We start from the raw sequence: 57,671 nt of genomic DNA, 5'->3' as shown, positions 1-57,671 counted from the left end.
AATCGCACAGGCAGTCCCTGAAACCAAAGGAACAATACTTTTTCCGTTTAATCCAAAAGGTCGGAGAAACCGATCCATTAAAAATATAACTCGCGCCATATATCCTGAATCTTCTAAGAGGTAAAGGAAATAGAGCAAAATACCAATCTGTGGCGCAAAGACCATAATCCCGCCCACTCCCGGAATAATACCGTTTGCGATGAGCGAATTTATCGGACCCGCTGGCAAATGTTCAGCGGTAAAAGTAGACAGCCACAAGAAAAAATCAGAGATCCAATTCATCGGATATTCTGCTAAAAAGAAAACACTTTGGAAGATGATTAATAAAATCATCCCAAAAATGACGTAGCCCCAAAATTTATGAACTAAAACTTTGTCTAACTTTTCGGTGAGAAGTTCCTTATATTGCGGTTTTTTTGAAAGCACTTTAGAAATAATCTTATCTATTTCCTGATAACGCCTGATGGTTTCTTGTGTCTGTAATCTTTTCGGAATCAAACATTTAACCTCATCATTATTCAATTGTTCGTGAACGGTTTCCAGCTTTCCTAAATAGGTATCTGAAGAAAGCAAAGTCCAGACTTTATATTGATTTTCTTCTTTTGTTTCGGCCAGTATTTTAAAAACCAAGCCTTTATGTTCGGTTGGTATATCAAAAGAAACCGATTCTGATTGGGCGAAGTTTCCATTATGAATTTCAGCACGCAATGCTTCAATTCCTTGATTTTCTTTGGCATTCGCTTGTAAGACCGTTACGTTCAATTCTTTGGAAAGCTGGTCAATATCGATATTGATTCCGCGTCTTTCGGCTTGATCGATTTGATTGACCACTAATAATATGGGAATTCCCAGATCTTGAATTTGCTGAAAGAGAAGCAACCCTCTTTTGATGCTTAACGCTTCTAAAATATAGACAACTCCTGAATAATTCTTCTGCTCATCGACCAAAAATTTTGATAAAATGGCTTCATCTTCAGAGCTGGGGTAAATACTGTAAGAGCCCGGTAAATCGATCACCTCAACAATTTCGCCTTGATAATCATAATCACCAGAGTGGCTTGCAACGGTGACTCCGGCATAATTTCCAGTTTTTTGTTTTTTATTGCAAAGTAAGTTGAAGACGGTAGATTTTCCTACATTGGGGTTTCCTACCAGAAGGATTTGTTTCTTGTTGGAAGTGTTCATTCTTCGCTCGATCTTATCGATTTGCCGAGTATATTTAAGTTAAAGATTCCACGATGATAAATTGCGCTTCTTCTTCGCGAAGGGCAATTCTGCTTTTTTCGTCACCAAATTCTATATACATGGGTCCACTGAAAGGCGCCTGATAAAGAATTTTGAAAACGGTTTCTGGGAGCAGACCCATTTCAATAATTTTATTGGGCATTCTGAGGTCGTCATTTTCATAGCCCAAAATTTTTCCCGATTTATTTCTGGGAAAACAGCATAATTTATTTGATTTATCTCCTTTCAACACTAAAATTTTGAAGCACAAATATAGGTTATTTAAATTAAATCTAAATAAGGATTGTGCTAGAAATGACCACAATCATAAAAAAAACCTCAAAACAAAAATAGTCTTAAGGTTTCAAAATATAAATTAGTGTTGAGGAATGTTATTTTTTCGCTTTTGCAGCGGGAATTTCGATCGGGTTGTCATTAGCATTAAAGAAATCATTCAACATTTTTTCTTGTTGTTTCATCATTTGACCAATGGTTAGATCACTTCCCGGGAGTTTCTGCGCCATCAGTTCAGCGGTTAAATATGGTCTTGCTGTGGCCATCGGATCTTTTTTGAAATCACTAAAGGTTCGCTCAAATTTTTCACGCGATACTTCGAGTACTTTACCTCCGTCGCCACCAGGAGAGACTGATTCTATGTAGGTCGTCTCTTTGAAATTTTCTATTTTTCTATTTCCTTTCAGTTCCCACGAATAGTTATTCCCATCATCGGTAACTTTAACAATTAAACCTGGCAAACCGTGAAATTTATAAGGCCCATCTTGCAAAGGAATAGCGGTAGTGAACCAAGCGGTCCATTTTCTGCCACCATATTCAGTGGTTGCTTTTTGGGTATCGTAGGCGCCTATCTTTTCTTTTCCAGCTTGAATTTTCCAGACCAATTTTAAATCTTCGTTATATCCAATATTCATCGGTGTAAATCCATTGGCTACGCGTTCTACGTATTGTAATTTCATACTGGGATAAAACTTATATATTTTTTCGGAAAATTTGGGCATCGTAATACTTTTCGAAATATCCTTAAATGTTCCCGCTTTCTGCATGGCTTCCACCTGAATTTTAAGAATAGAATCCTGGGCGATGAGGGTGTAATCTCTGTAAATTGATTTGTCTTTTACAACATCCAAAACAGTCATCACTTTTTCTAATTTTGCTGAATCTTTCTTTGGTTTATAAGTCAGTTCATAAAAGAACCGATTGGCGGTTACCTGCGCATTGAGCGCGAAAAATGCAGTAAATGCAATGAGTACGAATATTTTTTTCATATTAATTTCTTTATTTAGTTAGTAACAGAATCGTCAATCTTGTTACAGCTTTAGGGTTTTTTTCTATTTAAAATTAAATTTTACGGTAAACATTACCTGGCTTGGTCTAATTTCAATACTGTTTCTGGTTGTTGAGAAATAGGTCGTGTTATAGCTGATGGTTTCGTACAATTTCTTGTTGGCAATGTTTAACCATTTTACTTCAAAATCGATTTTCTTTTTTGCCCAGGTGTATTGGTACGAGAGATCGTAGAAGGAGTTTCGAAGATTTGTATCAGCTTGCGAAGTTGTAACATCATCCCAAACCAAACCAATGGTGTGATTTTCAATTGGATAAAGGAACAAGTTTAGATTATGGTTCCACCCAGAATATTTATTGACGTTATTTCTATAGTCATCGCTGTTTTTATTCCAGTTTAATGAGATATTGTAATCCAAACTCATCCAAGAAAAATAAGTATTGTTGAATTTTAGGGCTAAACTTTGAGAATTATTCTTACTTTCAATGTAATTATCCACCTTATTTTGATCCACCAGAATACTGAAAGAATTTGAGTCTCTGTTGCTGAAGTTTACCGAGGCGTTGGTTTTAAATTTCGGGAAATACTTTCCAATTTCGGCACTTTCACTTTCAGAGAAAGAATTGTTATCGATGTATTCTAAAGTCACTGCTGAAGCACCAGATGCAAACGGACGGGATTTCGTAATGATGTTTCGCTTCGCATCATTATAACTATAACGAGCGTTAAAAAATAAATTATTCAGCGGATTTCTATATTCTAACCTGGCGCTAGAATTGATGTTTCTGTTTTCCGGCAAAAGATTGCTGTCTTTTGCATTTAAGGATTTAGGATTTATCAAAATTGTACCATCGTACACGGAGCCAAAATTTCCGAAATCATAATTCAACCCTCCATAAGCAGAAATTTTCCAGAAAGACGCAAAATCATAACTTCCGTAAAAAGTAGGTTCAAAAACCGTCTTGTTGATTTCAGAATCTTTGGTGCGCAGCAAATCTTTATAATCGATCCCGTACATATTCAAAGGTAAATTGATGCTTATGTTTAGAGCATTTCCTTTGTAATTTAAGCCAACTTGCGTGTAAGGATTAATCTCATTCCACTTCATTCGGTTTTGAAAACGGCCATCTAATAGATTTCGATCACCATACAATTGAGAATTCATATCATTAAACGAAAGGTTCAAACCAACTTCTGGCGTAATGGTTAATTTTTTATAAGAAAAACCCACTGACGCAGAGTGATTTGCATTTAACGTTTTTAAAGCGATTCTTTGATCTAATCGCCCATAATGAATACTGGTAGAATCAGATCCAAATTGTTGGTCGAGATCAAAGAAATTTTCATTGGTTGCCGACAAGTTCTGACGGTCATTTTGATAAGAAACGTAACTCATAAAATTCACCAGCTTTTCTTTCCACGGAATAATGGTACTCAAAGAGTTTTTAATGATTCCAGTAGGCGCGCCTAATGCTTCGTCGATAAAAATATCCTTTAAGTTCGGATCAGGAACTGCCATATTATATCTTGTAGAAGTATTGCCACGATCCTCATTCCAGAAACCATTCCAAGTGGTGGTGTTTTTAAAGAATCCTTTTTTGGCATTTTTGGTAATAATTACTTCTCCTTTTGCCGCGTTGCTGTAAAAATCATTGGAATCAGAGGTTGTAATTTTTCCGGTTTTAAAGAAATCAGTATCTCGTTCATAAACCGTTTCACGTTGAGAATTTCTTTCGATCGCATTATTGGTATAACTCGCACTGGCTTTCAGTTCCCATTCTTTACTTTTAAATGGGTTTGTTAAAACATTAGCAGAGAAAAAATGCACATTGTTCATCAAATATCTTTTTTCTGGAAGATTTGGAACGCTTGCTTTATCAACACTGAGCCAATAATTTCCGGCAGACTGGCCTCTTCTTCCTTCCCATCGGTTTCCGAAGGCCAGCAAATTTCCTTCCCTTTCAACACTTTCACCATTATTATTGGTTTTGTAATTCACCACCCACTGATTTTTCTGTCCGAAAAACATAGGTGTTAATTTCAGGTTATATAAAAAGGGATTCATGCCCACACCTACTTCGCCGCGACCGGTCATGGTAACCGATTTTTTAAGAATTACGTTCAATCCAGCATTTTCAGAGGGAACTTTGTCTTGAAGAATTTTTACTGGTTGGTGATTTTCCATTACTTCCACTTTTTGGACAGCCCCAGTTGGCAAAGAATTATTAATGGTTCCGTAACCGCCTTCCATTAAATCTTTTCCGTTGACGTAGAATTTATTAATCGGCTCACCTTGATAAAGCACCGAGCCATCTTTATTCACATCAATCCCCGGAATTTTCTTCAGCACATCTGAAAGTGTACGGTCGGATTTACTTTCAAAAGCTTTAATATCATAAGAAATAGTGTCTCCTCTTTTGGTGATCATTTTTGCTTTTAGTTTCACTTCCTTAATTTCCGTAGCGTCTGGTTGCAAAGTGAAATTTTGCGTTTGATTTTCATTCTTGACCGCCTTTTGCGTAGGTTTTTGATTAAACGCTTTAATTTTCAAATCTACATTTTGCTCTGGAGTGGTAAATGTTACTTTGTATTCTCCATTCGCATTGGTAATTGAAAAAGCGATAATTGCATCTTTCCCAGGCTCTTCTACGGTAACACTAGCGCTTGGAATCGGCTTTCCGTCTTCATCTAAAATTTTTCCGGTAATAGAAGACTGTGCCCAAGATAAAACAGCAAAGAATAAAGCAAATAGCGTAGATATTTTTCTCATGAAAAAGTTTATTAATTAGTACGGTAAAGGTGATATTTGTTACAAACAGATTATGGGATCGCAAGTTTGAACGAAAGTTAAAAGCAGAAAATCATTTAGATCTTATCAAAAATAGAAGTCGGATTCATTTTTTTACTAATTTAGCTCCTCTAATATTTGCGCCATATGGGACTTCATTTACAGCCAATAGACATCGTAGACTCGATTACCAAAGAAGAATTTCGAGAAAAGTACCTGCTGCCGAGAAAACCGGTTGTCATAAAAAACATGGCGAAAAACTGGCCTGCTTACCAAAAATGGACGATGGATTATATGAAAGAAATCGTGGGCGAGGTAGAAGTCCCGCTCTACGATTCATCAAAAGCAGATCCAGCGGCACCAATTAATTCATCGGCGGCAAAAATGAAATTTACCGATTATATCGATTTAATTAAGGAAAAACCCACGGATTTACGAATTTTCCTTTTTGATCCTATAAAATCTGCGCCAAAACTTTTAGAGGATTATATTGCTCCAAAAGATTTAATGGGTGGTTTTCTCGACAAATATCCAGCGATGTTTTTTGGCGGCAAAGGTTCCGAAACTTTTCTTCATTTTGATATTGATATGCCCCATATCTTTCATACCCATTTCAATGGTGGCAAGCATATTCTACTATTTGATTATAAATGGAAAGAGCGGCTTTACAAAATTCCCTATGCAACTTACGCCCTGGAAGATTATGATATTTCAAATCCTGATTTTGAAAAATTTCCCGCCTTGAAAGGGGTTGAAGGGATCGAATGTTACTTGGAACACGGCGACACTTTATTTATGCCGACCGGTTGGTGGCATTATATGAAATATCTGGATGGCAGTTTTTCGATTTCTCAGCGGGCGTGGGACGAATCCTGGGCGGTAAAAGCCCATTCCTTGTGGAACCTTACCGTGCAGCGCAATTTTGATAACTTCATGAAAGGAAAATTCAAAGGGAAATATATGGACTGGAAAGAACGAAAAGCCGTAGAAAGAGCCAATAAAGCTTTAGCAAAAGGATTACCTAAATAGTGTTTTTAAACACAAATGGCTTGAGTTTTTCCCTAATTTCACTAATTTTTGTGTTTTTATCATTGCTCTTAGATCTACACAATCTGCTAGAGAAAAAATGTGCAAAGTAAAAGTTCTTCCGATAACTGGAAATCTGTGAGAAACCGTGAAATCTGTGCGACAATTTACAAAATTCGATAAATCGGATACAACCCAACACTGCCTTCATAATAATCCGAATGTTGGTAAATCCACTCCAATTGGGCGTTTTCGTTTTTTGCAAATTCGGGATTTGCAATCTTCTCAAATTCAAAAGCCGTCCTTAGCACTTGACTTTTTTTCAATAAATCTGCGGCTGTATCTTCGAAAACGTAATCAGAAAAATATTCTTTTTGTCCCAAAATCGCATCGAAGAAATTCCAGTTGAAGAAAGAATCAGTTGCTTCTGGTTCTAAGGTTTCGAGCAAATATTTTACCCCGAATTGTTTCGTGGAAACAAGGAAATCTCCTTTTCTAAATTTTAAATTTTTGGAATCTGATTTCAATTTTGTATCGTAATGAAGATAATGTCCTTCATAAGGGTTTTTCACCGTTTTGAAATCTGAAACGCGGTATTCTTGCACAAAAATTGTGGAATCTTGTTGAATTTCTTTCATCTTAATATTATTTCGTTTCAAATATTCCACAACTTTATTTTCAGATTTTGGAATGACATAATACGATGGAATTACAATTTCTTTTGTCGCAATATATTCGTTGAAGAATTTCACTTTTCGGGTAAAAGGTTTCGTTCTATCGTAGAACAATCTCGGTTTGCCCGAAACTTCACTGGTTTTTTTTCCGGCTTCAAATCCTTTGAAATCAATCATTTTAAACTTCATACTATCAACTTTCCATTGAATGGGATATTTCATCTTTGGTTGATAATCTGCAAAACTTTCCATCCTATTTTGCTGAATTTCTTTCGCATTTTTTTCGGTGTAATTAATGGAACTCAACATGTACTCATAAGTTGCACGAACTCGATCTTTGTACGGTTTCAACATGTGCGTTTCTGCAACTGTTCCCATCGTGTTAAAAAGCGCGGTATAACCCGTTGCGTAACGAGGAGAATCCATAAAAGTAGGGAAACCTTCATCGGGAGAATCGCCGTGAATATTCACATAAGGCGTGGCAAGAATTCCTTTTTTATCCATGTTTTGCAGAATTTCGGGCTGCATTTTTTCATTAAAATAATTTCCTAAAGTTTTTCCCAATCGTTCCTTGTTTGTAGAAATATAAGTGAATAAATATTGATAATCTGCACCGTTACTTACATGATTATCAATAAAATAAATCGGTTGAAAATGTTGAAATATCTGTTGAAATGCTTTGGCATTTTCGGTATCGTTTTTAATGAAATCTCGGTTCAAATCGTAATTTCTGGCATTCCCACGGAATCCATATTCTTCCGGGCCGTTTTGGTTGGCTCTGCTCAATTTTCCACGTCGCATCATGCCCGAAATATTGTAAGATTGTATCGCCACAATTTTCAAATTTTTCACCTGAATTTTTCCGATGGCTAAATCACGAATCAACATCATGGTTGCATCAATTCCGTCGGGTTCGCCGGGATGAATACCGTTGTTGATGAGGATTGTGGGATTTTCTTTATTTTTCGAATTATTAAAAATTACAACTTTTATCGGTTCTCCGTTATCATCAGTTCCGAACGATTCTATGGAAATTGTTTTGAAATTTTTCGCCAAACCATTATAAAAATCCCCCATTTCTGTATAAGTGGTGGTTTGGTTTCCGTTGCCTTTTTCGTAAGGAGTTTGGTTGGATTGGGAGAAAAGAAGATTCGCTGAAAGAATAAATAGGAAAGAAAGAGATTTCATCGGAGACGAATTTAAAATGTGATACGAATTTAAATAAAAAATTCCTGAAAGAATTCGGGAATTTTGTAGTTTTAAATAATTTTGGATGGAGCAGAAAATTTGCGCCCCGACTTGAACGGAGCTCTTTTTATCCGCCGCGGCGGATAAAAAAGCGGGAGTGGAAGGCGGACTAAGGCGCCCAAATAATCTTAATCGTTCAGTTTCAACACCGCCATAAATGCGGATTGTGGAACTTCTACTCTACCGATTTGTTTCATTTTCTTCTTACCTTCTTTCTGCTTCTCCAACAATTTACGCTTACGGGAAATATCTCCACCGTAACATTTTGCGGTAACGTCTTTTCTTAAAGCTTTCACGTTTTCACGAGCGATTACTTTTGCACCAAGTGCAGCCTGTATCGCAATATCAAACTGCTGTCTCGGGATAAGTTCGCGCAATTTCTCGCACATTCTTTTTCCGATATAGTAAGCGTTGGAATCGTGAATCAGAGAAGAAAGTGCATCGACCATATCGCCATTAATCAGAATATCCATCTTCACCAATTTGGAAGCACGGAAACCGATCGGGTGATAATCAAACGACGCATATCCTTTGGAAACGGATTTCAAACGGTCATAAAAATCGAACACCACTTCTGCCAAAGGCATATTGAAAACGAGCTCTACCCGATCTGAAGTCAAATAACTCTGCCCTACAATCTCGCCTCTTTTCTCGATACACAAAGTCATGACCGGACCTACATAATCGGATTTGGTAATAATTGAGGCTTTGATATAAGGTTCTTCCACGCGATCCATCAACATAGGATCGGTCATTTCCGACGGGTTATTGATCAAGATTACGGTATCCGGATCTTTTTTGGTGTACCCGTGGTAGGAAACGTTGGGGACGGTTGTAATCACATCCATGTTAAATTCCCGGTCTAATCTTTCCTGTACGATTTCCATGTGAAGCATTCCCAGGAAGCCGCAACGGAAACCGAAACCAAGTGCTGCAGAGCTTTCGGGTTCGAAAACCAACGAGGCATCATTCAAACGAAGTTTTTCTAAAGAGAAACGCAATTCTTCGAAATCCTCGGATTCAATGGGATAAATACCGGCAAATACCATGGGCTTCACTTCTTCAAAACCGTCGATAGGTTCTGTTGCTCCTTTTTCAAAAGTGGTGATGGTGTCTCCTACTTTCACTTCGCGGGCATCTTTGATCCCAGAAATAATATAACCTACATCGCCGGTTTTTATTTCAGCTTTTGGGGATTGTTTTAGTTTTAAAGTTCCAACCTCATCGGCTTCATACATTTTGTTGGTCGCCATGAATTTAATTCGTTGCCCTTTTTTGATGCTTCCGTTGACCACTTTGAAATAGGCTTCAATCCCACGAAAAGGGTTATAGACTGAGTCAAAAATCAAGGCTTGAAGCGGCCCATCTTCGTTACCAACCGGTGCTGGAATTCTGTTCACGATTTGTTCTAATAAATCCAGGACTCCTTCGCCTGTTTTTCCGGAAACGCGTAAAACGTCTTCATAGTCACAACCGATTAAGTTCATGATTTCATCGGTTACTTCTTCTGGATTTGCAGAAGGTAAATCGATTTTATTTAAAATAGGAATGATGGTTAAGTCGTTTTCTAAAGCAAGATATAAATTGCTTATCGTTTGAGCCTGAATGCTTTGCGCGGCATCAACAATGAGAAGCGCACCTTCACAAGCTGCGATGGAACGGGATACTTCGTAAGAGAAATCTACGTGTCCAGGTGTATCAATTAAATTAAGAATGTATTTTTCTCCATTTAATTCATAATCCATTTGAATGGCGTGTGATTTAATGGTAATTCCACGCTCTTTCTCGATATCCATATCATCGAGGGTTTGGGATTGGAGTTCTCTTTGGGTCACTGTATTGGTGTATTCCAAAAGTCGGTCTGCCAAAGTGGATTTACCGTGGTCAATATGTGCAATGATGCAAAAATTCCGTATGTTCTTCATCTATAATTATCGTAATCTGCAAAGATAATGAAAGTGAAGAGAAAATAATGGTTTTTTCTGTAAACTCAAAATTTACTTTTCAAAGCTATATTCGCCGTTTAAATAATCAATGTAGATGTTATATCTTTCTTCCTTCAATGCTTTGTTATATTTTGAAAGTTGAATTACTGCAACTGTAGCTCCACCAATCGCCCCGAAAAGATAGAATCCAGAAGAGACATTTATTTCCTCGGGAAATAAAATATATTTATTAGCCCTGATAAAATATCCGCGTTGATCTTTTTGCAATTCTAAAAATCCTGCTTGGGTGTTTTTATAGGCTTTGCCATTTTCTACATAGATGTAGATTTTTCTGGCGGGAATGCGATCATCATTTGTGTTGACTGCTCGCACAACTTCGTCACCGTTTTTAATCAGCTGATAATTTTCAATAGCTTTCTGTTCAAAGAAACTTTTATAATCCAGATATACGCCATCTTTCAAACTGTTTTCTATAAAAACAGGATAATTTGATTTTAAAATTTCATTGTACCCCAGCAAATCATTCCTTGGAATTGCAATCTCTAAAGGAGTTGCCCGATACGTCTCAAACATCAGCGTTTGAAGAACTTTTTGCGTATTTTCGACAAAAATATCTGGAATGCCGCCGACTTCTTTCGTGCTTAAACTAATGACATTGTCGTATCTTTTTAAGAAATAATAGGAGTCGCCCTTCTTAAGAAAAGTACTGAATTTCATCTCTAAAATACAGAAGATTTCTTTGTTACGAACTTCGTTAGAAATGTTTAAATCTTCTATCAATAATACGATTTCATTAATTCCTTTATCTCTATTTTTATTGGTCTTTTCAAACCAGTTTTCTAGATCGTCGCTCAAATCATCGGTTGGAAAATTGAAAGCATAATATTTCCCTCTGAAAACAATGTCTTTGAGTTTTTTATCTTTTCGTGCGTCTATAACCTCTAAACTCTTTGTTGTTCCAGTATAATCTTTAACTGGATAATTTAGTTTAATCGTTTCTTTTTTCTGAGCAAAAAATAAAAATGGTATTAAAATCAGCAGTAATAACTTCTTCATTGAAAATTGATTTATACGAATTTATGTATTTAGATTGAAAAAAGAACGACCTCTACAATATAATTATAGAGGTCGCTCCAACATTAAAAAAATAAACTACTATCGCTTTCGCTGCGGACTAGAGTTTCGATGCCCGTTCTGTTTTTTATCTAAAATTTTGTTGCGCATTTTTCCTTCGGTTTGGTACATTTGCAAAACCTGTTGTGGGGAAATGACTTTCATGAATTTTTGCGCATATTCTTTTCTGTTATCCAGCAGTTGTTGGCCCACTTCAAAACTTTGATTGAGTTGCATAACGGCTTCTTCATCACTCATGTTTTCATAATTTTCGTTCGGCATAAACTTCGACTTGATTTCATTTTGCTTATCCTGATATTCCGAATATAAATTTTTGAACTCTGCTTGATTATTTAGCGAAACTTCAAGTTCAGCGATAATCATTTTCTCGCGAAATTCTTTTAAAAGAGCCATTCTCTCTTCTGGATTCATTTTCTGAATCACCTCTTTGCGCTGCTCAGGCTTCATGCTTTTCCAATCGTATCCAAATTGTAATTGCTGTGCAAAAGCAAACTGCACTGCGAACATAAGGGTTAAGACTACTGCGTTTTTTTTCATGGCGTTTTTTTTAATTATACAAATCCAGATAAATGTCTTGTTCTGTATTTCTCCCTACCGCTGATAATTCTGCCGAGGTGAAACTCGCTAAAATCTGATCCACTTGCGCTTCTGGGTTAGGGCTCACTCTCGATTCTTTTTGCGTTTCAATATTACGGGCAGGTTCTACTGAAATTGAATTTTCTTTTGCGTTTTTATTCTGCGAAATCGCTGCAACAGCAGTTAGATCTTTTTCTAAAACCTCCAACGCAACCAACTCCTCTTTTTGGGGCTTAAATTCTGATAATGTATAGGTTGTAGGTGCTTCGTCCATCGACACAATTTTAGCAATTGCTGGTGTTTCTACGGCCGGATCCGACTTAATAAATACGCTTACCCCAACTGTTAGTGCTACGGCAGCAGCTGCACCATATACCCAGTTCAAGTTCATACTTCTTCTCTGCGGTATTGGTGTGATTTCTTGTAATACCTTGCTTTGCATCTCATCAAAAAAACCCTTGGGTGTTTTGAAAATGTTTTCGCGCTTTAATTTATCAATATCAAACTCTTTCATATCTTAAGTCTCTTATTCTGTATAATTCTGTTTAATATAATCCTCTACTTTTTGTTTGGCGTAATGGTAATTGGTTTTCAATGTTCCGACCGACATTTCTAAGATCTGCGACATTTCTTCATACGGTAAGTCTTCATAATACCTCATGTTGAACACTAATTTTTGCTTATCCGGTAACGCATTAATTGCCTTTTGCAGCAACAGCTGAATTTCTTCTGCTTCAGGTTGCACATTGTCTGCTACTAAATTTTGCAGGTGATTCGCAGACTCCTCATCAGACTTTTGCATTTTTTTTAATTTATTCAGCTGTTGCAATGATTCATTGGTGGCAATCCGATAGAGCCAAGTGTATAATTGACTTTCTCGCTTGAACTGGTGGAAATTTTGATAGGCCTTAATAAAAGTGTCCTGCAAAATATCCTGCGCTAAATCGTGATCGACCACAAACCTCCGAATATGCCAATACAACCTACTCTGATAAGCATCCATCATCAGGCGAACTCCATTTTCACGGGATTTTTCGCTAGACATCAACTCGATAATTTCGGTTTCCTGGATGTTCATTGAGATGCTTTCATTGTTTGGATGGTAAATATATCTAAAAGTTAAATAACGCTTCAATTTTTAGTCCAAAGCAAATTAAGTATCTTTGTTCTTATTCCTATTTATGAAGATTATCATCATCGGGTCAGGAAATGTAGCTTACCACCTAGCAAAGGCATTTCGCGAAAATAAAATTGCAGTTTCCCAGCTTTTTGGCCGAAACAAAATTGATTTACAATTTATTTCAAAGGACTTAGGAATTCCTTTTTCAACCGATACTTTAGCCGCTGCAGATTTGTACTTTATCTGCGTAAGCGATGGTTCTATTGCTGAAGTTTCTCATTTAATTACAAATGAAAATTGTCTAGTGGCACATACTTCTGGCTCTTTACCGAAAGAGATTTTAGATGGTAATTATCGAAAAGCCAGTTTTTATCCGTTGCAAACTTTCTCCAAATCGAAAAATTTAGACTATAAAAAGATTCCTTTTTTCGTAGAAGCAGAAAGTAAATCGGATTTAGAATTGCTGAAAAATCTGGCGTTGCAAATTTCCGAAAAGGTGATGGAATCAACCTATGAAAAAAGAAAATACATTCACCTCACCGCGGTTTTTGCGTGTAATTTTGTAAACCATCTTTTTGCAAGAGCCCAGGAAATTTCGGATTCACAGCAAATTCCTTTTGATTATTTTTTACCGCTCATTAAAGAAACGACGGATAAAATAGAAATACTTGCACCCAAACTGGCTCAAACAGGACCGGCTGTTAGAAATGATGAACGGATTTTAAAACTTCACGAAGCATTAATTTCCGATGAAGAACAGTTGAAAATATACAAAATGATGAATCAATCAATAAAGAAAATGTATGAGTTATAAATCGAATTTGAAAAATATAAAAGCTTTTGTATTTGATGTTGACGGTGTTTTTACTGATGGAAGCGTTTATCTAATGCCCGATGGAAGCATGTGTCGCGTAATGAATGTGCTTGATGGTTATGCCGTGGTGAAAGCCAGAAAACACAACTACCCTATTTGTGTAATAACTGGAGGCGATGATCCCATGGTCAGAAACCGCATTAACTACCTAGGAATTACAGATTATTATGCAAAAATTGGCGATAAACTGGAAAAGTTTGAAGCTTTCAAAAAAAAATATAATTTACAGAATGAAGAAATCCTGACCATGGGTGATGATTTACCAGATATTCCAATGATGAGAATCTCCGGTATTTCTGCGTGTCCCGAAAATTCTGTAGCCGAAATAAAATTAATTTCAGATTATATTTCGCCGATTCAAGGCGGAAAAGGAGCAGTCCGGGATGTTATCGAACAGGTGATGAAAGTTCAGGGAAAATGGCTGGAAGACGATACCAAAAGCGCCTAATAAGTTTAATTTAAATATTTTATGAAAATATTACTCGCTTCTAATTCGCCGCGGAGAAGGGAATTACTTAAAGAACTAGGTTTCGAGTTTGAAGTTGTGTCGGTCGATTGCGAAGAAGTATATCCCACTGATATGGAGGTTGCACGGATTGCGGGTTATCTTTCAGAATTAAAATCAAATTCGTTCCGAACCTTGCAAAACAATGAAGTACTAATCACCGCAGATACCATTGTTACTTTAAATCAGGAAATTTTGGGAAAACCCATGGATGAAGTTCACGCCAAAGAAATGTTACAGATACTGTCGGGAAAAACGCATCAGGTATATACCGGAATTACACTAAAATCTTTAACAAAAACAATAACTAAAACTGATCTTGCCCATGTTGAATTAGAAAATATTAATGCTGAAGAAATTGATTTTTATATAAAAAACTACCGACCTTTTGATAAAGCCGGAAGTTATGGCATTCAAGAATGGTTGGGGATGGCAAAAATTAAAAATATTCAGGGAAGTTTCTACACGATTATGGGATTACCAACGCATTTGGTCTATTCTCTTTTAAAAGATTTCAAACTAGAAGCATCTTAAAACAAAAAATCATTATTTTTACCAAAATAAACAGGTATTTTAATAATAAAATATTGATTTGAAAGTTATTATCTAATAATGAAAAAAACGATACTCTTCCTTTTAGCAATCAGCGTTTTTAATTCGTGTTCTACTCGAAAAAAGACGAATGATTCTGCCTTTTTGAAAGGATTTTTCTCTTACTATAATACGCTCTTTAACAGTAAAGATGCGCTAGAAACCGAATTAAAAAATAGAGATAAAGCCCATAAAGACAATTTCTATGCACCTTATATTCAACTCCTAACCTACGACGAGCAGCCACTCGGAACTGCTTTTCCATCGGGTTCAGGGAGTATGTTTGGAAATGATCCTACAGACGCCGGTTTCAGTTCTGAATCATCCGCTGGCACCAATCGAAATGCTTTTGGGCCACCATCACCTCCAGGTTCTACAAACTCGACTTATGGACCGAACAGAAATGCAAATTCTGGACAGACAAGAGGGGCTTCTATCTTAGAAATTTCTGAAGCTAAAGCGCTCAAAGCAATCTCCAAATATTCGGTAATGAAAGGCGGTGAGGAGAAAAATAAAAAAATGTTTGATGCTTATATTTTGTTGGCACAATCACGATTATATCGCAATAAACCACTCGAAGCATTAGACGGTTTAAACTTTGTATTTGCGAATATGCGAAATGATAAAAGAATTCCATTAGCTCGAATTTATCAAGCGCAAGCCTATTCTAAAATGCAAGATTATACTCGTGCAGAGGAAGTTTTTGCCGACCTGAAAAAAAGCAAAATCAAAAAAGAATACCGCAAGCTTTTAGAAATTTACTATTCCGAAATGCTATTGCAAGCCGGAAAAAAACAAGATGCGGTCAACGAGCTTGATGATGCGTATTCCATCAATAAAAATAGAAAGTTAAGAAGTAGAATTGCATTCCTGCGTGGACAGATTTTAACAGATCTAGACCGCAATGAAGAAGCTAGAGAAAGTTTTGTAACTGCTTATAAAAATGCAAACGATTTTGAATTCGAAGTAAAATCTCAAATTGAAATTGCCAAAACCTTCAATGGGAAAGATGATGATTACCAAGGTGCAAAAGAATATTTAGAAAAAATAAGTAAAAAAGGAACGTATGTTTCACGAAAAAATGAATTCTTTTATGCCCTCGGTTTAATGGCAAAGAAAGCGGGGAAAAAAGACGAAGCCAAAACTTATTTTGCCGCTGCCCTGAAAGAAAAAGCTTCTGATCCACAAATTCGTGGTTTAACCTATTACGAAATCGGAAAAGCCTTTTTTGAAGAAAGTGATTATCTTTCTGCTGGAGCATTTTACGATTCTTCACTGGCGGTAATGACCTATGAGCCAGCCAAAATTTTATTACAGGAACAATCATCAAATATTAAAAAAGTATCTACAAATTACTATTTAATCAAAAAGAACGACAGTATTCTAGCCTTAACAAAAATGCCTGAAGCAGAGCGAATTGCTTATTTTAACACCTTCATTGAAGCGATTAAAGCCAAGGAAGCCAAAGAAGAAATCGAGCGGTTGCGAGCAGAAAGAAGCAAAGGTTTTGATACCGGTGAATATTCTGCCAACTCTGCCATGACAGGTAACTCAGGAGGATTTCAAGAATTTAGCACGAACAAAGGTGGTTTTTATTTCGCTAATTTGGGAACGGTTGCAAAAGGAGAATCTAGTTTTAAACAAATTTGGGGGAACCGATCGCTGAATGATAATTGGCGAACCTCCGCGAGAAGTTCCTCCATCGAAGAATTGAAGAATGAAGCGATGGGAATTACCTCCGCGCCTGATCCTCGACGATTAGAACCGAGTTTCTACATCGAAAAAATCCCAACCAATACCGAGGATATTTTAGCCTTGAAAAAAGCCAGAGATACTGCGAGTTTGGGTCTGGGTAGCATGTATGAAAATTACTTTTATGATACGCCGTTGGCCACCAAAACGCTTTACAATTTAGTAGATAATCAGCCGGAAGAAGAAATTAAATTGCAAGCATTGTATCAGATTTTCGCCTTTAATTACGAGAAAAGTCCGACTGCTGGCGAAAAAGCAAAACAAATAATTTTGGCCGAATATCCTTATTCGTCCTATGCTGAATTTGTTAGAAATCCTAAAAATAACTCATTCTCCGCATCTTCCGAAGAAGTAGAAAAATTATACGCACAAGCGTTTGATCTGTATGATAAAGAAAAATATGAAGAAAGCAAAACGCTGATTGATAGTGTTTTAGAGAAACATCCGAAAGACGCTTTGGTTCCCAAATTTTCGTTACTCAATGCCTTCAATAGTGGCAAAACTGCAGGGAAAGAAATTATGATTTTACAGCTGGAACAGATTGCCTTAAACTATGCAAAAACACCCGAAGGTGAAAAGGCGAGAGACATGCTGAAGTATCTAAAAAGCGATTTAGAAATCGAAAGCTTAGATGCCGAGGGAAATAAAATGAATGCTAATTCACCCATAAATCCAATAGAAAACCAAAAAGAAACGCCTGAAATGGAAAATAGCGGTCCCGGAAGACCACCTGGTTCTACCGTCAAAAATAATGTGCCAACTGCACCTGCTCCCAATAATGACCAGTCTACGAAAGCTTCTACCACAGACGAAATAAAAATAAGGTAAACAAAAAGTGAAGATTATTCTTCGCTTTTTTTCTTTTTAACGCCTTGGAAATCTTTCAGATAAAAAGGTTCAAAATAGGCCACATCTTCAAATTCTTTTTGGTTGTATCTTTCGACCGCTTTTTTTATTAAATATTTCGCAGTGGGATACACTTTATCGTCAAAATCAGCAGTGGACAGCTGTAGTATTTCTTTGGCTTTGGTGACACCATCACCTACGAAAAGAATTTTTTTATCGTGATATTCCTGAAAGGAGTGCTCTTCTAAAACTTTCGCTTCGGTTTGGGTTAACATATCGCCGGAATTTCCGTCAAATACGGCTGTATAGACCTCCATTCTTCGTGCGTCTATCAATGGAATGATCAAGTCGTAATCATTCTTTAAAAAAGGCTCTATCATCGTCTCCAAAGAATTGATGGCGATTAACGGAATATTTAATCCAAAACAAAAACCTTTTGCAGAAGAAGCGCCAATTCGAAGTCCTGTGTAAGAACCTGGTCCTTTGCCGAGGGAAATTGCATCTAATTCATTTAAAGTGATTTCTGTGCCTTCTAATGCCCATTCTACAAAAGTGTGGAGCGATTCGGATTGCTTATAATTTTCGGAAACTTCTTCGCAAAGACAAAGCAATTCTTCGCCCTCAGAAATAGCGACTGAACAATTTTTGGAGGACGTTTCTAGGTGGAGGATTTTCATTTTTTGAATTTAATAAGACCGCAATTTAACAATAAATACAATTATCTTCGATGAATGGTTCTCGGTTCACTTTGCGCACTTGGATAAATGGTGAGATCGGAAATCGCGACATGTTTCGGCGTATTGATACAGTAAGAAATTGCATTTGCGATATCGATTGATTGTAAGGCTTCATAACCCTGGTAAACGGTTTTTGCCCGTTTCTCATCCCCTTTAAATCTCACTGTAGAGAAGTCGGTTTCTACGGCGCCAGGTTGAATATTGGTTACTTTTATTCCAAATTCGGTAAGTTCCAAACGCATTCCCTCCGAAATAACATCCACGGCTTTTTTCGAAGCGCAGTACACCACCCCATTGGCATAGGTTTGCTTGGCCGCAACCGAAGAAATATTTATAATATGACCCGCATTTCTTTCTTTCATACCAGGAATAATCATTTTCGAGACGTACAAAATTCCTTTCACGTTGCCATCCATCATTGCATCCCAGTCACCAATATTTCCATCTAACAATGAATCCAAGCCATGTGCATTACCAGCATTATTAATGAGAATATCAATATTCTTCCAATCTTTTGGAAGTGCATTAAAGGCTGTTTCAACTTCACTGAAATACCTTTGGTCAAAGCTTAAACTAAACACTTCGGTATGACTAGAAAGTTCGGTTTTTAGCTGCTGTAAGACTTCCGTGCGTCGACCACAGATTATTAATCTAAACCCTTGTTTTGCGAGAAGTTCTGCGGTTGCTTTTCCGATTCCGGAAGTGGCTCCTGTGATGAGTGCTGTTTTCATTAATGAAACTTTATTGATTGTTAATTGGCATCGAAGCTTTGAAAAGCATCCTCAAGATGTGTGATTTGCAATTTCCCTTTGTGATCTGGCAATACGGAAATGATATCAAACCGCACCTCTTGATCCAGATTTCTATCTTTCATAAAAAAATCAGCAACCATCACCACTGACTTTATTTTCTTTTTGGTCACGGCTTCCTGAGGTTCCATAAAAATATCACTTCCTCGGGCTTTAACTTCGACTATAATGATTAGATTCTTAAACTCCGCAATGATATCGATTTCTGCTTTTTGATATCTGAAATTTTTAACGATAATTTTATAGCCTTTTTCTTCTAAAAAAGCGACCGCCAGTTTTTCTGCAAGATTTCCAAATTCGTTGTGTTCTGCCATCTTTTGTAAGCGCTAGCAAAGCGTAATAATTAAAATTTAACCTGTACTTGATCTGCGATTTTCAGGGTTATATTTGCACCGATGATTAAGGGTTTATTATCGAAAATATGTCCGTTCGGGAATCCAAATAGAGTGGGGAAGTCATACTTTTTCAACCGGTCAGCAAGGAGTTGGTATGAAAATTCATCAAAACTTTCTTCATAATTTTTATTGTCTTTTTCATCACCCATATAGGTCATTCCACCAATAATTAAACCTTTGATCTTTCTGAAAACGCCAGCCAATTCCAAACTCATAAGCATGCGATCTAAGGCATAATAGTTCTCGCCAATATCTTCTATAAAAAGAATTTTATCTTTAAAATTAAAAGAATAAGTTGTTCCCAAAAGAGCATAAATTAATGCTAGATTTCCACCGATTAGTTGACCTTCAACCGCTCCTTTCTTATTTAATGGATTGGCTTCTAAAGTATAACTCGGTTTCTTTCCATTAAGAATATCAAAAATCAAATTATAACTTTCACCGGTAACTCCAAAACTTGAGGTCTTAATGGTTTGTCCGTGAATTGAGGCAAAATTATTTCTGAGCAAAAAACTCTGAATCACTGTATTGTCAGAATATCCAATATACCATTTGGGGTTTTTCTTAAACTTAGAAAGTTGGATATGCTTTAATAAATGCTGACAACCATAGCCACCACGCGAAGCCCAAACCGCTGAAATATCATCATTGTTAAAGGCCCAGTTAAGGTCTGAAATTCTTTCTTTTTCGGTTCCAGCGTATGGGTATCCGTTCGAGAATTTAGAGAACAAATGCTTACCTAAAATAGGTTCAAAACCTTTTCGCCTGATCATCTCTAGACCCTTTTCCAATTGCTGCTCTTCTACAGCTCCCGCCGGTGATATGATGGCTATTTGATCTCCTTTTTTCAAGGATTTTGGGAATATAAGGTCTTTCATTAATGAATTGTTTTTCGTTCTATTTTTTCTGCCGCTTCTAATTTTTTATCGAATTGGTTAAATTTTTTGAAACTTTGCAAGAATATAAATATACTAAAAGCCACTAAAATATAACCCACTCCTTTTCTGATTTGGTTGGCTACATTTTGAGTCAGTTTCGTATGGAAAACTTTAGCCAAATAGATTTTAAAGAAATCAATTACAAGATAAGTACCGACCACAAGCGCCATATACAGTAGAAAATCTTTAGTTAAAGGATAAGATTTTCTGACTGAAATTACGGTGACCAACCAAAATAAAACCACGCCAATATTTAAAATGTTAAAGAAAAAACCATTTAAAAAAGTTTTGAAATAATTTTGGCTAATGAGTTTATCCTCACCGGGGAGATGCATTTTTGTTTTTGATACAATCATATAAATAGCGTAGATAAAAACAATAAAGGCAGTAATCCTATAAAATCCCGGGTGTTTGTCTATGATTTCTACCAAGTCACCACTGGCAAAATAGGCGGCAGCAATACAGATGATATCTGCCACCACAACCCCTAAATCGAGCATAAATGCGTGTTTAGGACCACGCGAAAAGCTTGTTTCAATGAGTAGAAAAAAAATCGGCCCAATGAATACAATACTCAGCATAATTCCTAATCCAACGGCTGACAGTATAAGTTCTAGCATTAATAATTATTTGGAAGTGAAATAATTTTTAATAAAATTAATTTACAGTGACTTGCAAAAATACGTTTTATGATTCAATGATTTTAAAGTCCAATTGTTTCTGGATCAAATTGGCCTTCATCACTCTAATGGTCACTTCATCTCCCAATTGGTATTTATTACCAGTTTTACTGCCAAATACTGCATGGCTTTTGGCATCATAAGTATAGGAATCATCCATCAAATCACGTAATTTAATCAAACCTTCGGCACCATTTTCTGGAATTTGTACCCAGAATCCAAAATCTGCTACGCCAGAAATAACTCCTGTAAAATCTTCGCCCAAATGTTTCTCCATAAACTTCACCTGCATAAATTTGATTGAATCTCTTTCTGCATCTGAGGCCAATTTTTCCATGGCACTGCAATGCTTAGACTTTTCATCAAATTCCTGCTTTTGAGGAGATTTTCCGCCATCCAAATAATGCTGTAGCAATCGATGCGCAATTAAATCGGGATATCGGCGAATGGGAGAGGTAAAATGCGAATAATACTCAAAGCCCAAGCCATAATGCCCGATTGGATCGGTGGAATAAATCGCTTTGCTCATCGAACGCATGGCTAAGGTTTCAATCATATTTTCTTCTCCTTTACCTTGAATATCTGCTAATAACTTATTGAGAGATTCTGCGACTTTTTTGGTATTTGCCAAATTCATGGTGTACCCAAAAGTACCCACAAAATCCCGTAATGCTTCTAGTTTAGCAGGATCTGGATCATCATGAATTCTATAAATAAAGGTATTATTGGTAGGGACTCTTTTTTTATTTAAGGAAACAAATTCTGAAACTTTACGGTTTGCAAGCAACATAAATTCTTCAATCAAATGATTAGAATCTTTGCTGACTTTAAAATAAACCCCAATAGGCTCTCCTTTATCATCCAGATTAAATCGAACTTCACTTCGGTCGAATGTAATCGCACCATTTTCAATACGGGCTTTTCTTAAGATTTTTGCCAAACGATCAAGCGTCAGTATTTCTTCAACCAGATCACCTTCTTTGGTTTCAATCCTTTGCTGTGCTTCTTCGTAGGCGAATTTACGGTCTGAATAGATGACGGTTCGCCCAAACCATTGGCTTTGAATTTCTGCTTTATCATTTAATTCAAAGACGGCAGAGAAGGTATATTTTTCTTCATTCGGTCGCAGTGAGCAGACATCATTACTTAAAACTTCAGGAAGCATCGGAACAACTCTGTCTACCAAATAAACAGAGGTCGCCCGCTTATAAGCTTCGTCATCAAGGATTGTTCCCGGAATAACATAGTGGGAAACATCAGCGATATGTACACCAATTTCCCAGTTTCCGTTGTCTAATTTTTGAATAGAAAGTGCATCATCAAAATCTTTTGCATCTTTAGGGTCGATTGTAAAAGTACATATTCCCCGCATATCACGTCGTTTTGCAACTTCATGATCGTGAATTTTTCGATCAATTCCTTGGGCTTCATTTTCAACTTCTTCTGGGAAATCATACGGCAAGCCATATTCCGCTAAAATAGAATGAATTTCAGTTTCATGTTCGCCCGGAGCTCCTAAAACCTTGATGATTTCACCTTCGGGATTTTTCTCTCCAGCTCTCCAATCAATCATTTTCACGACCACTTTATCGCCATCTTCTGCTCCGCCATTTTTCCCACGTGGCACAAAAATATCTGTACTCATGGACTTTTTATCACTAACTACAAAACCGAAATCTTTATGTTTGATGAGTTGAAAAGTTCCCACAAATTCATCCCTTTTTCTTTCGATTACTTTCAAAACGGAACCTTCAATTTTTTTACCTTTGAAATGATAGGTTACAACCAAGACTTTATCACCTTGCATCGCATCTTTCACATTTTTGGAATGAATGAAAATATCATCATCCATTTGATCAACTTTTACATAAGCATTTCCGGCTTGGTTGAAATCGATGGTTCCGGTTAAAGTTCCTTCGATATTTAGATTAATGATAAATTTTCCCTTTTCGGTTTCTTTAATTTGTTTCTCCGAAAGAAGTTTATGCAGTGATTGAATAACGAGTTCGCGTTGTCTTGGATTTTTATAGTCGATCCCCTCTGCAATTTGCTTGTAATTGTATATTTTTCCTGACTTTTCATTCATAAAACGCAAAATAAGTCGCCCAATTTCCTGCAATTTATGATTATTTTTATCTGAGAAATATTTTCCTTTTGCCATAAAGTATGGTTTGTGTTTATTTAGAATAAAGGTTTAACATGTTGAAATCTTTTCAACCCTGTTCTGATGTCTTCCACCTTCAAATGGAGTGGTAAGGAATAGGTCTACAATATCTAAGGCCAATTGACTGGCTATATATCGAGCTGGGAGTGCGAGCATATTGGCATCATTATGCTGACGGGCAAGACAAGCCAGTTCAGGCATCCAACATAAGGCGCATCGTATTTTCTGATGTTTATTGGCCGTCATTTGAACGCCATTTCCACTTCCACAAATAAGAATTCCTAATTCATTTTTCCCTTGTTCGATAGAATCTGCAGCAGGATGTACGAAATCAGGATAATCCACAGAATCTTGGGAAAAAGTTCCAAAATCTTCTACCTCAAATTTACCTTCCAAATGTTTTTTTATGATTTCTTTGTATTCAAAACCTGCATGATCGCATGCTATAGCTATTTTTTTCATGACTATTCTTTAAAACTCAATTTTCAATTCAGACAAATTTAAGATTATTAATATAAAAAGCATTCGATTAAAGATTAAATCTTTTTAATCCGGCTCAGGAAACCTCGATTTTAAACTCATTTGATGAAAAAGATCAGCATTATAAATAACTTGGGGAAAACCTTCAGAATAGGTGTTGGTAAGTTCTTTGAACATTCTCTTTCAAATTTAAATTAAAATGCATATTGGACTTTAATTTCGGATTACAACAAACAATCTTTTAAAAAATTGTGCTGACTCAATTCCAAAGTTGTCAAGATTTAGGTTATCTATATTGCGACGAATTTATACTTATTCACAATTGTTAACACTTGTCGTAAAATGTTAATAATCATTCAGATATACTGTTAATAAACTCTGATTAACTTTTGAATTAAATGTGTTGAAATAATAACCAATTTTTTCTCCCCAAACTCGCCAACTACAACAACACCAATCATATTCTTTTTATATAAATAAAAGTGAGTGTAGATAAAATGAGATTTTGTGAATTGTGGAATTTTAAATCGAAATTAATTTTTAATCGAGGGAATATGTAGTAAATTTGTGAAACTTAAAACGGAGAAAATTTTATGAAAACAATTAACGATTTTAACTTCAAAGATAAAAAAGCTTTGGTACGGGTAGATTTTAATGTTCCGCAGGACTCAGAGTTAAAAGTTACCGATAATACCAGAATTCAGGCGGTGAAACCTACCATTGACAAGATTTTGAATGATGGAGGTGCAGTAATTTTGATGACCCATTTGGGTCGGCCGAAAGGGAAGATTTCCGAAGAGTTTTCATTAAAAAATATTCTTCCTGAAATTGAAAAAGTTTTAGAAAAACCGGTAAAATTCTGCTCAGACTGTGTCGGAGAGAAGGCAAAAAAAATGACTGGTGAATTACAAGGTGGTGAAATTCTTCTGCTGGAAAATCTGCGTTTTCATAAAGAAGAGGAGCTAGGTGATGCGATATTTGCCAAACAGTTGGCTGGATTAGGAGATGCTTATGTGAACGATGCTTTTGGTACAGCGCACCGAGCGCATGCTTCAACTGCGATTATCGCTGATAATTTTCCTTCAACTAAGTTTTTCGGTTTATTGATGGCTAAGGAATTAGAAGCGATTGATAAGGTCTTAAAAAGTGGAGATAAGCCGATTACTGCAATTCTAGGTGGCTCCAAAGTTTCCAGTAAAATTACCATTATTGAAAATATGTTACCAGCGATCGATAATTTGATTATTGGTGGTGGTATGGCCTTCACATTTATTCGAGCGTTGGGTGGAGATATTGGGAATTCTTTGGTTGAAGTTGATAAGCAGACCCTTGCTTTAGAGATATTACAGAAAGCGAAAGTACAGAATGTTAAAGTCTACTTACCGGTTGATTCTATTATTGCAGACGATTTTAATAATGAAGCAGAACGAAAAGAAGTGGATATTTTTGAAATTCCTGACGGATGGATGGGCTTAGATGCTGGTGTTCGATCCCGTAAGATTTTTCATGATGTAATTATGAATTCCAGAACGATTTTATGGAATGGACCTATCGGTGTATTTGAAATGTCTAATTTTGCAGATGGAACTATTGCTTTAGGAGAGAGCATTGCAAAAGCTACGAGATTAGGTGCATTTTCTTTAGTTGGAGGCGGCGATAGTGTTGCTTTTGTTAAACAATTTGGTTATGATGAGAAAGTAAGTTATGTATCTACCGGTGGAGGAGCAATGCTGGAAAGTTTGGAAGGAATGGAACTTCCGGGAGTCAAAGCAATTAATAGTTAAATAGCATCATATAGAAGATAGGAAAGTTTCCGCTCAGCGGAAACTTTTTTTATGGCTAAACTTTTAGCTCAAAAATTTTACTTCTTCATTTTTTGGAATCTTATTTTTCAGATTTTATTTTAGAGCAGATTTAATCTTTAATTTTGCAAATTTTGAATTAATCTCGCTAAAATTGACCTTCAGAAACCTATCAAAAATCAATTAACTATTTCTTTTCGATAATATATATCAAACTTGAAAATTCGGTATTTTTTGAGGCTTTTATGTTAGAAATTAATCCAAAGAGTGCTCCTTTTAGCCAATAAAGTGAAGATTTCTTATATTTTTCGCTTAGCATGGAGATATAAAAGGAATCGAGTAGGAGTGGTTTTATTTTTTTTATTTTCCAGAATTCGTTATTCATTAAATTTTCCATGCCTGTTTTTGAAAAATGATATACATGGCGAGGTACATCATAAGCTGCCCAATATTCTTTATATTTTAAGGCATCATATGATGTTGGGTTTGGAACGGCGATGATGAGCAAACCTTTATTCTTTAATTTTTTGTAGAATTCTTTTACGATTTCATCTTGATTTTCTATATGCTCAAAAACATGCCATAATGTAATAGCGTCTAGTGATTCGTCTTTAATAAAATCTAGAGATTTTATTATTTTCGTTTTTTGAACTTTTGAGATAGAATATTTACTGGCAGATTCGTTCGGTTCATATCCAAATGTTTCGAAATCATTTTCTATATATTTTACAAATTCGCCAGCGCCACATCCGTAGTCCAAAACTCTTTTATCTTTTCCGACGAAGTCAAATAAAATATTTCGTTTATAATTTAAATTAAAATTTTGAAGAAATTTATACAATTTTTCTTTGAGCGTTCCGGAATCCTGATGGTGGGAAATATATTCTTTACTATCATAATATCGTGCAATATTTCGTGGAATCGGATGTGTTTTAAAAACACCAGGAACAGCAGTTTCTTTTATTTCGAATTCTTCTTTGGTAAGAAAATGATCTTGAACTTTCATAGGTTTTGTCGAAATGTTTCACGTGAAACATTTACTTCAAATAGATTAGTAAAATATTTATATCAGCTGGCGAAACTCCGCTTATTCTGGCTGCTTGTGCAATGGTTTTCGGTCTTATTTTATTAAATTTTTGTTTGGCTTCTGCCGATAGAGATTTTAATTGGTCGTAGTCAAAATCATCTGCAATTTTAATGGTTTCCAAGCGAGTAAGTTTAGCTACATTATCTCTCTCTTTCTCAATATATCCTTTATATTTAATATTGATTTCCGCTTGTTCTTTAACTTCTGTAGAGTAGTGTTGTGTTTCTTCTTTAATAAAATCAATTTCTTCTAATTTCTCCAATGTCATATTTGGTCTGGTAAGAATCTGGGCCGAGCGATAAGCTTGATCAACAGCTGCGGAAGAAATGCTTTCTAAAATTGGATTGATAATCCCTGGTTTCAGTGATATATCTCTAAGGAAACTTACCAATTGATTGCTTTTTTGAATTTTTTCTTGAACTCTTATAAGTCGTTCTTCCTTAGCTAAACCCAAATTATAAGACTTTTCGGTTAGGCGTATATCAGCATTATCTTGTCTTAAAAGAAGTCTATATTCTGCTCTGGAAGTAAACATGCGGTAAGGTTCTTCTGTTCCTTTGGTAATGAGATCATCGATTAAAACTCCGATATAAGCTTCGTCTCTGTTTAAGGTGAATGCTTCTTTTTCGTTTACTTTATTGTGGGCATTGATTCCGGCGATTAAGCCTTGTCCAGCTGCCTCTTCATAACCAGTTGTGCCATTGATTTGTCCTGCGAAATACAGATTGCCAATAAGTTTTGTTTCTAGCGTATGATACAATTGGGTAGGAGGGAAGTAATCATACTCTATTGCATAGCCTGGGCGAAAAACTTTAGCGTTGGCAAATCCGGGAATATGCCTCATCGCTTTGATCTGAATATCTTCTGGAAGTGATGAACTGAAACCGTTCACATAGATTTCAACAGTTCGCCATCCTTCTGGTTCTACAAATAATTGATGACGTTCACGTTCTGCAAAACGGTTTATTTTATCTTCAATACTTGGGCAATATCGAGGCCCAATACTTTGTATCGTACCATTAAACATGGGACTTCTGTCGAATCCCTCGCGTAAAATTTCATGAACAGTTTCGTTGGTATATACGATGTGGCAGCTCATTTGTTTGGTCAATTTTGGACTTTCTAAATAGGAGAAGTTTTTAGGGTTTTCGTCTCCTTTTTGTTCTTCCATTTTAGAATAATCGAGGGATCGGCCATCAACTCGTGGTGGAGTACCCGTTTTCATGCGGCCAGATTCAAAACCTAGAGCTACCAATTGTTCGGTAATACCAAAGGCTTTCGGTTCGCCCATTCTTCCTCCGCCAAGTTGTTTGTCTCCAACATGGATTAATCCATTAAGAAAGGTTCCGTTGGTCAATACCACTGATTTTCCTCTTATTTCTAATCCCAATGAAGTGATAACGCCGACGACGTTATGGTTTTCGATAATTAAACTTTTTACCATATCTTGGAAGAAGTCTAAATTAGGAGTTTTTTCTAGAGCGATTCGCCACTCTTCGGCAAATAGCATGCGATCATTTTGCGTTCTGGGCGACCACATTGCGGGACCTTTGGAAAGGTTCAGCATTTTAAATTGAATAGCCGATTTGTCTGCGATGATACCAGAATAGCCGCCCATTGCATCTATTTCACGTACTATTTGTCCTTTTGCAATTCCGCCCATTGCGGGATTACAAGACATTTGTCCGATGGTTTGCATGTTCATTGTAATAAGTAAGGTTTTAGAACCTAAATTTGCTGCGGCTGCGGCTGCTTCTGAGCCGGCATGCCCAGCACCTACTACAATAACGTCGTATATTTCGTTTATCATTGTTCTGTATTAAAATGTTTCACGTGAAACATTACTAAAATTAAGTTTATATTTCCACACTTTAGCCCCGATGGAAGCGGCATCCTATTGTGTAGCGGAGCGGAACAATAGATATAGCGGACAGCGGGATTAAGCTCCTAAAAGATTTTCAGATAGTACTCTTCTTTACTGCGCATTTCTGTTTTTTCGTCATCTGTTTTATCTTTGTAGCCACACAAATGTAGTAGTCCGTGCGCCAAAACCCGGTGCAGTTCGGATTTAAAATCTTTTGAATGAGCCTGCGCGTTTTCGGAAATGCGGGGCAAAGATACGAAAATATCTGCCGAAATGGTTTTGCCTTTCACATAGTCGAAGGTGATGATATCCGTATAATAATCGTGTTGGAGGAAATCGCGATTTACTTTGAGCAAACCTTCATCTGATAAGAAAATGTAATTTATTTTCCCTGGTTTTTTTTGTTCTAAAATGATAAGATTTTTTAACCACTCTGTTGTTTTTGGAGTGATTTCAACGGGGTCAATATCTTCAAAAAAGTACTGTATCATGATTTAAAACCAATGTCCCAGAATAACACTAAACATTCCTTTGTTTTGTTCGAGTGATTGGCTGTAATTTAGTTTTACTTGACCGAAAGGGGAGCGATATCCAGCAGTAAGCCCTGCAGATGATTCTGAAATATGTGGAATATCGGCAACCTTAAAGTCGTCGAAAAGATTTGCAATGGAAAGGTTGGTGTCTATAAAATAATTTTTTGCGATGCGAAATTGGAATACATTGGAAGAACTCAAAATATTTCGGGTGGTTAATTGCCCCAAACGAAAGCCTTGAAAATTGACAAAATTGCCCAAATTCTGCTCAAAAATGCCGCCCAGCCGGTATTCATAATATGGACTGAGAACATCGCCAATGGTAAAACCACCAAATAATTTAAGACGATACGTAAGCCAAGAATTGATAGGAAAATTCAATTGGGCTGTAATTTTTGATTGTATTGTTTTGCCGTTTTCAAATTTATTGAAGATGTCTAAAATTTTACCTTCTACATTCAGGAATAAACCCTTGGTAGGAAAATTTCGGTCATCTTGGGTATCACTTCTTATAAATGCATAGGCGTTTAAATAGTTTTCTGGCTGACCAAAGCTGGCAAATCCAAAGGGTTTTGATTCGTAATAATCCATGCTTAAACCGCCACCTACGGCATATTTATCTCTCCATATCGACTGTATGTAAATTTCATTACGAAACCAGTTCCACTCGTCATACACGTTGCCATCTTGGTCGATTAGATCCAAAGACATTCCCGAGGCATAGACTCCCAGACCGGGAATATAACCGTTGTCTATAAAATAATTGTAATAATAGCGTGGTTTATCGCCGACTACAATATCAAGTGATACGGTTGAATTTCGGAATAGAAGACGCTTTGCAGTGGCATTTAAGAGTAGGCCTGTTTTGAAAATTTCGTCATAGTGCAAGCCAAACCGTAGAAAAAATCGCGTATCATCTTCGGTAACAATCAGTTTCAAATAATTTTTATCATCTTGTTGAATGAGGTCATAGTTGATGAGGCGGTAATTATTGGTCGCGTACAATTTATCAATCATTTTGTTAATTCCTCCATAAGTTTGAAGAGAAGGAACCTTTAAATTCATTTTTCCTAGGACGTAATTTTTCCTGAAAATATGATCATTTTCTAAGATAAGACTGTCAATTTTATAGACATTTGAATAAATAGAACTCATGGGTGCACGAAGCAGCTTGACTTCTTTTTTTGGCAGTAATGATAATGTATTCGTATATTTCTGTGCTTCAACATAGCCCGAATCGAGAATTGCTTTCTTAGCATCATAGCTGGTTGCACTCATCCCATTTAAGTTTGGATGGATATTGATATCGGTATAATGGTATTGTGCTACGGTTTCTTTTTGAATTCCAAAATCGATGACCTGATTTAATATAGAAACGGCAGATTGCAGATTTTCCCTACTTGCTAACCCTTGGCTTAAATCTACCCCAATGACAATGTCTATTCCTTTGTCTTTTAGTGGCTTAGAAGGATAATTAATGGTCATCGCTCCATCAATATATAAGGAGTCTCCTATTTTTACAGGATCCATTAAAGAGGGAAAAGCAGAGCTTGCCATAATTGCGCTGACCAAATCACCGCTTTCAAACAGTTTCATATCGCCACTTTCCAAGTTAGTCGCCACACACATAAATGGAATGGGTAATTTGGAGAAATCGTCAATGGTAGAAACATTTTTGAAGAGTTCTTTTAGCAAGTAAATATTCTTTTGACCAGTAGAAATAGCTTTCGGTAAGACATTAATCTTGCCATTTTTTATAGGAACAGTCAAGATATATTTATCGACCGACTTATTAAAGAATGTAGTTTCCTGACGGGTTTTTTCATTCGCAAGAATCGAATAAAAATCAGTATCCATCACAATTTTTTCGATTTCTTTTCCAGTGTACCCAGACGCGTATAATCCACCTACAATAGCTCCCATGCTCGTTCCAGAGATATAGTCGACTTTTATACCCAAAGAATCAAGTATTTTAATGACGCCGATATGTGCAAAGCCTTTTGCACCACCACCTGAGAGGGATAAGCCAATTTTAGGGTTTTTCGGAACCGTAAAGCCTTCTTTAACCTGTGCAGTAATAGAAATTGTAAGGAAAAAAACCAGAAAGTAGAGAATATTTTTTTTCATTTAATCTTTGATGTATATACGTTTTACCCGCCGTGATATAGATGTTAAAACTTCATAGGAGATTGTTTTACAATAAGCTGCAAAATCTTCTAATGAAGGATTGGAGTTAAAGATAATCACTTCTTCACCTTCTTTCGCTAGAAAATCTCCTAAATCAATCATCATCATATCCATACACACATTGCCAACAATAGGGAAAAGATTTTTCCTGATGCCCACAAAACCGACATTATTTCCCACTAATCTTGGGATTCCGTCAGCATAACCCACGGGAATAGTCGCAATATTGGTGTTCTGGGTTGCTTTGAACTTTCTGTTATAACCTACTGATTCACCTTCTTTTACTGCTGAAATCTGCGAGATTACCGTTTTAAAGGTCACTGCACTCTTTAGCTGTTTTTTAATTTCGACATTTGCAGAAACTCCGACCATTCCGATCCCTATTCTAACCATATCAAATTGATACGCAGAAAAATTTACGATTCCTGAAGTATTGAGGATATGCCGAATGGGTTGATTATTTAAACCCGCCATTAATTTTAGCGAATTTTCATTAAAGATATGAATTTGTTGCAAAGTATATTCTTTTTCTCCCTCGTCATCAGAAGATGATAAATGACTGAAAATCGATTGCACTTTCACATTCATCGAGTTCAACTTTTTAATAAGGTCACCCAATTCATGTTTCTTAAAACCAAGACGATGCATGCCTGTCTCTAACTTAATATGAAGAGGATACCGTTGCTGAATTCCCTTTTGAATTAATTTTTCATTGAATAATTCCAGCACTCGGAAACTGTAGATTTCTGGTTCTAAATTATAATCGATAATAATATTATAACTGTGCTGCTCCGGATTCATCACCATAATTGGCGTTGTGATTCCACTTTTCCGCAAATCAACACCTTCATCGGCATAAGCCACGCCCAAATAATCGATGTGATGATGTTGCAAAAACTCCGCAATTTCATAACCACCTAAACCGTAAGAATAGGCTTTGACCATTGCCATCATTTTGGTTTCTGGTTTAAGCAGTGCTCTGTGAACATTGATATTGTGAAGAATTGAATTTAAATTTACTTCTAAAACCGTATCATGTTTCTGTAACTCGAGGTAAGATTTTACTTTTTCAATTTCAAATTTCCGAGCACCTTTTAGTAAAATAAGATGATTTTCAATTTGATTAATCGCAACATTATCAATGAGTTCAGTCGTATTATTGAAAGTAAAAGTTGCAGCTTCAAAAACTCTTTCGAACTTTGTAATTTCATTGCCAATTAAAAAAACAGAATTGAATTTTTGCTCATTGGTTAGTGCTGCTACCTCTTGATATAATTGATCTGCATTTTTTCCTTCGACAAAATCGGTAAGGATTAAGGCTTTCTGTGGTTTATTATATTCTTTAATATTTTGAAAAGCAATTTTCAAAGAATCCAAATCAAGATTAAATGAATCATTGATAATCAAATTATTACGAACTCCATTAACACTCTCTAAACGCATTTCAATGGACTTCAACACATTTAATTTCTCTACTATTCTTGCATGGTCAAATCCGAATTCTTTTAAAACTGAAATTACACACAAAACATTGCTGATTGTCGCTTCATCTCTTTGGTACACAGGAACCGAGAATTCTTCATTGAAATGTTTAATAAGTACTTCTTGCGATTTGTCTTTCCAATCATTTATAATAGAGACGTTATTCTCTTTTTTAAAGCCAAAAGAGATTAATTTTTTACTTGAATAACCTGCATTTATTTTGTTAACAACCAATTCATTATCGCCATTATAAATGATGATTTCTGAATTTTTAAATAAATAAATTTTCTCGGCTATCAATTCTTCCTCTGAATGGAAATTGGATGAATGCGCAGATCCAATATGAGTAAGAATCCCGATTTGTGGAGAGAAAATGTCGGTTAGAATACTCATTTCATTAGGTTTTGAAATCCCAACTTCAAATATTCCCAACTGATGTTTTTTATTGATCTCCAGCAGTGACAGCGGTAATCCCAATTGTGAGTTGAAACTCTTTGGACTCTTTACCGTAGCATAATCATGAAATAGCGATTGATAAAGCCATTCCTTTACAATTGTTTTTCCGTTACTTCCGGTAATTCCTATTGTTTTTAAATTGAATTCTTCGAGATGAAACTTTGCAATTTTTTGGAGAAATTTCATGGAATTATCCACAATAATCCACGTAATATTATCGTATTGTGGGTGGTGATGTTCAGATATAATAATATCTATGCCTTTTTCAATCGCAGATTGAATATACTTTTCGCCTGAATTTTTAGTAGTATTTATCGCTAAAAATGCGCTGTCACTGACGGAGAATAGGGTTCTGCTGTCATATGCAATATTTTTAACGTGCAAACTTCCATCACCAATTATTTGGGATCCGGTAATTTCTGCAATTTGTTTGGTGGTATAATTCATCGATTTTCATTGTTCAGAAACTCTTCATTAAAAACTTTCCTGCTCACGGCTTCATAACTTTCAGTTTCCCCCAACTGAACCAAATCTGTGTTGGTCGTTGTTCGCATGGAATGGTTCGCTAGATTTCCGGTTCTTTTACAAATGGCATGAACTTTTGTTACATATTCGGCGGTGGCCATTAAATTCGGCATCGGACCAAATGGGCGACCCATAAAATCCATATCTAAACCAGCGATAACCACACGTATTCCACTGTTAGCCAATTTATTAGCTACTTCTACAATGCTTTCATCAAAAAACTGGGCTTCGTCAATTCCAACCACATCGCACGTTGATCCGAGCAGCAATATTTCGTTGGGACTTTCCACAGGTGTACTTCGAATTTTATTCTGGTTATGAGAAACCACCTCTTCTTCCGCATATCTCGTATCGAGTTTTGGTTTGAAGATTTCTACATTTTGACCAGCCATTTCTACACGTCGTAAACGACGGATGAGTTCTTCGGTTTTTCCCGAAAACATCGAACCGCAGATTACTTCGATCCAGCCGCTTTGTTTTGCGTGATTAATTGTATTTTCTAAAAACATTTGTTAATTTAGCCGTAAGATTTAAAAGTCCAAAATTACGGAAATTTAATAAGATTCTGATATGCAAACCCTCCAAGATATACACGATAAAATTTTTTTAGAAACCAAAAGTATTCTCGAAACCCTCTCTAAAATAAATTCGAAAGATGAACTTCTGGCGAAACAGGATTTATTTGGTGAACTAACAGACAGAATCGGTTTTTTACGAATTTTAGAGAAAAATGAAGATGCTTTTTCTAAAATCCTATCAAAAGAAATTGCCGTGCAAGAAGCCCAATCAAAAGCAGAAGAGCCAGAGCAACTAAAATTTAATAAACCTTATTTTGAAGAGGAGCCTATTGAAGAAGAAATCGTCTTTGCTAATGACGGGAATCATTTTGAAGACGAAATCAGTACCGAAGAAGAAATAATCAATGATTCGGTGCAAACAGAAGTTGTTGAATTGGCTAGTGAACCAATTGAAAAAGAGATCGTTGCTGAATCTCATTTTATAGATGAAAACAAAATCCCGTTAATCATCGAACAGGAAGCAGTTGATTATGCACAAAGGGTAGCCCAGAAAGAAAGAGATTTAGAAGAGATGGAAGAGCGTCGTCGAAAAATTGTGGAAATTAGCAAGCACGAATCTGCAATCGAAAACAGATCAGAAGTCACTCCAAAAACAACAGTTACCCCTTTACAAGAAGCCGAAAAGAGATTTAAGCTCGCTCATATTAAAGGACTGAAAGTGGTGCAGAATTTATTTGATAATGATCCTTTAGAAGATGAACAAGAAGAGTCCAGAAATGAATCTGGTAGTATTTTGAGTACCAATGTTCAGACTGATTTTATGCAGGCTGAAAGGAAAAAAGCGGCGTTTAAACTTGATCTGAATGACAAGGTGGCTTTTACCAAGAGCCTCTTCGCGGGTGATGAACAGGAATTAAAATCAACTATTGATCATCTAAACAACTTTGATAAATTAGAAGATGCGAAACAGTATTTGAGTGAACTTTATTACCAAAAAGACTGGAGTAAAGTCGATGAATTCGCCCAAAGACTTTGGAATCTGGTAGAAAGTAAATTTTAAAAAAAGGCTGAAACTTTGAATATGATAAAAAATATAACAGATTTCCAAAATGTATTTTTCATTGGTGTTGCGGGAGTCGGCATGAGCGCTATCGCTCAATACTTGAAAGGGATCGGCAAAGAAGTTTCTGGAAGCGACCGCTATTTTCATTCAGGCGAATACAACAAAACCAAGGAACAATTAGAAAGCGAAAACATTCACTGTTTTCTTCAAGACGGATCCGGTATTACAGAAAAAACGGATTTGATCGTTGTTTCTACCGCAATTGAAGACACCGTTTACGAAGTTCAGAAAGCGAACGAGCTTGGAATTCCGATTATTAAAAGAAGCGAATTATTAGCAATAATCGCTCAAAGTAAAAAAACCATTGCAGTTGCCGGAACCTCTGGTAAATCAACTACTTCTGCCATGCTTTATCAGATTTTATTAGATGCAGATTTTGCACCTAGCATTATTTCTGGAGCGGGTTTAACAAGCATTATTAAAGAAGGAAAAATTGGAAATGCTGCAGTGGGAAAAGGCGAATGGCTGATCATTGAAGCCGACGAAAGCGATGGTTCAATTGTACAATACAAACCCGAAATTGGCTTGCTTTTGAATATTGATAAAGACCATCAGGAAATTGATGAATTAATTGATTTGTTTACTGTTTTTAAAAACAATACAAACAGCTTATTTGTTGTGAATCAATCGAATACATTGGCGAGATCTTTGTCGGTGAACTTTGAAAATGATTTCGGATTTGAAGATCGAAACGCAGGCTATTCTGCGGAAAACTTTCAACAAGTCGAACTTACCTTAACTTTTACAGTTCGGGATCAGAAATTTCAAATGAATTCGCTCGGACAACATTCCGTTGAAAACGCAACTGCTGCAATTGCGATCGCGAATCAAATCGGAATTGACATGCAAACTTGTGCAGCGAGTTTAGCAAAATATGAAGGGATTTATCGGCGACATCAAATTCTTGGGCATAAAAATGGGGTTTGGGTTATTGATGATTATGCACACAATCCTGCAAAATGTGCAGCTTCCATAAAAGCATGTCAACCTTTAGCAAACAAAGTAATTGCTTGGTTTCAACCGCATGGCTACGGTCCGACACGGTTTCTGAAAGATGATTTTATTGAAGAAATTTCTACTGCGCTACGACCACAAGATGAAATCTGGATGAGTGAGATTTTTTATGCCGGAGGAACTGCGGTGAAAGACATTTCTGCCAATGATTTAATTCTAGGAATTCAAGAAAATGGAAAAATTGCGCACTTCGTAGAAGACAGAAGCAATTTATTAGAAGCGCTGAAACCCAGATTAAATTCAGGAACGGTTTTATTATTAATGGGAGCACGTGATCCAAGTTTGGAAAACTTTTGCAAAAATTTATTTGATCAATTATAAATGAGTGGAATCCTGTATTTTGTTCCAACACCGATTGGGAACCTCGAAGACATGACTTTCAGAGCAGTAAAAATTCTGAAAGAAGTGGATTATATTTTATGTGAAGATACGCGAACTTCGGGTTTTCTTTTAAAATATTATGAAATATCTAAACCACTGAAATCCTACCATTTACATAACGAACATCATACGACTCAAAAAGTAATTGAAGATTTAAAAAACGGACAAAATATCGCGATTATCACCGATGCAGGAACTCCGGGAATTTCGGATCCGGGTTATCTTTTAGCAAAAGCAATCGCTGATGAGCATTTAGAAATGCAATGTTTACCAGGAGCAACTGCTTTTGTTCCTGCTTTGGTTGTTTCAGGCTTACCCAATAATGAGTTTCTTTTTGCAGGATTTTTGCCACAGAAAAAAGGGAGACAAACCAAATTAAAACAATTGGCAGAGGAGAAGAAAACCATCATTATTTACGAAAGTCCGCACAAAATCAATACGACTTTAGAACAAATCAAAGAATTCTTTGGCGAGGAAACCAAAGTGAGTTTAAGCCGGGAGATTTCCAAAAAATTTGAAGAGACCAAACGCGGAACAATCAATGAGTTAATAGACTTCTCTAAAAGTAAAACTTTAAAAGGAGAAATCGTTTTGGTCCTCAATAATGTGCCAATAAAAGCCGATGAAGATGAGAAGCCTTTGTCTAAAAACAAGTATAAAAATTTAGAAAAATAAACTAAAATAATATGGGATTATTAGATGGAAAAGTTGCCCTAATTACGGGTGCAACACGTGGAATTGGAAAGGGAATCGCAGAAGTTTTTGCGAAAGAAGGAGCGCACGTCGCTTTCACTTACGCAGGATCTGTTGATAAAGCCAAAGCCTTAGAAGAAGAACTGGGAAAGATAACTACGGTAAAATCTTATCAATCAGATGCTTCCGACTATGACGCTGCGCAGAAATTGGCTGCAGACGTTATTGAAGATTTTGGTAAAATTGATATTTTGATCAACAATGCCGGAATTACCCGCGATAATTTAATGCTCAGGATGTCCAAAGACGATTGGGATACCATTATCAAAGTAAATTTAGACTCCGTATTCAACTTAACGAAAGCGGTCATTAAGCCCATGATGAAAGCCAGAGCAGGTTCGATCATCAACATGACTTCCGTGGTTGGAGTGAAAGGAAATGCAGGTCAAGCAAATTATGCAGCCTCAAAAGCGGGCGTGATCGGTTTTTCTAAATCAATCGCACTCGAATTAGGTTCCAGAAACATCCGTTGCAACGCGATTGCGCCAGGATTTATTGAAACTGAAATGACGGCTGCTTTAGACGAAAAAACCGTACAAGGTTGGCGAGACTCTATCCCTTTGAAACGCGGTGGTCAACCAGAAGACGTGGCGAACGCTTGTGTTTTCTTGGCGAGCGATTTATCAAGCTACATCACGGGTCAAGTATTGAATGTAGATGGCGGAATGTTGACTTAAAATGAAAATCGTACAGAATATACTATTATTTTTGTCAATTTGCTTATTTTTCGGTTTGGTGTATATTTCATTTTTTAATGTATATCAAACCGATGATTTTATATTTTCATACAGTACGCAAAAACTAGGACTGTTCAATAATATTTTTGAATTTTATTCTGAGTGGGGTGGTAGGTATTTTGGGTACAGCATCAATATGTTTAATCCAGTTGCATATGATGAAAGGAACATTTTACCAAAAATATATCCCGTTTTTTTACTAATTTCTTTTATTGGGGTTCTTGCTTTGAATTTTACCCATTTTTTCAAATATGATTTTTTAAAAGGGATCAAAAAAAGTTTTATATTTTTTTTCATTTACACCGTCCTTTTAGTTAGTCTTCCAGAGCACTATTTCTGGATCACGGGATCAAATATCTATTTTTTACCCGTTATTTTATCGGCTTTGTTATTCTATTTAATCAGTAGATTAAGAGATTCGCAGTCAGTAATTTATTTTTTTCTCTGTATTTTTCTGGTAGTTCTTTTAATGGGATCTAATGAGATTTTGGCTTTACTTTTATTGGGTTCTTTGATTGTATTTTTTACGAAATATAGAAGTAAGAAAAATTTTTTATTGCTCGTGATAGGTATTGTGTTTTTATCAATCAGTTTTTTATCACCAGGAAATTTCACCAGGCTGGGCACTTCAGATCAACCATTTGTTTTATTATGGGTGAAAAGAATTGCGATAATGGCTGCAAACTCCGTTTACATTATTTTAAAAACCATGCTAATAATTCCTTTATTTATTAAAGTTTTTGAAGAGGAACTGAATAGTATTTATAAAAGCACTGATTTTAAAACTACTACAAAAATTTGGTTAATTTCTTTTTTGCCGCTTGTGTTTCTTTCGTTTATTCTTAATACTATTGGGAGGCAATTTGAGAACCTGGTAATTTTCTACTTCCTGACTTCGACATTATTTTGTATGTCTTTTTATAAAAAAGTTGAGAAGTTTTGGTGGGTAAGTGCGATTGTTATTTTCTTACCTGCAACCACTTTTTTCCCTGTAAAATTCACGAATTTTAATATTGATTACAATTTAACCAATATCGGTAAGGAACTTTTTCAAACCGATTTGAATGCTTACAACGATGAGGTCATCAAAAGAATAAAAACAATTGATCAATCAAGTAAAGATTCGCTAATTATCGATAAAATAAACAATGTTCCTAAAATATTATACTTTCAGGAGCTACCTTCTACCGAAGATGAAAGTAACTATATCAACAATCAACTTGAGAAATATTATAACAAAAAATATATTAGGATAAAGTAATAAGTAAAGGAAACCAGAGCAATATAGTAATAACATAATTTCCACAGAATTACTATTTTCTATTTATAAACGATTACAAATTTCAGTTTCCAAAAACCTGGTTTTCCTGCTCCAAAACACGAATAAATGTGGTTCTCTTGGAAAGCTCGCGCAACATGGAAGCGCCAACATAAGTGCAAGTGGAACGCACACCACCTAAAATATCTTTCACCGTTTCGGAAACAGCACCTTTATAAGAAACCTTTACCGTTTTACCTTCAGAAGCGCGATATTCAGCAACTCCACCCGAATGTTTATCCATGGCTGTTTGGGAGCTCATGCCATAAAATAATCGGTATTTTTTACCATTTTCTTCCACGATTTCGCCACCGCTTTCATCATGACCAGCGAACATTCCGCCCAGCATCACGAAATCTGCACCACCGCCAAAAGCTTTGGCCACATCACCCGGAATTTTACAACCTCCATCAGAAATAATATGCCCACCAAGACCATGCGCAGCATCTGCACATTCTATAATTGCAGAAAGTTGTGGATAACCAACACCGGTTTTTATTCTGGTTGTACAAACCGATCCTGGCCCAATTCCCACTTTGATAAGGTCTGCTCCCGATAAAATAAGTTCTTCTACCATTTCTCCCGTAACCACATTTCCTGCGATAATGGTTTTGTCAGGGAAACGCTCGCGCATCATTCTTACGAATCCTACAAAATGTTCAGAATAGCCGTTGGCAACATCAATACACAGAAAATTTAATTGGGGATGAGCATCAATAATTTGTTGCACTTTTTGCTCATCTCCTTTTCCGATTCCCGTGCTTAGGGCGATGTAATCATAAATTGAATCGGGTTGGTTTTCTAGAAAACTAGACCACTCTTCGATGGTATAATGCTTATGAATGGCGGTGATTATTTTTTCTTTCGACAATGCTTCGGCCATTTCAAAAGTTCCGACCGTATCCATATTCGCGGCGATGATTGGCACGCCAATCCATTTTTTCTGGGAATTTCTAAAGGTAAAATTTCGCTCTAAGCTAACTTGTGAACGTGATTTTAAAGTGGATCGTTTGGGACGAATCATCACATCTTTGAATCCTAATTTGAGTTCGGTTTCGATACGCATTTTTTTAGATCTTTTATTGGTTAAAGGAAAGGTAAGAATGATAAGAACACAGCAATGCTTTATTCCAGTATTCCTCTCAGATAGTGCAGGTGCTCATGTGCTGTTAGATCAAATTTCACCGGCACGATGGAAATATACCCTGCTGCAAGTGCGGTTTCATCAGCGTCATCTCCAGAATCCATGTTATTGAAATAGCCGGTCAGCCAATAGTATTTTTTTCCATGGGGATTAATTCTTTCGTCGAAATTTTCTTCCCATTTGGCCTTGGCTTGGCGGCAAACTTTAATTCCTTTGATTTCGTCTTTTTTTAGTTTCGGAATATTTACATTCAGCACGGTTCCTTTTGGCAAAGGATTTTCTAAAACCTTTTTCACGATATTTTGAATATATTCTTTAGCCTGAGAAAAATCGGCATCCCAGGAAAAATCAAGCAATGAAAAGCCAATCGCCTGCAAACCTTCAACACCCGCTTCTACCGCAGCACTCATCGTACCCGAATAGATCACATTAATGGAAGAATTGGCGCCGTGATTAATTCCTGACACCACCAAGTCTGGTTTTCTGGTCAAGATTTTGTCCAAAGCAAATTTTACACAATCCACAGGCGTTCCGCTTAAGGAATAATCTTTCTGCGGACCTTCCAAACTGATTTCTTCAAAAGTTAAGGTTTGATTGATGGTAATGGCATGTCCTTTTCCGGATTGTGGTGAATTGGGGGCAACAACGATTACTTCGCCAATTTCATTCATAAAATTAACAAGGTTCCTAATTCCTGGAGCGGTAATTCCGTCGTCGTTGGTGACTAATATTAAAGGGTTTTTCATGATTTTTAAATGATTTTCTACAAAAATAATTCTTTAAAAATACATAAAGCATTTTCATTCCAATAATAGTCAATAAATTAAAAAGAATCTTATAAACAACACGTAAAAAACTTATGAGATATAGGTTACATAGCAACCTGATTTTTTGTCATACTTTTGCAAGTTGATTAAAAATAGAATGTACAATTAATTTTGTGAGCCTTTATATATGAATTATTTTAAAATTATTTTCTTCGCGATAATCGTAATGCCTGTTTTTTTTATTTCTCAAATCAGAGAAACTTCTATAGATCAGGTAGTGATTAAATCTGCAAAGAAATTAAAAAAGAAAGATAACCCCGCTTTTGATATTATGCAGGAGGTTTGGAAACGTAAGAAGAGCAATGGCCTTTCACAATTTCAAGATTATCAATTTGAAGAATATGAAAAAGTAGAGGTCGATCTGGCAAATATTGATTCTGCTTTTACACAAAGAAAAATTTTCAATAAACTCGATTTTGTTTTTAAGTATGCAGATACGCTGGACAATGCCAACCAATTGGCTTTACCGATTTTTTTTAATGAAACACTTTATAAAAATTGGGGGAAAAATGATCCCATTAAAAAAGAAAAAAGAGAGATTCTGGCCAATAAATCCTCAGGTTTTTCGGATAATGATATTGTAGCAAATACCGCAAAAAACCTTTATAAAGATATTAATATTTACGACAATTTGCTGAATTTTTTCAATATTGGTTTTACCAGCCCAATTGCCAGAGATGGTTTTTCAGTCTATGATTACCAACTGTTGGGCGAGGAATTTATTAATGGTACAGATGCCTACCGTATCAGATATTCACCTAAAAGAAAAGAGGTGCTTTCTATTTTCGGAGTAATTTATATTGCCAAAGAAACCTACGCTGTGGTAAGTGCAACCATTAAATCAAGTAAAAACATCAATGTCAATTTTGTTAATAATTTCTACAATGAATTAGAATACGATAACCCGAACGACTCTATTTTCTTGCCGAAAAGAAATTATCAAGAAATTCAATTATCCATCTTTGGAAAAAAAGAAAAAGCAAAAAGTATTGTGGCAAAGAAAACCACGATTTTCTCAGATTACCTCTTTAACCAAAACATCAATGACACAATTTTCGTAAATAAATTATCGTCTCTTAGTGACAAAGACTTTCAGAAAAATGACCAGTTTTGGCTTGACAACAGGAAAGAGCAGCTTTCGAAAACCGAGGAAAACGTATATCAAATGATGGAAGAATTGCAGAATGTTCCCAAATTTAAGAAAGCGGTAAAAGTTTACGAAGTTTTAGCCACCGGTTATTACAACGCGTTCAAAGCCATAGATATTGGCGATTTATATTCCACTTTTGGTTATAATGAGGTTGAAGGTTTTCGTTTGAGATTGGGAGCCAGAACGTATTTTTCACCAAATGATACCTGGCGTGCCGCTTTTTATACGGCCTATGGTTTTCGGGATCATCAGGTGAAGTATGGGGCAGAATTTAGAAAAATGTTCAACCGTGATAATCGCTTCACCATCGGGCTTGGAACGAGAAGAGATGTCATGCAATTGGGCGCACAACTTACCACAGATGAGGGTATTATGACAAGATCATTCGCCTCTTCTGGGGTTTTGAATTCGGGAGATAATTTCTTTTTAAGTTCTGTAAACCAAACAAGTGCATTTGCAGCAATTGATCCTTTTAAGAATTTCACCCTGCGCTTAGATGCCACAAGCCAAAGCATAAAATCTGCTAATCTCGAAAAATTCTCCCTCGATTATTTTAAAAATAATGAAGTTTTTTCTGACTTAAATGATTCCAAATTGGTGTTTAGTATAACGGCAAGACCAGGAGCAAAATTTTCCCAATATGGTGTAGATCGTTATGAACACAGTACATTGGCTTCAACAATCGTTTTGAAATACTCGCAAGGATTAGAAGGTGTTTTCAATTCAGATTTTAATTATAGCAAATTACAACTTTATTATTTTCAACCAATTTTATTAAAGAGTTTTGGCCGCTTAATTTTAAATGTGGAAGCAGGTAAAAACTTCAACACGGTGCCGCTTGCTTTGCAAAACGTAATTCCGGGGAACCAATCTTATGGGCTAATCCCCAATACATTTGCCTTGCTGAATTATTATGAATTTGTGGCAGATCAATATGCGACTTTTCACGCAGAACATCATTTTAATGGAAAGATTTTTTCTTACTTTCCCTTAATAAAAAAATTGAAATTGCGCGAAGTTATTTTTTATCGAACAGCTGTTGGTTCTTTAAAGGAAAGTTCGATACTGATTAATTCCTCCAATTTATTATTGCAAGCGCCGAATAAACCTTATTATGAATACGGCTTCGGGATCGAAAATATTGGTTTCGGGAACATTCGAATTTTAAGGTTAGACTTCAATTGGCGCGGAAATTATCTGGAAAATCCGACCGCAAACAAATTCGGAATTAAGTTCGGATTCCAGTATTATTTTTAAAAAATTCTTCTATATTGGTACAATCGATTTCAGAGATTATAATAAATTATTGTAAAATTCATATTTTATTCTAAATAAGGTATTAATTTTGATACTTTGAAAAATCCTGTAACGAAAAGGGAGAAACTCTAACCAATTACACCTACTATTTAACAAGTCTATGTTCAAAAACTTTAAACTCAATAAATTACTGCTTTTCATTCCACTAACGAGCTTGGTGTTTTGTTTTAACACACCAAAAAATGACGACGAAAAAATGTCGACCATTATGATTAGCGTTAAAAATACACTTAGCTATTTACACTATTCACCAAAACCCATTAATGATGCTTATTCACAACAAGTCTACAAGCAATATTTTGAAATGGTGGATAACTCGAAAAGGTATTTTCTAAAATCCGATATGGATGAATTTGCGCAGCATAAAACCAAATTAGATGATTATTTAAACCAAGGAGATTTAAGATTCTATAAATTAACCATTGATCGTTTGTATCAAAGGGTTGACGAAATTGATAAAATCACCCAGGATATTCTTAGCAAACCTATCAATTTAAATGAGGATGAAACACTCATGCTGGAGCCGAAGAAAAAAAACAATCCTGTAAATCAAACCGAGCTTGCCGCAGAATGGAAGAAATATATTAAGTATAATATTTTACAGGAAATGGAATCTTTAACTGCAAAGGAAGAGATGCAGAAAGAGAAAAAGGATTCGGTGCAGAAATTTAATCTGAAAGACACCATCAAACTCGAAATTCTAAGTCCCGAAGCGAAGAGAATAAAAGCAACAGAAGAAGTAAAAGATTTGGTTACTGACACCTTCCGCAGGTTTAAGAAAAGAAATAAAATGGATTGGTTTACGGTGTACATGAATGCGTACACCGAAGTTTTCGATCCGCATACCAATTATTATTCACCGAAAAATAAAGAAGATTTCGACACACAGTTTAAAGGAAAAATCATCGGAATTGGTGCCATTATTCAAGAGAAAAAAGGATACCTCTATTTAGGTGAGCTCACCATCGGTGCTCCAGCCTGGAAATCAAAACAATTGGCAAAAGGTGATAAAATTTTGAAAGTACGCTCCAACCCAAGTGATGATGCGGTAAATGTGGTAGGAATGTTGGTAGACGAAGCAGTACGACTAATTCGTGGAAAAGAAGGAACCAAGGTCGTTCTGACTGTAGAGAAAGAAGACAAAACCATCAAAGAAGTTACCATGACGCGTGAAGAAGTGCAGATTGAAGATACTTTTGCCCGCAGCATCATCGTGAATTCACCAGACGGAAAAAAATACGGCTTTATTAGTTTGCCAAGTTTTAACGCCGACTTCGAAGACGCAAAAGGAAGAAATGCTTCGGATGACATTAAAAATGAATTGATTAAACTGAAAGCACAGAATGTAGAAGGAATCGTACTCGACCTTAGAAATAATGGTGGTGGAAGCTTAACAGAAGTTGGCGATATTATGGGCTTGTTTATGAATGCTGGCGCCTATGTTCAGGTGAAAGACGGTAATGGAAAAATTCAAACCCTTCGAAATAAATCAAATGCGCCAATTTGGACTGGTCCTTTGGTGATTATGCAAAACGAACTTTCAGCCTCCGCCTCAGAGATTTTAGCTGGAGCTGTGCAGGATTATGGCAGAGGGGTCGTTATTGGCTCGCCACAATCATTTGGGAAAGGAACAGTACAGACTTTTGTAGATCTCAATAGATTCTTGAATTCCAGTGATGATTTTGGCTCTTTAAAGTTGACCATTCAAAAATTTTATAGAGTCACCGGAGAATCTACCCAGAGAAAAGGAATTCAATCTGATATTCAAATGAAGGATTTCTTTACCTATGCAGAGATTGGCGAACGGTATGATGACTACGCTTTGGCTTGGGATAAAATTCCGGCCGTAGAATATCAACCGGTGAATTATTTTTCTGTTACTGCTTTGCAGAAGCAGATTGAAGCGCGGTTGAAAGACAATAAAACCTACCAGTTGATGCAAGAATCTGCGCAATGGAAAGAAAATTTAGATAAGGAGGAGACCATTTCATTAAACCAAACAAAATTCAATGAAGTGATGCAAACCCGAAAATCACAAATCAAAAAATTCAAAACCCTGTCGAAATTCAACAATGGTTTGAAGTTTACGGTAAACCCGGACGAAGCAATTCGGCAAAAAAGTGACGAGGCTTTTGCCAAAAAAACAGAAAACTGGACCAAGAATCTACAACGAGATTTATACCTTCAGGAAGCAGTGAATGTAATTGCAGCAATGAAATAAAATAGATCAACAGATAAATCTTTATAAAACCATCGGTAATTTCCGGTGGTTTTTTTACGATTCAGGTTCTAAATCTTACCCTTCAGGCAGTAACTATTTTATTTATCTTTAACCAACTGTACATTTGTCCTAATAATTTAACCATGAGTAGAAAAAGCCTTATCACGATGTCTTGGATCACCTTTTTTGTGGGAACATTTATTTTCCTGTTTTTTGGTATAGAAAAAACCGTAGAAAATTATTTCTTCAACATTTTGGTTGCAGGTCTTTATTCATTCACCATCGCACTTGGAAATGGGGTAGTAAACGATTTTCTCAACCGCAAATATTCCTGGGTGGATGAAACCAGAAAGAGAACGGTTTATGGAGTTATTTCTACAGTGGTAGTCAACATCGTTTTGGTTCTTTTTTGCAATTATGTTAATTTTATCTTATTACAGAAGCAAGATTCTGCCGCATTTTTCACCGGAAATTTGGGTTTTTCCAATTGGTTCACCATTAATATTGCGTTACTGATTTCCGCAATTTTGCACGCAAAAGGTTTTATGGAAGCTTGGAAAAGCTCTACCAAACAAGAAGTAGTACAGCAGAAACTTATTGCAAAATCTGCAAATGCGCAATTTGAAAGTTTAAAAAATCAACTGGATCCTCATTTTTTATTTAATTCTTTGAATGTTTTGAGTGCTTTGATTGATGAAAACCCACATCAAGCACAGAGATTTACAGCATCAATGTCGAAGATTTACCGATACGTTTTAGAACAAAAAGACAAAGAATTGGTAACGGTTGAAGAAGAAATAGAATTTGCAAAAACCTACTGCAATTTATTGAAAACCAGATTCGAAGACAGTGTAAATTTTGGATTTAATGTAAACGAAAATGTATTAAAATCGTTTGTAGTTCCGCTTTCTTTACAATTATTATTAGAAAATTGCATCAAACATAATTTTGCAACTTCAAGCAAACCATTGGTCATAAAAATCTATTCAGAAGGTAATTATCTCTTCATTGAAAATAATTTACAACAGAGGGAACAAATGAAAGAAAGTGCCGGAATTGGACTTTCGAATATTGTACAACGCTATTCCTTATTATCAAAACAAAATGTTTTCATAGAAAAATCCAGCGAGTTTTTTCGAGTGAAAATCCCAATATTAACCCAAAAAATTTCAGCCATGAAAACAAATCCATCAGATGAAGCCATTGCCTACAAAAAAGCGACGGAAAGAGTGAAAGAATTGAAAGGTTTCTATGCTAATCTTACTTCCTATTGCTTGGTAATACCGTTTTTGGTTTTTGTAAACCTATTTACTTCTCCAGAATATTACTGGTTTTGGTGGCCGATGTTAGGTTGGGGAATTGGAGTTGGTTCTCACGCTCTACAAACTTTTGGGATCGGTAAAAACTGGGAAGAAAAACAAATTCAGAAAATTTTAAATAAAGATAAAAAATAAACAGAATGGAAAATTTAACAAAAAAAGAAATGGATTTTGAGATGGCAAAAGAACGTGTTCGCCAACTGAAAAATTTCTATCTAAGTCTGGCAGTGTTCGCAGTAGTTTTTGCAGCATATAGTTTAAGAAAGTATTATCTTACGGGAGAAATTGTACTTTTAGATCAGAAAAATGTCTCAATTATATTCTACATCTGGGTAATTATTCTCGCTATAAAAGGTGCAAAATTATTCTTCCTAAATCATAACTGGGAACGTAAAATGATTGACAAGCAATTAAAACAAAATAATAATGGAAACTTTTAATAATGACGATATCAAGTATCTTGAAGCAAAGAAAAGAGTAAAACGCATCAAAGGATTTTACATCCATTTTTTAGTTTATATCTGCGTAAATTCTTTCATTGCTTACCATAATTATACGGACTTGAAACCGGGCGAAACCTATTTTCAATGGAGCAATTTCTTGACATTGTTTTTCTGGGGAATTGGTCTTGCCGCACATGGATTGAGCGTTTTCTTGCCCAACTTTATTTTAGGTAAAAATTGGGAAGAAAAGAAAATTCGCGAATTGATGGATAAAAATAAGTAAATTTAGAACTGAAAACCCAAGAATTGCAAAAAGTGAATTTAATTAAAACCATTATCATCGAAGATGAAAAACCAGCCGCTCGCAAATTAGAAAGATTATTGAGTTTGTTTGCTGATTTAGAATTAGTTGCAACACTCAATTCCGTGGAAGAAGGTCTGGATTGGTTTGAAAATAACGAGCATCCAGATTTGGTTTTTTCAGACATTGTTTTAGGAGATGGTTTGTCTTTTGATATTTTCGAAAAAATACCAACCAAAAGTTTTATGATTTACACTACCGCTTTTGATCAATATACTTTGAAGGCGTTCAAACTCAATTCCATCGATTATCTTTTAAAACCAATTATGGAAGAAGATCTGGAAAAAGCAATTGATAAATATAGAAGTTTCTTACCTTCAGATTCGTCATATAATACTCTGGAAATTAAATCCTTAATGAAGGAAGAGAAGCAAAAACTATCGAGAATTTTGGTTAAAATTGGGTATAATTTAAAAATTGTACAAACCGATGAAGTTTCCTGTTTTTTCAGCGAAAATAAAATCGTTTATCTACAAACAAAAGAAAGAAATTTTCCCACAGATTTCACTTTAGATGAGTTGCAGGAAGTTCTGGATGAGAAGAAATTTTTTCGTGTGAATCGGCAATTTATCATCAGTTCAGATTTTATCAAAAATATTCATACATCGCCTTATTATAAAGTAGAACTGGAATTTCAACCAGAAGAAGAAATCACGGTAAGTCGTGATAGAGTGAAGGAATTTAAGGAATGGTTGAGTAATTAAACTATTTAAATATGAATTGGATTTTAATTCTGGAGATCATTTATATCCTATTTCTGATTGCAGTTTCGCTGCGCATCATTTATGACACGCAAACGGTAACCAAAACTTTGGCGTATTTGCTTTTGGTAATTTTCCTACCACTTTTAGGGATTTTCATCTATTTTTCTTTTGGAATCAACTATCGAAAAAACAAATTATACAGCAAAAAGATCATTCAAGATTCTAAGCAAGAAAAGTTGGTTCTGGAAAAACTAGATCTTTATAATACCCGAAATTTAGATCAGTTGGTTGGTCATAAAGATTTTTTCAGTTTGATGAAAATGATTTACGAAACCGATAAAAGTCCTTTAACCAGCAACAATAAAGTTCAACTTTTAAGCAATGGCGAGGAGAAATTCCCAGAAGTTTTAAAAGCATTAGAAAATGCAAAACATCATATTCACATCGAATATTACATTTATGAAGATGACGAAACGGGAAGAAGTATTGAAAAAATTCTGATTCAAAAAGCGAAAGAAGGCGTAGAAGTTCGTTTTATTTATGATGATTTTGGAAGTTCGTCCATTCGAAAAAATCTGGTTAAAAGATTGCGGGAAAATGGAGTAAATGCGTTTCCGTTTTATAAAATTAAATTAATAAAATTTGCCAATCGGCTCAACTATCGAAATCACCGAAAAATAATTGTGATTGATGGCAATATTTCTTTTGTTGGAGGAATTAATATCAGCGATAAATACGACAATTCCCGCACTGGAAACAAATTATTTTGGCGAGATATGCACTTGAAAATTGAAGGCGATGCAACTGCAATTTTGCAACATATTTTCATTGGAGATTGGAATTATTGCGCCAATAAAAAGTTAAACGTGACCGAAAAATATTTTCCAAAACCAGAATTGAGTTCGGACTCGCTCACAAATATTCAGATTGTTTCCAGTGGTCCAGATTCTGATCGACCGTCTATTTACTATGCAATTATAAAAACGATTCAGTCTGCAAAACAGGAAATTCTGCTCACTTCTCCTTATTTTATTCCCGGCGAAACCATTATTGATGCTATGAAAATGGCAGCGCTTTCTGGCGTGAAAGTAAAACTTTTGGTTCCTGGAATTTCTGATTCCTTTTTGGTAAATGCAGCGGCAAAATCCTATTACACTCAACTTTTGAAAGCGGGAGTTCAAATTTATTTGTATCAAAAAGGATTTGTACATGCAAAAACTATGGTTGCAGACCGAAGTGTGGCGATGGTTGGAACCGCCAATTTAGACTACCGCAGTTTTGATCTAAATTTTGAAGTAAATGCAGTCGTTTACGACAAAGAAATCGCAGAAAACCTTACCAATTATTTTGATGAAGATCTAAAAAATGCGGAAGAAATTGAAATCAATTCCTGGTTGAACAGACCAAAACATATTCAATTGGTAGAGAAAATTGCGCGACTGGTTTCTCCTTTGTTGTAGAAATATGTTGTAATTGGTACAAAATCTTTAATCTTTTAAAAACACCTCCAAATCCATTCTCAACCATTTTCCTTCCCATTCTTTTGCTGAAACTTTTGCGTAGAATTGTTTTCCAACATCCATTAATCTTGCGATAGTTTGATTTTTAGATTTTGGAATATATCCCAATTTGTTGTTTTTGTAAAGCAGTTTTATGGCGAACTTATCGAACTCATTTTCTGGTTCTCTTTGCAAAGTAAGTTCGGTTTCTTTCGGAATTATTTCTTTTTCTATCTCTTGAAGGTTGAGGTAAGAAGTTCCAGCAACAATTGATTCCAAGGCAAGAATGTCTTCTTCAAACGCTTTGAAAGAAATTGTTTCTTGGCTTACTAATTTCAATAAACCAGGATCGGTTTTGCTTAATCCAGTTTCGTTATTCTGATCCATAAGTTTCTTTAATGAGTTGATAATCAGATTTTTTTTCCTTTAAATATATTTTAAGATCTTCAATTTCTTTGGTTAGAGATTCTTGCTTTTCGGCAACCCAATCTTCATCTCGTATTTTATCTTCAATGGTAAAAGGAAAATTGTTTTCTAAATCTTTTTTCTGACTTTCCAGTTCCAAAATTCCTTGTTTTAGCATTGCAGTTTGCATCAAAATATCTTCTTCTGAAAGTTCTTTTTGCGAAGTTTCAAAATCTTTCAATTGTTCTTCAAACACAATTTCGAGTGCTTTTATTTTGTCTAAATCTCCACTTTTGTAAGCCGAATGAAAAAGATGCCACAATTCTTGCTGCTCTTCTGTTAAATTAGGATTGATGTCTGGATGAAGACTTTTGGCAATGTTTCTAAATATTTTCCTCAATTCCATACTATCTTCTGGAGAACCCAAATTGCTCAAAACTGCTTTTCCAAAATTGACTTTACTTTTCGCCTCATTTATTTCTTGGTATGCCTCTTTCATCAATTCTGAAGCACGGTTTTCAATCTCTACAAAATCTGGATATTTTCTAGAATTAATTTCCTGATGCGCCCACTGAATTTTCTTTTTTAAAGTTTTTATTAGAATTTTTAATTCCAGAAGTTCTACTTCATATTTTCCAATTTTCGTAGCATAAAGTGCTTCCAACTGAACTTTTCCCCAGTTTTTCATTACTTCCAAATCGTTTAGAATTGAGATGTATCCTGCTTTTAATTTTTTTAAGGATTCTATGAGTTCTTGTTTGGTCATTTATTTTTATTCTATTCAAATTTAATTAAATATTAGGAATTTTTAGTGAGGAAATTAAAGTCTTATTTTAGAGAATGCATAATTATTTTAAATAAAAATTCGCTTATTTAAGAAAAACAGCAAAAATCTTAAATAAAGAAATGTTTATTTAAGGTTTTTGTAAGTATCAATTTTTAAATAATTTCAGATAGTCGTCGAAAACGAAAACTTTCCCTCGTTGAGAACCTGTTATTTCTTTTATAATATTTAATTTCTCCAGAATTGCAATCTGTTTATAAGCAGAACCGTAGGATTTTTCAATAATTTTCTCCACTTTTTGAGCGTCTGTTACAGGGTTTTCAAATAAAGATGTAATGATTTTTCTCGTGTCATCGGTATTTCCTTTTTGAGTTAATAATTTGACATCCAGTTCTTTTTGAAGTTTTAATATTCCATCAAAAGTATCTACACCATTTTTTGCAGTTTCTATTACTCCTGTTAGAAAAAATTTAAACCATTGTGTTAAATCATTTTGAGTTCTTACCCTCATTAAATTATCAAAATATAAAGTCCTGTGTTTTTCGAAAAAATCGGAAAGATAGAGAATGGGTTGTTTTAATATCCCTTTACTTACCAAATAAACTGGAATGAGTAGTCTCCCAATTCTCCCATTTCCATCTAAAAATGGATGAATTGTTTCAAATTGATAGTGAATAATAGCAATTTTCAGTAAATCTGGTAAAAAATTATAATCATCGTTTGCAAATTTTTCTAAATCAGACATCAGATTTTCAACTGAATTTGAAATCGGTGGTACAAAAGCAGCGTCATTAATTGTTGCTCCACCAATCCAATTCTGACTTTTGCGATACTCTCCTGGAAGTTTATGCGCTCCTCGAACACCAGAAAGCAATGTCTTATGCGTTTTTTTGATAAGACGTGAAGAAATTGGCAAATTTTCCAAATCCTTTACTGCCGTTTTCATTGCAGTGATGTAGTTTTGAACTTCGTCCCAATCTTCTCTTTTGTCAACTGCAAGATCTTCTTTGTCAAAAAATGCTTCTTCCATATTGGTTTGCGTTCCTTCAATTTTTGTAGATTGAGTTGCTTCTTTGGCAATGTGCATACTGATGTAGAGATCCAGATTTACATATTGCGAAAAAGTATCTAACCTTCCCAATTGACGATCGGCTTTACTCAATAAACTCAAAACTTCCATATCATCAATAGTCCAATCTTTATTGATGAAATTTGGTTGAAAACTTTTGTAATAACCTTGATTAATTTTGATGCCAGAAATAAAGTTTTTCATTTTGCTTAAATTATTAACTTAGTATTTACGAAAATAATCGTTTTGCGTAAATAATAAGCTTTCTATTTAACAAATATACGAAATAACTTAAATAAGAAAATTGCTATTTAAGAAAAACAGCAAAAACCTTAAATAAAGAAAATCTTATTTAAGGTTTTCATCAATAAACTAGAATGTACTAAAATTAATCAAACTTGGTTCTTTTTCCTTTGTACTTGGCTCTTCTAACTGATCACGCCACTCCCCAGCAATTCCTCCTCCAAATACCACGCTGCAAATTGTCCTTCTGCAATGGCAGATTGTGGATTGTGGAACTCGATGAAAAATCCTTCTTCAAATTGGTACAATGTTGCTTCTTCTAAAGTTTGTCGGTATCGGATTCTGGTTTTTACTTTCATAGATTCGCCATTTTGTAAACGCAAATCTTCTCTAACCCAATGAACTTCTGCATTTTCAATTTTCAATGCTTTGCGGAAAAGTCCTGGGAAATTTTTTCCTTCTCCTACAAAAATCGTGTTGGTTTCCATATTTCTGGAAATCAAAAAACAAGATTCTACATGTCCGCCAATTCCCAAACCTTTGCTTTGTCCGATGGTGAAATAATGCGCACCTTGATGTTTTCCAATCACTTTTCCATCGGATTTTTCGTATTTTATTTTTTTAGAAAGAAATTGTAATTCTTCCAATTTTGATGAAAATTGAGGAGTTTTTTGCTGAAAACCATCAAAATTTTTAAAAATTTCTACAATTTCGCCTTCTTTTGGTTCTAATTGTTGTTGAAGAAATGTAGGTAAACTTACTTTACCAATAAAACATAAACCTTGAGAATCTTTTTTATCCGCAGTTACCAAATCCATTTCTCTGGCAATTTCCCGAACTTCAGGTTTCGTTAATTCTCCAATTGGGAAAAGCGATTTCGATAATTGCTCCTGATTTAATTGACACAGAAAATAAGACTGATCTTTATTGTTATCTTTTCCTGCCAAAAGATGAAAAATTTCCTTCCCATTTTCATCGAAAGAAGAATCAACTCGTGCGTAATGTCCGGTTGCAACTTTCTCTGCGCCAAGCGATAAAGCCGTTTTCAAAAAAACATCAAACTTCACTTCGCGGTTGCACAAAACATCTGGATTTGGCGTTCTTCCTTTTTTATATTCATCGAACATGTAATCCACAATTTTTTCCTTGTACAATTCGCTCATGTCGATCACTTGATACGGAATTCCCAATTTTTGCGCAACCATCAAAGCATCATTGCTATCCTCAATCCACGGACATTCATCTTCCAAAGTTACCGAAGCATCGTTCCAATTCCGCATAAAAAGTGCGATCACTTCATGCCCTTGTTTTTGTAACAAATACGCTGCAACACTGGAATCTACACCACCAGAAAGTCCTACTACAATTTTCATATTTTCATTTTATAAAATCTTTTAAGGAGATTCTTTATTGAAGGTGCAAATTTACGACAATAATTATAGATTTCTATTTTCGGTGGAACCATTAAGTTTTCGGTGTCAAAAAAAAACTTAATTTTGATTTATAATAAAACAAAATGAAAAAATTAAGTATTCTCCTTTTTGTAGCTGCAAGTTTCTTTGCGCATTCACAAATCGGCACCCAACTCGGTGGAGAAAATTCTAAATGGACTTTTGGTGGTTCTGCTGGTTTAGGTGGTAGTTTCGGTAGTAATAATGGTGGAACGTCTATTTATGTATCGCCGAGAGTTGGTTACAAATTAACGGAGAGTTTTGAGGCCGGAATTGTTTCTGATCTTACTTGGACCAATGCCAAATATTTTTCATCCAATACTGTTGGAGTTGGGCCGTTTGTTAATTATTATATCGCACGAAACTTTTATTTGAGTGGTGTTTTCTAGGAATATTTTTTTAATCAAAAAAATAAAGTAACCCAGGTAAAATATTCAGGTGATGAAGCTGCACTTTATTTAGGAGGTGGCTATCTAGAACGAATAGGAAACCAAACATATATGCAAATTGGCGCCATGTATAATGTTTTGTACAAAGAAGATCAATCTGTTTTCGGTAGTGGATTTGTACCTAGCGTTGGTGTGGTGTTCGGACTTTAATTCATTAACCACAAAATCACAAAAGTGTAAGGCTTTTTACTTTTTATAAAAGAACACCAAATAAATTAGACCTTTAAAAATCGGTGCCTAAAAACAAAACTTCCCGTGAATGATCTCACGGGAAGTTTCTGTTTGTAATCTAAGACGAAACAGTGAAAGTTATTCTGGTCTGCAACCCGGCCTGAACGGAAATCCTTTTTTTGCGTTGGCTTTGCGTTGGCAAAAAAGATTGGGAGTGGAGGACGGATGAAGTTGCCCAAATAAAAATAGATTTCGTTGTTTAATTATTTCTTTAAAGTTTTAAATCCCATTTCATATAGGCCAAAACTCAATATATCAGCATTTTCGCCAATCACTTGTTCGGTACTTCTACCGGCACCATGACCAGCATTGCTTTCAATTCTTACCAAAATTGGATTTCCGCAAGATTGTTTTTCCTGCAATTCTGCACCAAATTTGAAGGAGTGAGCCGGAACCACCCGGTCATCATGGTCACTGGTAATAATCATGGTCGAAGGATAACAAACTCCTTTTTTTACTTGATGAACTGGGGAATAGGATTTTAGGTAATCAAACATTTCCTTGCTGTCTTCGGCAGTTCCGTAATCATAGCTCCATCCTGCTCCAGCCGTAAATTTATTGTAACGCAACATATCCAAAACGCCCACACCGGGGAAGGCTACTTTTGCCAAATCCGGTCTCATGGTCATGGTTGCACCGACTAATAGTCCACCATTTGAACGGCCCGAAAGTGCCATAAATTGTTTGGAAGTATATCCTTTGTTTTGCAAATACTCACCCGCTGCGATAAAATCATCAAACACATTTTTCTTTTGCATTTTTGTTCCTGCATCGTGCCATTTTTTTCCGTATTCACCACCACCACGTATGTTTGGTACAGCGTAGATTCCGCCATTTTGCATCCAGATTGCATTGACTACAGAAAAAGCAGGTTGTAAACTGATGTTGAATCCACCGTAAGAATAAAGAATGGTAGGATTTTTTCCGTTGAGTTTTAATCCTTTTTTATAGTTGATCATCATCGGAATTTTCGTCCCGTCTTTTGAAGTATAAAAAATTTGTTCAGAAACGAAATCTTCGGGATTAAATTTCACCTTTGGTTTTTGGTAAACTTCAGATTTTCCGGTGTCTGCATGGAGTTTATAAATCGTTCCGGGCGTAATGTAGTTGGTGAATGAAAAATACAAATCTTTTTCTTTTTCTTTTCCACTAAAACCACCAGCAGTACCGATTCCTGGCAAATCAATCGTTCGGATTAGTTTTCCGTTATAATCAAATTGCTTCACTGATGTTACCGCGTCTTTCATGTATCGGGCGAATAAATAGCCGCCGCCTGTAGAAATACTCAGCACATTTTCTGTTTGTGGAATGACATCCGTCCAAATATCGGGCTGATTGATATTGAATCTTACCAAACGCTTATTTGGTGCATCTTTATCCGTCAATGCATAAATTACATCGTCTTTTGAATCTACAAAATTGGTATTAAACTCATATCCTTTTTGAACTGGAATAAAATCTGATTTGGATTTTTTTAAATCTTTAATATAGAGTTCATTTCCGTTCGTTGCTTCCGAGGCACTTAAGATCTGATATCTTTCATCATCAGAAACGCCAACACCCATGTACCGTCTTTTGAAATTTTCGCCACCGATAACCAATTGGTCATTCGATTGTTTCGTTCCCAATTGATGGAAGTACACTTTATGAGTGTCGGTTTTTGCAGAAAGCTCTGAACCTTTCGGTTTGTCATAACTAGAGTAGAAAAAACCTTGATCACCCAACCAAGAAGCACCAGAAAACTTAACATCGATGATGGTTTCATCGATGATTTTTTTTGTAATAGCATTCATGATGATGATTTTGTTCCAGTCGCTGCCGCCTTCTGATATAGAATATGCCACGAGATTTCCTTTTTTATTAAAGGATACGCCAGCTAAAGAAGTGGTTCCTTTTTCGGAAAATTTATTGGGGTCAAGAAAAACTTCGGTCTTGCCTTCTTTATCTGTACGGTATAAAACAGATTGTGCCTGAAGGCCATCATTTTTATAGAAATAGGTGAAATCTCCTTCTTTAAAAGGGGCACCGATTTTCTCGTAATTCCAGATGTCATTTAGCTGTGCTCGGATTTCCTCGCGGAAAGGAATTTTTGCCAGATAATCATTAGTGAAAGCGACTTCTTTTTGCACCCAATCCTTGGTGTTTTCTGCGCGATCATCTTCTAACCAGCGGTAGGAATCCTGTACTTTGGTTCCAAAATACTCATCTACATGATCGATTTTTTTGGTTTCGGGATAGTTTAAGTTTTTGGTCATTTTCTGTGGAGCACAAGATGCAAGCATTATTCCGGCTGCACCAAGAGCAAATGTTTTAACATTCATAAATTGAGGGTTTCCTCAAAAGTAAGATTTTTTGGTGGAAGAAAAAAAGAAGAATAAACAGACGTAAAAATAGGAGGTAATTTTTATAATCAATCAAAATATTCTTATATTGACGATGGATATTAATACTTATTACTATTTTG

General features: G+C 35.6%; 50 protein-coding genes (1 of these 50 only partly in view). 20 read left to right on the top strand and 30 right to left on the bottom strand.

The genetic code is table 11. The annotated features are described in order from the left end of the window. From feoB to QWY78_RS14560, 4 genes are all read right to left on the bottom strand, one after another. Nucleotides 1-1,185, bottom strand: the 5' portion of a protein-coding gene (gene feoB / locus QWY78_RS14575; RefSeq protein WP_290221227.1) for a ferrous iron transport protein B. The gene continues 849 nt to the left of window position 1, outside the view; the window shows 1,185 of its 2,034 coding nt (coding positions 1-1,185); its start codon is at nucleotides 1,183-1,185; its stop codon lies off the left edge, out of view. A 34-nt stretch (nucleotides 1,186-1,219) separates the two neighbouring features. Further along, nucleotides 1,220-1,474 carry a FeoA family protein gene (locus tag QWY78_RS14570; RefSeq protein ID WP_290221225.1) on the bottom strand — a complete coding sequence of 85 codons (255 nt, stop codon included), beginning with the start codon at nucleotides 1,472-1,474 and terminating at the stop codon, nucleotides 1,220-1,222. A 142-nt stretch (nucleotides 1,475-1,616) separates the two neighbouring features. After that, complete coding sequence (locus QWY78_RS14565) at nucleotides 1,617-2,507, bottom strand: GLPGLI family protein (protein ID WP_290221222.1); 891 nt, start codon at nucleotides 2,505-2,507, stop codon at nucleotides 1,617-1,619. A gap of 63 nt (nucleotides 2,508-2,570) precedes the next feature. Beyond that, the gene (locus tag QWY78_RS14560; protein WP_290221217.1) at nucleotides 2,571-5,297 is read right to left on the bottom strand and encodes a carboxypeptidase regulatory-like domain-containing protein; all 2,727 of its coding nucleotides are present in this window, start codon (nucleotides 5,295-5,297) and stop codon (nucleotides 2,571-2,573) included. A 165-nt stretch (nucleotides 5,298-5,462) separates the two neighbouring features. On the opposite strand from QWY78_RS14560, the gene QWY78_RS14555 reads away from it, so the two are divergent. After that, complete coding sequence (locus QWY78_RS14555) at nucleotides 5,463-6,344, top strand: cupin-like domain-containing protein (RefSeq protein WP_290221214.1); 882 nt, start codon at nucleotides 5,463-5,465, stop codon at nucleotides 6,342-6,344. 164 nt (nucleotides 6,345-6,508) lie between these two features. Here QWY78_RS14555 and QWY78_RS14550 read toward each other — a convergent pair whose 3' ends face one another. From QWY78_RS14550 to QWY78_RS14525, 6 genes are all read right to left on the bottom strand, one after another. After that, nucleotides 6,509-8,203: a M14 family metallopeptidase gene (locus QWY78_RS14550; protein WP_290221211.1), complete on the bottom strand. Its 1,695-nt coding sequence runs from the start codon at nucleotides 8,201-8,203 to the stop codon at nucleotides 6,509-6,511. A gap of 188 nt (nucleotides 8,204-8,391) precedes the next feature. Beyond that, nucleotides 8,392-10,188 carry a translation elongation factor 4 gene (gene lepA, locus QWY78_RS14545; protein ID WP_290221209.1) on the bottom strand — a complete coding sequence of 599 codons (1,797 nt, stop codon included), beginning with the start codon at nucleotides 10,186-10,188 and terminating at the stop codon, nucleotides 8,392-8,394. Nucleotides 10,189-10,260: 72 nt separating this feature from the next. Beyond that, the gene (locus QWY78_RS14540; protein ID WP_290221206.1) at nucleotides 10,261-11,265 is read right to left on the bottom strand and encodes a hypothetical protein; all 1,005 of its coding nucleotides are present in this window, start codon (nucleotides 11,263-11,265) and stop codon (nucleotides 10,261-10,263) included. A gap of 99 nt (nucleotides 11,266-11,364) precedes the next feature. Next, on the bottom strand, nucleotides 11,365-11,880 hold the full coding sequence (locus tag QWY78_RS14535; RefSeq protein ID WP_290221203.1) for a hypothetical protein: 516 nt from the start codon (nucleotides 11,878-11,880) through the stop codon (nucleotides 11,365-11,367). A gap of 10 nt (nucleotides 11,881-11,890) precedes the next feature. Further along, complete coding sequence (locus tag QWY78_RS14530) at nucleotides 11,891-12,433, bottom strand: hypothetical protein (protein ID WP_290221200.1); 543 nt, start codon at nucleotides 12,431-12,433, stop codon at nucleotides 11,891-11,893. A gap of 12 nt (nucleotides 12,434-12,445) precedes the next feature. After that, nucleotides 12,446-12,997, bottom strand: coding sequence for an RNA polymerase sigma factor (locus tag QWY78_RS14525; RefSeq protein WP_290221198.1), 552 nt, complete (start codon nucleotides 12,995-12,997; stop codon nucleotides 12,446-12,448). 103 nt (nucleotides 12,998-13,100) lie between these two features. Here QWY78_RS14525 and QWY78_RS14520 point away from each other — a divergent pair, with 103 nt between their 5' ends. The 4 genes from QWY78_RS14520 to porW all read left to right on the top strand — a co-directional run bounded on the left by QWY78_RS14520 (nucleotide 13,101) and on the right by porW (nucleotide 17,589). Continuing rightward, nucleotides 13,101-13,853, top strand: a complete 753-nt coding sequence (locus QWY78_RS14520; RefSeq protein ID WP_290221195.1) for a Rossmann-like and DUF2520 domain-containing protein — start codon at nucleotides 13,101-13,103, stop codon at nucleotides 13,851-13,853. Continuing rightward, nucleotides 13,843-14,361 (top strand): KdsC family phosphatase, encoded by a 519-nt coding sequence (locus tag QWY78_RS14515; protein WP_290221192.1) that lies wholly within the window; start codon nucleotides 13,843-13,845, stop codon nucleotides 14,359-14,361. Before QWY78_RS14520 ends, QWY78_RS14515 begins: the two co-directional genes overlap by 11 nt. Before the next feature lie 21 nt (nucleotides 14,362-14,382). Further along, nucleotides 14,383-14,952, top strand: a complete 570-nt coding sequence (locus QWY78_RS14510) for a Maf family protein (RefSeq protein WP_290221190.1) — start codon at nucleotides 14,383-14,385, stop codon at nucleotides 14,950-14,952. Between the two features lie 78 nt (nucleotides 14,953-15,030). Continuing rightward, nucleotides 15,031-17,589, top strand: a complete 2,559-nt coding sequence (porW, locus tag QWY78_RS14505; protein ID WP_290221186.1) for a type IX secretion system periplasmic lipoprotein PorW/SprE — start codon at nucleotides 15,031-15,033, stop codon at nucleotides 17,587-17,589. 14 nt (nucleotides 17,590-17,603) lie between these two features. On the opposite strand, the gene tsaB is transcribed toward porW, so the two are convergent. The 7 genes from tsaB to rpiB all read right to left on the bottom strand — a co-directional run bounded on the left by tsaB (nucleotide 17,604) and on the right by rpiB (nucleotide 23,792). Continuing rightward, nucleotides 17,604-18,284: a tRNA (adenosine(37)-N6)-threonylcarbamoyltransferase complex dimerization subunit type 1 TsaB gene (tsaB, locus tag QWY78_RS14500; RefSeq protein ID WP_290221183.1), complete on the bottom strand. Its 681-nt coding sequence runs from the start codon at nucleotides 18,282-18,284 to the stop codon at nucleotides 17,604-17,606. Nucleotides 18,285-18,325: 41 nt separating this feature from the next. Next, entirely contained in the window at nucleotides 18,326-19,075 is a 750-nt protein-coding gene (locus tag QWY78_RS14495; RefSeq protein WP_290221182.1) for an SDR family NAD(P)-dependent oxidoreductase, read from the bottom strand. Between the two features lie 20 nt (nucleotides 19,076-19,095). Beyond that, nucleotides 19,096-19,467, bottom strand: coding sequence for a YraN family protein (locus tag QWY78_RS14490; protein WP_290221178.1), 372 nt, complete (start codon nucleotides 19,465-19,467; stop codon nucleotides 19,096-19,098). A 29-nt stretch (nucleotides 19,468-19,496) separates the two neighbouring features. Next, nucleotides 19,497-20,426: a S66 peptidase family protein gene (locus tag QWY78_RS14485; protein ID WP_290221176.1), complete on the bottom strand. Its 930-nt coding sequence runs from the start codon at nucleotides 20,424-20,426 to the stop codon at nucleotides 19,497-19,499. After that, nucleotides 20,426-21,106 (bottom strand): LysE family translocator, encoded by a 681-nt coding sequence (locus QWY78_RS14480; RefSeq protein ID WP_290221173.1) that lies wholly within the window; start codon nucleotides 21,104-21,106, stop codon nucleotides 20,426-20,428. Before QWY78_RS14480 ends, QWY78_RS14485 begins: the two co-directional genes overlap by 1 nt. Nucleotides 21,107-21,173: 67 nt before the next feature. Continuing rightward, nucleotides 21,174-23,327, bottom strand: coding sequence for a ribonuclease R (gene rnr, locus QWY78_RS14475; RefSeq protein WP_290221170.1), 2,154 nt, complete (start codon nucleotides 23,325-23,327; stop codon nucleotides 21,174-21,176). Nucleotides 23,328-23,360: 33 nt separating this feature from the next. Then, the gene (gene rpiB, locus QWY78_RS14470) at nucleotides 23,361-23,792 is read right to left on the bottom strand and encodes a ribose 5-phosphate isomerase B (protein ID WP_290221167.1); all 432 of its coding nucleotides are present in this window, start codon (nucleotides 23,790-23,792) and stop codon (nucleotides 23,361-23,363) included. Between the two features lie 611 nt (nucleotides 23,793-24,403). On the opposite strand from rpiB, the gene QWY78_RS14465 reads away from it, so the two are divergent. Continuing rightward, on the top strand, nucleotides 24,404-25,594 hold the full coding sequence (locus QWY78_RS14465; protein ID WP_290221164.1) for a phosphoglycerate kinase: 1,191 nt from the start codon (nucleotides 24,404-24,406) through the stop codon (nucleotides 25,592-25,594). Nucleotides 25,595-25,799: 205 nt separating this feature from the next. Here QWY78_RS14465 and QWY78_RS14460 read toward each other — a convergent pair whose 3' ends face one another. The 6 genes from QWY78_RS14460 to QWY78_RS14435 all read right to left on the bottom strand — a co-directional run bounded on the left by QWY78_RS14460 (nucleotide 25,800) and on the right by QWY78_RS14435 (nucleotide 34,255). Beyond that, complete coding sequence (locus QWY78_RS14460; protein ID WP_290221161.1) at nucleotides 25,800-26,618, bottom strand: class I SAM-dependent methyltransferase; 819 nt, start codon at nucleotides 26,616-26,618, stop codon at nucleotides 25,800-25,802. 31 nt (nucleotides 26,619-26,649) lie between these two features. After that, on the bottom strand, nucleotides 26,650-28,509 hold the full coding sequence (gene mnmG, locus QWY78_RS14455; protein WP_290221158.1) for a tRNA uridine-5-carboxymethylaminomethyl(34) synthesis enzyme MnmG: 1,860 nt from the start codon (nucleotides 28,507-28,509) through the stop codon (nucleotides 26,650-26,652). Between the two features lie 137 nt (nucleotides 28,510-28,646). Next, nucleotides 28,647-29,054 (bottom strand): rRNA maturation RNase YbeY, encoded by a 408-nt coding sequence (gene ybeY, locus QWY78_RS14450; RefSeq protein WP_290221153.1) that lies wholly within the window; start codon nucleotides 29,052-29,054, stop codon nucleotides 28,647-28,649. Between the two features lie 3 nt (nucleotides 29,055-29,057). Further along, nucleotides 29,058-31,223 carry a patatin-like phospholipase family protein gene (locus tag QWY78_RS14445; protein ID WP_290221149.1) on the bottom strand — a complete coding sequence of 722 codons (2,166 nt, stop codon included), beginning with the start codon at nucleotides 31,221-31,223 and terminating at the stop codon, nucleotides 29,058-29,060. Continuing rightward, a complete protein-coding gene (locus QWY78_RS14440) occupies nucleotides 31,224-33,668 on the bottom strand; it encodes a bifunctional UDP-N-acetylmuramoyl-tripeptide:D-alanyl-D-alanine ligase/alanine racemase (RefSeq protein ID WP_290221145.1) in 2,445 nt (814 codons plus the stop codon). It abuts the gene before it with no gap. Further along, nucleotides 33,665-34,255 (bottom strand): thymidine kinase, encoded by a 591-nt coding sequence (locus QWY78_RS14435; protein WP_290221142.1) that lies wholly within the window; start codon nucleotides 34,253-34,255, stop codon nucleotides 33,665-33,667. The genes QWY78_RS14440 and QWY78_RS14435 overlap by 4 nt, the downstream gene beginning before the upstream one ends. A gap of 61 nt (nucleotides 34,256-34,316) precedes the next feature. On the opposite strand from QWY78_RS14435, the gene QWY78_RS14430 reads away from it, so the two are divergent. The 5 genes from QWY78_RS14430 (at nucleotide 34,317) to QWY78_RS14410 (ending at nucleotide 39,533) form a co-directional block, all read left to right on the top strand. Continuing rightward, on the top strand, nucleotides 34,317-35,324 hold the full coding sequence (locus QWY78_RS14430) for a DUF8457 domain-containing protein (RefSeq protein WP_290221139.1): 1,008 nt from the start codon (nucleotides 34,317-34,319) through the stop codon (nucleotides 35,322-35,324). A 21-nt stretch (nucleotides 35,325-35,345) separates the two neighbouring features. Beyond that, nucleotides 35,346-36,722: a UDP-N-acetylmuramate--L-alanine ligase gene (locus QWY78_RS14425; protein ID WP_290221136.1), complete on the top strand. Its 1,377-nt coding sequence runs from the start codon at nucleotides 35,346-35,348 to the stop codon at nucleotides 36,720-36,722. Next, nucleotides 36,723-37,457 (top strand): 16S rRNA (cytidine(1402)-2'-O)-methyltransferase, encoded by a 735-nt coding sequence (gene rsmI, locus QWY78_RS14420; protein ID WP_290221133.1) that lies wholly within the window; start codon nucleotides 36,723-36,725, stop codon nucleotides 37,455-37,457. An 11-nt stretch (nucleotides 37,458-37,468) separates the two neighbouring features. Then, nucleotides 37,469-38,212 (top strand): 3-oxoacyl-[acyl-carrier-protein] reductase, encoded by a 744-nt coding sequence (gene fabG, locus QWY78_RS14415; protein WP_290221129.1) that lies wholly within the window; start codon nucleotides 37,469-37,471, stop codon nucleotides 38,210-38,212. A 970-nt stretch (nucleotides 38,213-39,182) separates the two neighbouring features. Beyond that, complete coding sequence (locus QWY78_RS14410; protein WP_290221128.1) at nucleotides 39,183-39,533, top strand: hypothetical protein; 351 nt, start codon at nucleotides 39,183-39,185, stop codon at nucleotides 39,531-39,533. Between the two features lie 82 nt (nucleotides 39,534-39,615). Here QWY78_RS14410 and QWY78_RS14405 read toward each other — a convergent pair whose 3' ends face one another. Both QWY78_RS14405 and surE read right to left on the bottom strand, forming a co-directional pair. Continuing rightward, the gene (locus QWY78_RS14405; RefSeq protein ID WP_290221125.1) at nucleotides 39,616-40,656 is read right to left on the bottom strand and encodes a GMP reductase; all 1,041 of its coding nucleotides are present in this window, start codon (nucleotides 40,654-40,656) and stop codon (nucleotides 39,616-39,618) included. A gap of 59 nt (nucleotides 40,657-40,715) precedes the next feature. Further along, a complete protein-coding gene (gene surE, locus QWY78_RS14400; RefSeq protein ID WP_290221123.1) occupies nucleotides 40,716-41,480 on the bottom strand; it encodes a 5'/3'-nucleotidase SurE in 765 nt (254 codons plus the stop codon). A gap of 208 nt (nucleotides 41,481-41,688) precedes the next feature. On the opposite strand from surE, the gene QWY78_RS14395 reads away from it, so the two are divergent. The 7 genes from QWY78_RS14395 to cls all read left to right on the top strand — a co-directional run bounded on the left by QWY78_RS14395 (nucleotide 41,689) and on the right by cls (nucleotide 50,536). After that, the gene (locus QWY78_RS14395) at nucleotides 41,689-43,968 is read left to right on the top strand and encodes a DUF5686 family protein (protein WP_290221121.1); all 2,280 of its coding nucleotides are present in this window, start codon (nucleotides 41,689-41,691) and stop codon (nucleotides 43,966-43,968) included. Between the two features lie 160 nt (nucleotides 43,969-44,128). Beyond that, nucleotides 44,129-46,249, top strand: a complete 2,121-nt coding sequence (locus tag QWY78_RS14390; RefSeq protein ID WP_290221118.1) for a carboxy terminal-processing peptidase — start codon at nucleotides 44,129-44,131, stop codon at nucleotides 46,247-46,249. Between the two features lie 143 nt (nucleotides 46,250-46,392). Further along, entirely contained in the window at nucleotides 46,393-47,703 is a 1,311-nt protein-coding gene (locus QWY78_RS14385) for a 2TM domain-containing protein (RefSeq protein ID WP_290221115.1), read from the top strand. A gap of 5 nt (nucleotides 47,704-47,708) precedes the next feature. Then, entirely contained in the window at nucleotides 47,709-48,008 is a 300-nt protein-coding gene (locus QWY78_RS14380) for a 2TM domain-containing protein (RefSeq protein ID WP_290221113.1), read from the top strand. Continuing rightward, on the top strand, nucleotides 47,995-48,294 hold the full coding sequence (locus QWY78_RS14375; RefSeq protein WP_290221111.1) for a 2TM domain-containing protein: 300 nt from the start codon (nucleotides 47,995-47,997) through the stop codon (nucleotides 48,292-48,294). The genes QWY78_RS14380 and QWY78_RS14375 overlap by 14 nt, the downstream gene beginning before the upstream one ends. 41 nt (nucleotides 48,295-48,335) lie before the next feature. Beyond that, nucleotides 48,336-49,076, top strand: coding sequence for a LytR/AlgR family response regulator transcription factor (locus QWY78_RS14370; protein ID WP_290221371.1), 741 nt, complete (start codon nucleotides 48,336-48,338; stop codon nucleotides 49,074-49,076). Nucleotides 49,077-49,087: 11 nt separating this feature from the next. Beyond that, nucleotides 49,088-50,536, top strand: a complete 1,449-nt coding sequence (gene cls, locus QWY78_RS14365; protein WP_290221108.1) for a cardiolipin synthase — start codon at nucleotides 49,088-49,090, stop codon at nucleotides 50,534-50,536. A 27-nt stretch (nucleotides 50,537-50,563) separates the two neighbouring features. On the opposite strand, the gene QWY78_RS14360 is transcribed toward cls, so the two are convergent. From QWY78_RS14360 to mnmA, 4 genes are all read right to left on the bottom strand, one after another. Beyond that, nucleotides 50,564-50,962 carry an HIRAN domain-containing protein gene (locus tag QWY78_RS14360; protein ID WP_290221106.1) on the bottom strand — a complete coding sequence of 133 codons (399 nt, stop codon included), beginning with the start codon at nucleotides 50,960-50,962 and terminating at the stop codon, nucleotides 50,564-50,566. After that, nucleotides 50,949-51,746 (bottom strand): hypothetical protein, encoded by a 798-nt coding sequence (locus QWY78_RS14355; protein ID WP_290221104.1) that lies wholly within the window; start codon nucleotides 51,744-51,746, stop codon nucleotides 50,949-50,951. The genes QWY78_RS14360 and QWY78_RS14355 overlap by 14 nt, the downstream gene beginning before the upstream one ends. Nucleotides 51,747-51,912: 166 nt before the next feature. Beyond that, a complete protein-coding gene (locus tag QWY78_RS14350) occupies nucleotides 51,913-53,037 on the bottom strand; it encodes a Fic family protein (protein WP_290221102.1) in 1,125 nt (374 codons plus the stop codon). Nucleotides 53,038-53,261: 224 nt separating this feature from the next. Continuing rightward, the gene (mnmA, locus tag QWY78_RS14345; RefSeq protein WP_290221098.1) at nucleotides 53,262-54,449 is read right to left on the bottom strand and encodes a tRNA 2-thiouridine(34) synthase MnmA; all 1,188 of its coding nucleotides are present in this window, start codon (nucleotides 54,447-54,449) and stop codon (nucleotides 53,262-53,264) included. A 143-nt stretch (nucleotides 54,450-54,592) separates the two neighbouring features. On the opposite strand from mnmA, the gene QWY78_RS14340 reads away from it, so the two are divergent. Together QWY78_RS14340 and QWY78_RS14335 are read left to right on the top strand one after the other, a co-directional pair. Next, nucleotides 54,593-54,916, top strand: a complete 324-nt coding sequence (locus tag QWY78_RS14340) for a hypothetical protein (RefSeq protein WP_290221095.1) — start codon at nucleotides 54,593-54,595, stop codon at nucleotides 54,914-54,916. Between the two features lie 319 nt (nucleotides 54,917-55,235). Beyond that, a complete protein-coding gene (locus QWY78_RS14335) occupies nucleotides 55,236-55,376 on the top strand; it encodes a hypothetical protein (RefSeq protein ID WP_290221092.1) in 141 nt (46 codons plus the stop codon). 34 nt (nucleotides 55,377-55,410) lie between these two features. Here QWY78_RS14335 and QWY78_RS14330 read toward each other — a convergent pair whose 3' ends face one another. After that, nucleotides 55,411-57,489: a prolyl oligopeptidase family serine peptidase gene (locus QWY78_RS14330; protein ID WP_435389077.1), complete on the bottom strand. Its 2,079-nt coding sequence runs from the start codon at nucleotides 57,487-57,489 to the stop codon at nucleotides 55,411-55,413. Nucleotides 57,490-57,671 lie beyond the last annotated feature (182 nt).

The sequence above is a fragment of the Kaistella yonginensis genome, from assembly GCF_030409525.1.
Lineage (GTDB): Bacteria > Bacteroidota > Bacteroidia > Flavobacteriales > Weeksellaceae > Kaistella > Kaistella yonginensis.
The sequence above is the reverse complement of the archived record's forward strand: the minus strand, read 5'-3'. Positions and strand labels throughout refer to the sequence as shown.

Bases quoted from the DNA above. Each gene is read 5' to 3' on its own strand.
- QWY78_RS14565 (WP_290221222.1), bottom strand. From the start codon at position 2,507: ATGAAAAAAATATTCGTACTCATTGCATTTACTGCATTTTTCGCGCTC.
- QWY78_RS14560 (WP_290221217.1), bottom strand. From the start codon at position 5,297: ATGAGAAAAATATCTACGCTATTTGCTTTATTCTTTGCTGTTTTATCT.
- QWY78_RS14555 (WP_290221214.1), top strand. From the start codon at position 5,463: ATGGGACTTCATTTACAGCCAATAGACATCGTAGACTCGATTACCAAA.
- QWY78_RS14550 (WP_290221211.1), bottom strand. From the start codon at position 8,203: ATGAAATCTCTTTCTTTCCTATTTATTCTTTCAGCGAATCTTCTTTTC.
- lepA (WP_290221209.1), bottom strand. From the start codon at position 10,188: ATGAAGAACATACGGAATTTTTGCATCATTGCACATATTGACCACGGT.
- QWY78_RS14540 (WP_290221206.1), bottom strand. From the start codon at position 11,265: ATGAAGAAGTTATTACTGCTGATTTTAATACCATTTTTATTTTTTGCT.
- QWY78_RS14535 (WP_290221203.1), bottom strand. From the start codon at position 11,880: ATGAAAAAAAACGCAGTAGTCTTAACCCTTATGTTCGCAGTGCAGTTT.
- QWY78_RS14530 (WP_290221200.1), bottom strand. From the start codon at position 12,433: ATGAAAGAGTTTGATATTGATAAATTAAAGCGCGAAAACATTTTCAAA.
- QWY78_RS14525 (WP_290221198.1), bottom strand. From the start codon at position 12,997: ATGAACATCCAGGAAACCGAAATTATCGAGTTGATGTCTAGCGAAAAA.
- QWY78_RS14520 (WP_290221195.1), top strand. From the start codon at position 13,101: ATGAAGATTATCATCATCGGGTCAGGAAATGTAGCTTACCACCTAGCA.
- QWY78_RS14515 (WP_290221192.1), top strand. From the start codon at position 13,843: ATGAGTTATAAATCGAATTTGAAAAATATAAAAGCTTTTGTATTTGAT.
- QWY78_RS14510 (WP_290221190.1), top strand. From the start codon at position 14,383: ATGAAAATATTACTCGCTTCTAATTCGCCGCGGAGAAGGGAATTACTT.
- porW (WP_290221186.1), top strand. From the start codon at position 15,031: ATGAAAAAAACGATACTCTTCCTTTTAGCAATCAGCGTTTTTAATTCG.
- tsaB (WP_290221183.1), bottom strand. From the start codon at position 18,284: ATGAAAATCCTCCACCTAGAAACGTCCTCCAAAAATTGTTCAGTCGCT.
- QWY78_RS14495 (WP_290221182.1), bottom strand. From the start codon at position 19,075: ATGAAAACAGCACTCATCACAGGAGCCACTTCCGGAATCGGAAAAGCA.
- QWY78_RS14490 (WP_290221178.1), bottom strand. From the start codon at position 19,467: ATGGCAGAACACAACGAATTTGGAAATCTTGCAGAAAAACTGGCGGTC.
- QWY78_RS14485 (WP_290221176.1), bottom strand. From the start codon at position 20,426: ATGAAAGACCTTATATTCCCAAAATCCTTGAAAAAAGGAGATCAAATA.
- QWY78_RS14480 (WP_290221173.1), bottom strand. From the start codon at position 21,106: ATGCTAGAACTTATACTGTCAGCCGTTGGATTAGGAATTATGCTGAGT.
- rnr (WP_290221170.1), bottom strand. From the start codon at position 23,327: ATGGCAAAAGGAAAATATTTCTCAGATAAAAATAATCATAAATTGCAG.
- rpiB (WP_290221167.1), bottom strand. From the start codon at position 23,792: ATGAAAAAAATAGCTATAGCATGCGATCATGCAGGTTTTGAATACAAA.
- QWY78_RS14465 (WP_290221164.1), top strand. From the start codon at position 24,404: ATGAAAACAATTAACGATTTTAACTTCAAAGATAAAAAAGCTTTGGTA.
- QWY78_RS14460 (WP_290221161.1), bottom strand. From the start codon at position 26,618: ATGAAAGTTCAAGATCATTTTCTTACCAAAGAAGAATTCGAAATAAAA.
- mnmG (WP_290221158.1), bottom strand. From the start codon at position 28,509: ATGATAAACGAAATATACGACGTTATTGTAGTAGGTGCTGGGCATGCC.
- ybeY (WP_290221153.1), bottom strand. From the start codon at position 29,054: ATGATACAGTACTTTTTTGAAGATATTGACCCCGTTGAAATCACTCCA.
- QWY78_RS14445 (WP_290221149.1), bottom strand. From the start codon at position 31,223: ATGAAAAAAAATATTCTCTACTTTCTGGTTTTTTTCCTTACAATTTCT.
- QWY78_RS14440 (WP_290221145.1), bottom strand. From the start codon at position 33,668: ATGAATTATACCACCAAACAAATTGCAGAAATTACCGGATCCCAAATA.
- QWY78_RS14435 (WP_290221142.1), bottom strand. From the start codon at position 34,255: ATGTTTTTAGAAAATACAATTAATCACGCAAAACAAAGCGGCTGGATC.
- QWY78_RS14430 (WP_290221139.1), top strand. From the start codon at position 34,317: ATGCAAACCCTCCAAGATATACACGATAAAATTTTTTTAGAAACCAAA.
- QWY78_RS14425 (WP_290221136.1), top strand. From the start codon at position 35,346: ATGATAAAAAATATAACAGATTTCCAAAATGTATTTTTCATTGGTGTT.
- rsmI (WP_290221133.1), top strand. From the start codon at position 36,723: ATGAGTGGAATCCTGTATTTTGTTCCAACACCGATTGGGAACCTCGAA.
- fabG (WP_290221129.1), top strand. From the start codon at position 37,469: ATGGGATTATTAGATGGAAAAGTTGCCCTAATTACGGGTGCAACACGT.
- QWY78_RS14410 (WP_290221128.1), top strand. From the start codon at position 39,183: ATGTCTTTTTATAAAAAAGTTGAGAAGTTTTGGTGGGTAAGTGCGATT.
- QWY78_RS14405 (WP_290221125.1), bottom strand. From the start codon at position 40,656: ATGCGTATCGAAACCGAACTCAAATTAGGATTCAAAGATGTGATGATT.
- surE (WP_290221123.1), bottom strand. From the start codon at position 41,480: ATGAAAAACCCTTTAATATTAGTCACCAACGACGACGGAATTACCGCT.
- QWY78_RS14395 (WP_290221121.1), top strand. From the start codon at position 41,689: ATGAATTATTTTAAAATTATTTTCTTCGCGATAATCGTAATGCCTGTT.
- QWY78_RS14390 (WP_290221118.1), top strand. From the start codon at position 44,129: ATGTTCAAAAACTTTAAACTCAATAAATTACTGCTTTTCATTCCACTA.
- QWY78_RS14385 (WP_290221115.1), top strand. From the start codon at position 46,393: ATGAGTAGAAAAAGCCTTATCACGATGTCTTGGATCACCTTTTTTGTG.
- QWY78_RS14380 (WP_290221113.1), top strand. From the start codon at position 47,709: ATGGAAAATTTAACAAAAAAAGAAATGGATTTTGAGATGGCAAAAGAA.
- QWY78_RS14375 (WP_290221111.1), top strand. From the start codon at position 47,995: ATGGAAACTTTTAATAATGACGATATCAAGTATCTTGAAGCAAAGAAA.
- cls (WP_290221108.1), top strand. From the start codon at position 49,088: ATGAATTGGATTTTAATTCTGGAGATCATTTATATCCTATTTCTGATT.
- QWY78_RS14360 (WP_290221106.1), bottom strand. From the start codon at position 50,962: ATGGATCAGAATAACGAAACTGGATTAAGCAAAACCGATCCTGGTTTA.
- QWY78_RS14355 (WP_290221104.1), bottom strand. From the start codon at position 51,746: ATGACCAAACAAGAACTCATAGAATCCTTAAAAAAATTAAAAGCAGGA.
- QWY78_RS14350 (WP_290221102.1), bottom strand. From the start codon at position 53,037: ATGAAAAACTTTATTTCTGGCATCAAAATTAATCAAGGTTATTACAAA.
- mnmA (WP_290221098.1), bottom strand. From the start codon at position 54,449: ATGAAAATTGTAGTAGGACTTTCTGGTGGTGTAGATTCCAGTGTTGCA.
- QWY78_RS14340 (WP_290221095.1), top strand. From the start codon at position 54,593: ATGAAAAAATTAAGTATTCTCCTTTTTGTAGCTGCAAGTTTCTTTGCG.
- QWY78_RS14335 (WP_290221092.1), top strand. From the start codon at position 55,236: ATGATCTCACGGGAAGTTTCTGTTTGTAATCTAAGACGAAACAGTGAA.
- QWY78_RS14330 (WP_435389077.1), bottom strand. From the start codon at position 57,489: ATGCTTGCATCTTGTGCTCCACAGAAAATGACCAAAAACTTAAACTAT.